The following is a 57,671-nucleotide window of genomic DNA, read 5'->3' as shown; positions in this document are numbered from 1 at the left end:
CGAGCGGGGGTGGTCCGCGAAGCGCCAGCATCGCCACTGCGGCCCGCCGGTCCTTCCCGCGCGAGCGGGGGTGGTCCGTTGGTCGGGCGGCCCATCGGCCAGACGTCAGGGTCCTTCCCGCGCGAGCGGGGGTGGTCCGGAGTTCAGGGAGGAGCCCTGGCACGGGAGGGCGTCCTTCCCGCGCGAGCGGGGGTGGTCCGTACGCATCGGTCACGGTCACTGTCGCCGGGATGTCCTTCCCACGCGAGCGGGGGTGGTCCGCCGGAAGACGTCGACCTCGCCACCCGCCTGCAGTTCTTCCCGCGCAGGCGGGGGTGGTCCGCTGATCAGGTACGACAGGCCGTTGATGCCGGCGTTCTTCCCGCGCGAGCGGGGGTGGTCCGCACGCGCCCTGGACGAGGGTCATGGCGACCAGGTTCTTCCCGCGCAGGCGGGGGTGGTCCGACCTTCGGCCCCGTGCACGGAGTCCTCATCCAGTCCTTCCCGCGCGAGCGGGGGTGGTCCGTCGACGGTCAGCCTGCCCAACGCGTCGGAGAGGTCCTTCCCGCGCGAGCGGGGGTGGTCCGCACGTCGTGCGGTGGAACACCAAGACCGGCGAGTCCTTCCTGCGCGCGCGGGGGTGGTCCGGTCGTCATCGGTGGTCTGAATAGCGGTAACGCGTCCTTCCCACGCGAGGGGGGTGGTCCGTTCGTGAAGGCGAGGCAAAGCTAGGTAGTCAGGGTCCTTCCCGCGCAGGCGGGGATGTCCGCCCATCTCGGGTCCTCTCGGGGCCAACTGGCTGTCCTTCCCGCGTAGGCTGGGGTGGTCCGATGCGCCAGCCCAGGCCGAGCAGTCCGGCCAGGTCCTTCCCGCGCGAGCGGGGGTGGTCCGGGTCTGGAGCACGTCCTTGGCGAGGCCCGCAAGTCCTTCCCGCGCGAGCAGAGATGGTCCGGAGTGGCTGCAGGAGGACGGCGTACCGGAGGTGTCCTTCCCGCGCAGGCGGGGGTGGTCCGGTAGGTGACTGGTTCATCCTGCTGCTGTACGTGTCCTTCCCGCGCGAGCGGGGGTGGTCCGCCGAGTGGTCCGACCCGCGCAGCTTCTGCGTCGCGAACTACCGCGAGTGGCTGCGCGTCGGCACCGCAGGCGGCTGGTACGAGCAGACGTACCGCATCGGCTGGCAGACCTTCGACCGGCGCCGCATCCTTGCCGACCTCCACCTGCTCCGCGGGAAAGACCTCGCCTGCACCTGCCCCCTCCCCGAGCCCGGACAGCCCGACCTCTGCCACGCCGCGGTGCTCCTCGACCTCGCCAACGCCCCCACCCGCTGACCCCCTCCACACCGAACGGGCACACCACATGACCAAGCTGGACCAGATCCTCGACGGCATGGAAGCGCTGGGCGCCAACGTCGACCAGGCCCGGCGCGAACTCGGAACCCTCCGGGCCGTCCACGACCGGGCCGTCAAACAGCTCGGCCTCGACTACGGGCCCGGCGACCGCGTCACCATCACCAGCGACGAGCCCTCCGAGAAGCGCCGCACACACGGCTGGGCCCCATTCAAGGACGACCTGCTCCCCGGGCGCACCGGCACCGCCGGAGAGATCAGGTACGACGCCAACGACGACACGTGGTGCGTCCTCGTCCACATGGACGGCCCGGACGCTGACTTCTACATGAGCACCGACTGGATGGCCAAGGCCCCCGACCCGGCAGCCCTCATCCCGTGCTGCAGCACGCCGAACTGCCTCCACCTCGCCTACTGACCCCGCACACGCCACGGCCCCGCCCCACCCCCTCGGGACGGGGCCGACGACGCCTGTCCTCTTCCGCACGTGGCCCCTGACGGAGCCTTAACGCAGATCTTCCTCAACTCTTGTGTGACCCACGCCACACGGGGGGAGATCAAGGGCACACGAACGATCACAGGGGGAGACATGGCGACGCAGCAGACGCAGCAGACGCAGCAAGAAGAGAACGACGTAGAGGTCATAGCCCTGCTCATGAAGGAGTACGAGGTGCTCCGGGCCGAGATCGCTCAGCGCGTCCTGTCGAGGATGCAGATTCTCGGCTTCGCGGGAGTGGCCGCCGCTCTCATCGCGGGGCTGGGGGAGATCTCCTGGAGCAAGCCGGCGGTGTACATCGCCGTCCTCGCGTTCTTCCTGGGCCTGGTCTGGCTCCGGGACTGCAACCAGGGCATACAGCGCATTGGCAGGCATCTGCGCGACGTCGAGGCGGAGGTGAACCGCCGGGCCATCCGTGCCTACGGCAGCAGCGCGCTGTCATGGGAAACGAATCGGAACACAGAACGGCAGCGCGAGCGGCCGGTCTGGCGCTTCGTCGGCCGCCTGGGCGGCTGGACCAGCCGCCACTGACCGGCACCCCCAGGGACCCGGACAGCAAACGGCCCCGCCCCACGCCCACCAGGGCGCAGGACGGGGCCACCTGCCCTACTGCTCCGAACCACCGACCGACGCCGCCGTTCCACGCACCGCCAGGTGCACCCCCGGCCCCCAGAGCGCCATCTACTTCGGAAGACACACATCACACAACGGATTGCCCCCCGGCCCATAGCGACAGCACGGTTCGAAGCAGCGCCTACAGCTGCCGTTCACGATCCTCAGGGGTGTGGGAGTGGCCATGGGGCGCACCCTAACCCCGCCCACCGACAACGCCCCGAGCACCGTTTCCCGGCGGAGCCGCGAACGTCCACCAGTCACAGGACTGCAGCAGACGTCTCGATCCAGCAATACCAGTGAGCCCGCGTCCCTAACTCACAGCGCATGGAGGCCGAAGTTGCCGCAGCGCTCATTGGAACCCCGGCGGTACTCGTCACCGCACTCACGGGATGGCTTGCCGGACGGGCACAGGGCCGTAGCACGTACCGGGGGGCGGTGGACGCCGTGCGACGCGAGGCGCAGCGCCAGGCGTACGCCGAGCTGTACCGAACAGCACGCGACTTCATCGATCTCTACGGAGTTGATGTCATCGCAAGGCTCCAGTCTCCTCCAGGCGACGAAGCGCGCGCCCACGAGATGCACGCCGCACAGGACGCCCTGTTGCACGCGGCGGACATGGTCGTTCTGGAGGGCCCCGAGCAGTTTGGCGGCCGTCGCTGAGAGTCTGCGCCTCTCCGCGACTCGTCTCGGAGGAACACGCGATCTCAGTGGCAGACGGAGGGTGCTGATCAACATAGAGACGGTGGAAGGTTCAACCGAGATCGCTGAGATAATGGCCGCCTTCAAAGGCGCTATGCGCGGCCTGCTGCAAGAAGCCCGGCGGTACCTCAACGGGGGCCCCGCTCGAGTCCTTCCCGCGCGAGCGGGGGTGGTCCGGTGCTCCAGCAGCAGCGGATCACAGACGAAGCGTCCTTCGCGCGCGAGCGGGGGTGGTCCGTTGGAGGCGCGCCCACCGGACCACTGGGAATCGTCCTTCCCGCGCGAGCGGGGGTGATCCGCCGACGGCAAAACCGCCACGGCTCGGGCGCAGGTCCTTCCCGCGCGAGCGGGGGTGGTCCGAACGCCCGCCAGGACCAGGGCAGCGCGAAGCCATTCTTCCCGCGCAAGCGGGGGCGGTACATCCGATGCCGCCTCGCGGAAGGTGAGGGACTCGTCCTTCCCGCGCAGGCGGGGTGGTCCGGCCTCCCTGGCACCGGCCGCACGGACCGCCACGTTCTTCCCGTGCAGGAGGGGGTGGTCCGGCGATGTCGGGTGCGTCCAGCCGCGAGTTGGAGTTCTTCCCGCGCAGGCGGGGATGGTCCGCGCGCGGGCGCGCCGCACGGCGGGTTGGTCTGGTTCTTCCGGCGCGAGCGGGGGTGGTCCGGACGTCCCGCCCACCGACTGGCCAGGGCCTGGGTCCTTCCCGCGCGAACGGGGGTGGTCCGGACGCTGCTCAGCTGGACTACGACCAGGCCCTATCCTTCCCGCGCAGGCGGGGGTGGTCCGACCATTGGCCTCGGCCCGGACGGATCGTTCGGCCTGACGGTGCCCCTTCCCGCCGACGAGGACGATGAGGACGTCGCGGCCAGTTCGTACACCCGGGGCGGCCTGATCCATCGCGGCGCGGCCAGGACCGGTGACGACGTGCCCGTGCTCATGGACGACGGGGAGTACCTCGTCGACCCGGGCAGCACCGGTGACGTCGACGTCGGGCACGAGGCCGGCACCTGGCGGACCGCCGGGGGTGTCGGGTGAGCACGCCCACCGACGACACTCACGGGCCCGCCCTCGGGCTGGAGAGACTGCGCGATGAACTCGGCGAGGGCCTCGCCCACATCGAGTGCGCCCTCCAGATCCTCGTGCTGCGCTCCGAGCCGTCGGAGAGGACGACGGCCGCGCACGCGACGAAGCTGGAGCTCCACGACACCCGCCTCGACGTGCTGGAGGCCGGCCAGAAGGCGGCCGAGGACCACGGCGCGCGGCTGACCGCCGTGAAGAAGCGGATGTGGACCATCGGCGGCGGGATCGCCGTCGTCGCGGTCGCCGTGGAACTCGGGGTCAATTTCCTGCACTCGAACAGCGGAGAAACGGCCGGGGAGGACACCCTGTGCGGGTGTTCTCCCCGGCCCTCTTATCGTGTCCGATCGGCTGTACAGGTATTGCGTGGGGCCGACCTCACCCGGCCGCGGGCAACGGGCACTCGGGCGTGTCCAGCCAGAACCGGTGCTCCCCGCCCGGAGTGACCGTGAGCCCGAAGCGGTCCAGGCCCGGCGCGCCGGCGCCTTGCCACTGCGTGATGTGCTTCTCGATGTCGTCCCACAGCCGGGCGGGACCGCCCTGCCGGACACGCCACGTGTCGCCTACGCGGTAGAGCAGCGCCCACGCGCCGGCCTCGACGTCCAGGAGGACATCCCCCGCTTCGCCCAGTTGCAGGCGCTGGGCGTTCGGCGCGGCGATCTGCGCGACGAACCGGGTCGTCCAGTCGTCCAGCGCGTTCGCGCCAACCTCCGTCTCGCGGCTGTCCCCGACGCTGGTGTCGGGCAGCATGCCCGGGGCGGGCGGATGGTGGGGCCGGGCCAGCATGAACGAGACCCGGCCGCCGAGGAACGGACCGGACGCGCTGCCGTCGTCGTGCACGGTCAGCCGGACCAGCTCCGAGGAGTGCATCCAGCCGCACAGGGTGGCCAGGACGATGCCGCCGGGTACGGTCTGGTTGATCCACTCGCGGGGGATCCGCAGGACACCGCACGTCGCGATGACGCGGTTGTACGGGGCGCCGTCCTTGTGGCCAGCCAGGCCGTCCGCGGCTACCAGGTTCGGCACGAACCCGACCGCGCCGAGCGCCGCGGCGGCCCGTGCCGACACGTCGGCGTCGACTTCCACCGACGTCACCAGGTCCTCGCCGAGCCGGTGGCAGAGCAGTGCCGTGGAGTACCCGGTACCGGTGCCGATCTCCAGCACCCGCGCGCCGTCCTCGACCTGGAGGTCTTCCAGCATCCGCACGACCAGGCTGGGGAGCGTGCTGGAACTCGTGGGCTCCCGCAGGATCTGCCCGCGGACGTCGGCCGGGACGATCGTCCCCGCGATCTGTGTGATCAGCGACTCGTCGGTGTAGCAGGCCGACAGCCAGTCCGGGTGATCCGGCATGACCGGCGCCCACGCGGTCGGCATCGAGTCTGGGACGTGCCGGAAGAAGCCACCGCGCAGGAACTCGTGCCGGGGTGTGGCCAGCACCGTCTCCCGCCACTGCGGCGAGTGCAGGCGGCCCCGCTCGGCAAGGAGGCCGACCAGGCCTTCGCGCAGCTCGTCATCGTTCATGTCAGTGTCCGTTCCAGGAGATCGGCCATGGCCGCCACCATCGGCAGCCCGGTCTCGGGCTCCAGCCACGCCCACTGGCCGGAGGGGTTGCATTCGAGGAACCACCATGTCCCGTCGCGGCCGACGGCGATGTCGAATGCGCCGAAGACCAGGCCGAACCGGTCGAGGTAGCGGTAAAGCGCCTCGGTGACGCCGGCGGACGGCTGCACCACTGTGTAGGCGAGGCGGCTGTAGTCGGTGCGCCAGTCCAGCAGGTCGGAGTCGATGCGCACGCAGTAGACCTGCCGGCCGATGACGGTCACGCGGACGTCGGCGACCTTGTCGATGCGCTGCTGGAACAGATGGACCGTGCCGGCCACCCGTTCGTCGATGTCCTCGGGCGTGACGTCGTCGACCTTCACCGTGCAGGAGACGCCGTCGACCAGGTAGAGCGGGGTGGACAGCGGCTTGTAGATCGCCGGGCCGTGGCGCTTGACGAAGGCCCGTGCGGCGTCCGGCTCGGACGTGATGAGCGTGGGCGGGATGAGGAATCCGGCGTCGACCGCGGCAGCGAGCCCGGAGGGCTTGAACTCGGCGTCCCCGATGTGGTGCGGGTGGTTGACGTACCGGCAGCCGGGCAGCGAGGCCAGGACCCCACCCAGCCCGTAGCGGGCCTGCATGGTGGCGAACCTGGCGGTCTGCTCGTCGAGGTGCGGGAAGGTGAAGCCGGAGGGCCGCCGGTAGTACAGCGACCGGGCGCGGGACAGGTCCGCGGTACGGGTGGGCGTCGACAGGGTTCCTGTGATGCCCTCGTGGTCGATCGTGGCCGCAACGGACAAGGTGGCGGGGAAGTCCCCGGAGTCGAACCGCACGACCGGGACGCCCCGGCCGTGCAGTTCGTTGACCACCAGGTCCGATGTGGGGTCGTCGACGTTGGTGACGACCAGCACCGGACCGTCATTCACTGGTCGGTGTCGTTGCCCTGGTCGCGATCCCCGGACGTTCCGTCGGGACTGGTGCCGGTCGGCGGGGTGGTGCCCGAACTGGTGCCGTGGCCCGGCATTTCCACGATCCCGCCGTTGGCGTCGGTGTAGCGGGTGGCCTGCGTCGCCGGGTCCAGCGCCGCATGGGCGTAGGCCGGGGCATCACCGGCCGGGTACGGCACCATCCGGCTGACGCCGAACGGCGGAGGGGTGGGCCGGCCGGACGGCAGTGGGGTGCCGGTCGGGAGTCGATCGCCGTGGACGAACATGGTTTTCCTCCAGGGTCGTTGATCGGATTGGTCCGCCGCGCGCGCCGGGTTATGCGGGCAGGCTCACCGGTGCGCGCGGCGGGTGGTGCTCGGCCCGGTCCTTCTTCACTGGCGGGCCATGCCCCCTCTGGAGAGTGGGGGCGTCCTCCCCGGGAGGGGGAGGAGATCAGGGGCGGGCGGTCAGTCGCCCCGTTGTCCCGGGAGGAGCGACGCGGTGTTCGGGGTGTCGCTCATGCCGAGGTGGTCGAGGCCGGCGCGGAGGAACCGGGGGTCGACGAGGCCGAAGGCAAGAGAGGTGGCCCAGAAGGGGCCGGGCGGGAAGAAACGGCGCAGGGAGGGCAGGGCGACCTTGACGGGGTGGGAGACCCACACGCCGCCCGGGTGCAGCCAGTTGCCGGAACCGGTCGGGGGGACCAGCCACAACATGAGGTTGCGGTCTTTGTCGGTGACGACGGCGCCGCATCCGCCGGGCTGATTCCGGCGCATCCACCACAGCAGGTCCTCGCCGGTGCTGCCGTTGCAGGTGACAATCACGTCCCACCATGTGCCGGCGGGCAGTTCGAGGCCTCCGGACTCGGGGAGTGCGGTCAGCATGCGGACGATCTCGTCGAGGCCGGGTGGCGCGGGGAGAGTAATGGCGGTCTCGTGCCGTCGTGCAAGGGTCATCGCTGCCCCTAGGTCGAGTAGCGTTCGGATGCTTGAGCGAGGCCTCTCCGTCGCCGGGGTGGCGTTCGCTGGCGTGCACCCAGGTAACTCCCCCCGCGGCAGGCGTGGATAGGGCGATCAGCGCCCTCACCGGCTGCGCCCCCTAGGGCGATTTGACTTATCCTTTACCTGACGGCGGGATCCGACAGGGCTACCGTGCGTACATGGAACCCACGCGCAACGGGGTGCTCGCAGCGTGGATGGACGAGCACGGATACACCTCCAACTCACTGGCGGCTGCGGTCAATGACGCCATCGAGTCACTGACGGGAAGACGCGGAGGGCTGGACGGATCGTCCGTCCGAGACTGGAAGGCCGGACGGGTCAGATGGCCGAAGGCTGCCACGCGCGCTGCCCTGGAGCAGGTAACAGGGCTATCGGCCACGGCCTTAGGGTTCGCGCAACGGGGCCGGGCACAGGCCCCGGCTCCCCCGCAGGAGGACCCCATGCAACGCCGCCGCTTCACCCTGGGCATCACCGCTGCCGCGCTGTCCGCGGGCCCGGCGCCCACCTCCCACCGCATCGGCATAAGCGATGTCGAACGCCTGCAACGCAGGTTTGCCGACGTCGTCGCCAGCGACCACCGCCACGGCGGACAGCTCGGTATCGAGAAGCAGGCCGCCGCCCTGGCCGACGCCGCCCTGGCCATGCAGGAGGCCGGCGGCGCCACTCAGCGCGTCCGCGGCTACCTGTACGGCTGCGCGGCCGCCTTCCGGTCGTCGGCCATGTGGGCCGCGATCGACGGCCAGCGCTTCGACGCCGCCCAGACGCACATGCGAGAGGCGCAGGCCCTCGCAGAAATGGCGGGCGACCAGGCGCTCAAGTTCCGGATCTGGTCTCACACCGGCACGATGTACCGGCACATGGGGCGGCCGGCGCAGGCCCTCGCGGCGAACGACGTCGCGCGCGGGCTGAGCATCACCCGGCGCGACCCGATGTTCGCGTCCCTCGGCCTGGCCCGCCAGGTCGCCATCTGCGGTGCGACAGGGGACCAGGCGGGCGCACGTCGCGCCTACGACGAGGCCCAGCGCGCCATGGACCGGGCCGACCCGCACGAGTACCGGCCGATGTGGCTCCTCGCGTTCTACGACCAGGCCGAGCTGGATTCCCTCGCCCAGTCCGCGTACATGGCACTGGGCAACTTCGAGCGCGCTGAGTTCCACGCGTTCCGGAGTCTTGCCGGACTGCGTCCGCACATGCGCCGCTCGCGGGCCATCACCACGTCCCGACTGGCCCGAGCCCAGCTGGAGCAGGGCGCCGCAGAGCAGGCGACACGCACCGCCATGTCGGTGTCGACGGACGCCGCCGTCCAGCACCCGCGCGTCGCCCTGATGCTGCGGGAGTTCGGAAACCGGCTCGACACGATCGCCCCGGACACGGACGCTGCCGGCACCTGGAGCGAATACGCCCACACCACCTGGGGACCCGCCGCATGACGAGCGCCCACATCATCACCCTCCGCACCCTCACCGACCTCGCCGACGTGCGGGCCGACCTCGTCGACGTCTACGCCGACGTGCGGGCCGACCTGCTGCACCTGCCGAACTACGCGGTGAGCACGTTCACCGAACGACTCGACCGGCACGGCGCCGCTCCGGGCTTCACCGCGGTCCTGGCGTACACCGAGGACGGGGAGCCCGTCGGGTACGCGTACGCCCACACCGTGGAGCACGGGGACCCGTGGTGGACCCGCGTCACCCCGGCGCCGGCCGACACGTACACCGCGGCGCAGGCCCTGGCCGTGAAGGAGCTGGGCGTGCGGGCGCCGTGGCGGAAGACGGGGACCGCGCGGCGGGCCCACGACGCGCTGCTGGAGGCGCATCTCGACACCGTGTACACGTCGCTGATGGTGAACCCGGCCGCCGGGGACGGGAAGGTGGAGCGGCTGTACGAGTCGTGGGGGTACCGCCGCATCGGCACGTGCCAGCCTTCCCCAGACTCCCCGCCCCTGGCGATGATGGTCCGCCCGACACGAGCCTGACGGCGCCTTGCCGCGCGCCGGACGGCGCCGCCGAAGCGTCAAGGCTGCTGGCGGATCTGGAACGCGCCGGATGGCCCGCCACGTCGCTCGCCCGGCGACTGGGCGTGCATCCCCTGCACGATCGCCGAAATCCGCTGCGCCATCAAGGGCGGCGTCTCAAGAGCTGCGTCCCAAGGGCCACCACCGGGCCGGCTCGCATTTCTCACGCTGTCGGCGTGCCTGTCAAACCGGTGCACGAAGCCTGTCCCTTGGGCGCCTGGGGCCCTGTCGGCTACGCACGGTGAAAGGTCATCGTTGTCGCTCACCCCACCAGGGCAGGATCGGCGGCAAATCGCTCAGCCCTCCGGGCCGTCGGGGGGCGGAAGACTCGCCGTCATCGCCGTCCCAGCGGCGCCCGTACTGATCCGGCACGCTCCCCCATCCCCAGTACGGCAGCGGGCGTTCAGGAACGATGCCGAGCTCCCTGTCCGGGTCGACGCCTTGGGCGCCCACCGTGCACAGGTGGGCCCACTGGTCTCCCATGTCGAAGACATAGGCGAACTGCTCACCGCCCTGCAGCCTGCCGAGCGTCGTGATCCGACCATCGATGGTGCCGTCCGGGGCATCGCCGTCCCACCATTCCAGGCTGACACCCGTTCCGTCGGCCAGCGTGAACAGGTGCAGATGCGACAGGTCCCAACGGGCGAAAGCCTGATCGATCGCCTCCGCGAGCAGGGCGAAGGAGTGCGCCCGTGGTGCGGCAAAAACCCGCCCCGGCCGAGGCCACAGATCCTCACCCTGTCCTGAGATCAGCTCGACCCGGATCGACAACCACGTCCGCGCCATGCCAGCTCCCCTCCCCCAACGTCGCCCCGACGCACGCGAGGCTACAGAACGTGACCCTCACGTGCAGGAGATCGCCTGGCCCGCACCCGGGTGGGTGATCTCCGCCCCGCTCCAAGCACACCGCACTGCCGCCAGGAGCTTCCCGGTGCGTCGCGCACCCGGCAGTCACGTCAGAGCCGTGAGGCGCAAGCCAGTCCTTCAGGACGTCGTGCGCCCGGACCGGATCCGGCCGCCCGGCAGGCCACGGTGGTGCCGGCCCAATCCTTGCCGCGCGAGCGGGGGTAGTCCGACCGTGATGTTGAGCGCGGTGCGCCTCGGTGTTCTTCCCCCGCAGGCGGGTGTGGTCCGCACCACCCGGCCGAACCGTTCGAAGAGGCCCTCCTCTCCGCACCCTGCGGGAACGCCCTGTTACCAGCGCCTCCTCAGTGAACTGGGGCAGCGACCGGCCACACAAACCCGGTCTTGGCACCATTCCCGCAGGTGCAGGCAGCAGTTCACACAGTTCGCCACGGACACAAGGAGCAGGTCAGCCCATCGGCCACACGCCTGTGCACGGACCCTTGTCCTCTCTTCCAGTTGCTCCAGACAGACCGGAGACATTCAGACACTCACCTCTGACAGACTGGCCTGATGAACCAGCGACACCTGAGTCAAGGAATTGCAAAGCGACTCCAAACCCGCAGGTGACAAAGAGTTCTTCCCGCGCAGGCGGGGGTGGTCCGCTGACCCTCAGCGCGTTCCCCGACCTCGGTTTGTTCTTCCCGCGCAGGCGGGGGTGGTCCGACGAACGAGCCGCGCCAGATGTGGGAGATCACGTTCTTCCCGCGCAGGCGGGGGTGGTCCGTTCCGCGCGGAAGGTCGCAGAACGTGAAGGAGGTTCTTCCCGCGCAGGCGGGGGTGGTCCGCCGCGCATGCGCCACTTCCCGGCGTTGGGGCCGTTCTTCCCGCGCAGGCGGGGGTGGTCCGTGTGAACTTCGTCGTGTCCACCAGCATCGACCGTTCTTCCCGCGCAGGCGGGGGTGGTCCGGTTGCCGCGCCGAGGAAGGCCCTCAGCGCAGAGTTCTTCCCGCGCAGGCGGGGGTGGTCCGCACGGCGGGCAGGGTCTCAGCATCGAGTACGTGTTCTTCCCGCGCAGGCGGGGGTGGTCCGTACCTGTCGGTGTCGGCCGCGGACACCCTCGGGTTCTTCCCGCGCAGGCGGGGGTGGTCCGCCCTGGTCAGACACGTTGTGGCGCACTTGAAGGTTCTTCCCGCGCAGGCGGGGGTGGTCCGGTTTTTTCGCTGCACAAGCAAGCGACGGACACGTTCTTCCCGCGCAGGCGGGGGTGGTCCGTTCGGCGACTGGATGGCCTCCCGCACCAGCACGTTCTTCCCGCGCAGGCGGGGGTGGTCCGATGACCGTGGCGCCCGGGAAGCCGTCCGTGGGGTTCTTCCCGCGCAGGCGGGGGTGGTCCGCCCTTCTCCCGCAAGGCGACGGCTTGGATCGTGTTCTTCCCGCGCAGGCGGGGGTGGTCCGGCGCCTCCGGGTACACCGCGACGTTCTACTACGTTCTTCCCGCGCAGGCGGGGGTGGTCCGTACAGCCGACCGGCCTCAACGACCAGGTGCCCGTTCTTCCCGCGCAGGCGGGGGTGGTCCGTTCTCCGACGGCTTCAACACCCCAGTCGCCAAGTTCTTCCCGCGCAGGCGGGGGTGGTCCGTCGGAGGCCTCCGTGGCGCTGAAAATGCTGGAGTTCTTCCCGCGCAGGCGGGGGTGGTCCGCCATCGCCATGGACGCGCTCGCTGCCACCCAAGTTCTTCCCGCGCAGGCGGGGGTGGTCCGAGCATGAGTCTGGTAGACGACCTCAGAAGCGTGTTCTTCCCGCGCAGGCGGGGGTGGTCCGCCGCTGCGGGTGGACGCGAGTTTCTGCCGCACGTTCTTCCCGCGCAGGCGGGGGTGGTCCGACCGTGGGACCCCCGGCGGATGACTGGGGGCTGTTCTTCCCGCGCAGGCGGGGGTGGTCCCGGGATTGGGGGCCGGCCAGTCAGTTGGGCAGAGTTCTTCCCGCGCAGGCGGGGGTGGTCCGCAACGTCACCTTCTCGGTCAGGTCGAGATAGGGTTCTTCCCGCGCAGGCGGGGGTGGTCCGGCGGCCAGGTCTACGCCCTGCCGGACGCCCCGGTTCTTCCCGCGCAGGCGGGGGTGGTCCGGCGCGGGCCGGCGACCGGTACCCGGGGGCCCTGTTCTTCCCGCGCAGGCGGGGGTGGTCCGCCGGGCGACCACGTCACGGTCCTGGCCCCGACGTTCTTCCCGCGCAGGCGGGGGTGGTCCGCAGTTCGGCACGCGGATTGGCCTCGCGGTCGAGTTCTTCCCGCGCAGGCGGGGGTGGTCCGTTGTAACGCGCCCCGCCCCCGGCGCCTGTGCGGTTCTTCCCGCGCAGGCGGGGGTGGTCCGCGCTGGCCCTTGCGGTTCGAGCCGAACGGCTGGTTCTTCCCGCGCAGGCGGGGGTGGTCCGACGCCAGCCCAACTCAGGGCGGAAGCCGAATCGTTCTTCCCGCGCAGGCGGGGGTGGTCCGTTCGCGCAGACCGTCCGCCTGGCGGCCGAGGCGTTCTTCCCGCGCAGGCGGGGGTGGTCCGGCCGCCGACTCCACCCGCCCGTTCGCCTGGTAGTTCTTCCCGCGCAGGCGGGGGTGGTCCGTCCACCGCGTCCCGCCCGCTCCTGTTCGACGCGTTCTTCCCGCGCAGGCGGGGGTGGTCCGGCGCTGAGGTGATCAGCGGGTGCACGAGTGTCGTTCTTCCCGCGCAGGCGGGGGTGGTCCACCGCCGCAACTTGCAACTTCGCAGGTCAGGGGGTTCTTCCCGCGCAGGCGGGGGTGGTCCGTGACATGAACGGACTGCAGAGGGTCGCGGTACGTTCTTCCCGCGCAGGCGGGGGTGGTCCGCCGCCCGCCGCATGGTCCTGGTCGGTCTCGGCGTTCTTCCCGCGCAGGCGGGGGTGGTCCGTCCCGCTACACGGGGAGGATGTAGTGCCCGGCGTTCTTCCCGCGCAGGCGGGGGTGGTCCGTGGTACAGCATCAACAACCTCGTCGGTGGCGAGTTCTTCCCGCGCAGGCGGGGGTGGTCCGGCCGTGTCCGGGTTCACCGGGCGCAGCGTGGAGTTCTTCCCGCGCAGGCGGGGGTGGTCCGCTGATCCCCGAGGCGGTGGCGATCTCCCGATAGTTCTTCCCGCGCAGGCGGGGGTGGTCCGGACGGCGGCAAGGAGCCGCAGACCCCGGACGAGTTCTTCCCGCGCAGGCGGGGGTGGTCCGCCAGCGGGGTGACCGTCGGCAACGCGGACGACGTTCTTCCCGCGCAGGCGGGGGTGGTCCGTCCTCTACGACGACCGCACCGAACGCTGGACCGTTCTTCCCGCGCAGGCGGGGGTGGTCCGGCCGACGAGCCGGAGCAGCCGGCCGCGACCGTGTTCTTCCCGCGCAGGCGGGGGTGGTCCGCTCGACCGCGAGATCCTCACCGGCAACGGCACGTTCTTCCCGCGCAGGCGGGGGTGGTCCGCGGGCCCCCTTCGGCACGTAGAACGCCGAGGAGTTCTTCCCGCGCAGGCGGGGGTGGTCCGTGAGAAGGGCCCGGCTGAGTCTTAGTCAGCCGGTTCTTCCCGCGCAGGCGGGGGTGGTCCGGTCGACCACGCCGCCTTGTATCTGCCTGACGTGTTCTTCCCGCGCAGGCGGGGGTGGTCCGTCCCGGTCGTTCGTCCTGGTGTGGGTGGAGGAGTTCTTCCCGCGCAGGCGGGGGTGGTCCGGTGATCGATGCCGACGGCGACACCCGGCTGAGGTTCTTCCCGCGCAGGCGGGGGTGGTCCGATGGTTTCCTGCGCGTACTCGATCCGCGGGTTGTTCTTCCCGCGCAGGCGGGGGTGGTCCGCCGCGGAAGGCCCCGGCCGGGAGCGCATCGGCGTTCTTCCCGCGCAGGCGGGGGTGGTCCGTCGGCGAACTTCTGGCGACACCGTTCGATGCGGTTCTGCCCGCGCAGGCGGGGGTGGTCCGGTCCTTGGCAGTGGGGCGCAGTGCCACGGGGCGTTCTTCCCGCGCAGGCGGGGGTGGTCCGCCGAGCAGGACGCGGCCCGGCTGATCGTCGACGTTCTTCCCGCGCAGGCGGGGGTGGTCCGCAGGGGACGGTCTGATATGCCGCGCGGCCCGGGTTCTTCCCGCGCAGGCGGGGGTGGTCCGCCACCGCATCCAAGAGCCCACGGCTGGGCCGGGTTCTTCCCGCGCAGGCGGGGGTGGTCCGATGGCGATCACGGCCGAACGCCGAGCCGAGATGTTCTTCCCGCGCAGGCGGGGGTGGTCCGACCGACACGGCTGCGACGAACGGCACTGGCGTGTTCTTCCCGCGCAGGCGGGGGGTCCTTCCCGCGCAGGCGGGGGTGGTCCGTTTTCGGCGTACGGGTACGCTGACCCATAAGCGTCCTTCCCGCGCAGGCGGGGGTGGTCCGCGTCAACTGGATGGTGGTGGGACTCCCGTAATGTCCTTCCCGCGCAGGCGGGGGTGGTCCGACCTTGGCGGGCTTCTTCCAGCGCAGCGGCTGGTCCTTCCCGCGCAGGCGGGGGTGGTCCGGGTCGGCGGATCGTTTTCGCGGATGAGCTGTAGTCCTTCCCGCGCAGGCGGGGGTGGTCCGGCACTTCCGCGGTACCACTGGTTGTACATCCGGTCCTTCCCGCGCAGGCGGGGGTGGTCCGACCTTGATGCAGACCGGGTCGAGGGCGTCGTGGTCCTTCCCGCGCAGGCGGGGGTGGTCCGGGCATCGAGCGCGGCGAGGATGACGGGCTGGAGTCCTTCCCGCGCAGGCGGGGGTGGTCCGAAGCTCGACCAGTTCTGCGACGAGATCCAGTTGTCCTTCCCGCGCAGGCGGAGGTGGTCCGAAGCAGGAGGCGGTCAACAGGTCGCTGGACGCGTCTTCTCCGCGCAGGCGGAGGTGGTCCGAATGCCGTCCACGAGGTTTTACGTCCCGCAAGTTCTCTCCGCGCAGGCGGAGGTGGTCCGCGCACCGGACACGGCTCCACCGCGAGCGCGTCGAGCTCTTGGAACGGTTGCACGTTGCACCCACGCCTCGCTGACGAAGATCAGGTCGTCCGGGTGGTTTTTCTGCCACTGCGGTAACACTGCTCGGTCTGGGCGTTGGCGTGGTCGTCCTGGTCGTGGCACGCGGTACGACGAGCGGTGGAGACGGAGGATCTGGTCCTGCCCGCGGACCGGCGGCGCATCAAGATGTGACACGGCCGCTGCGGTGCCGGTGCCATGTGGCGGCCGCCGTCTGCATGGTGGCCGTCCACGCGTCCGGGGCGTCGCCGGCGATCTCGTCCCACATCCGGTTCTGAGCTCGGGCGAAGGCGTCGAGGCTGGGGCTCGGGGCGTCGGCGAGTGCGGTGCGCTCGGCGGCCAGGTGCTCGGCCTGCTCGGGTGTGTGGCCGGAGGCGATGAGCCAGATCACCCACAGCGCTGGATCGATCCAGGCTGCTCCGTGTGCGGCCCATGCCCAGTCGACGAGCCGCGCGCGGCCGTCAGCGATGAGGCCGTTGTGGGGGTTTCAGTCGGTGTGGAGGAGCTGGGCTCCGGCGAAAAGATCGGCGTCGGCCGGGTCGTCGACGTAGGACCGCATGCGGCCCAGCATGGTCTTCAGCGGTAGGTCGGGCGTCGGCAGGCCGGCGAGGGTCTGCATCGCCTCGGCGACGAGGTCCAGGTGCGGGGAGCCCGGCGTGTAGCTGGCGTAGGGGCCGTCGATCTCCTCGAAGCACAGCAGGTCCCACCCTCCGTTCAGCACGTGCCACAGCATCGCGGGGGCCAACGGCCGCACGTACGGGTTGATGGCGGCCTCGCGTTCTTGTGTCCACACCCGGGGATGATCGGTCCGCATGTCATTGACGAACACGATGTCGCCGGCGTCGTTGTAGATGCGCGCGGCGATCTCGCTGTTCAGTCCGGTGGAGACCGTCACGGACGTGTTCGAAGACCCTCCGGTCGGCGATCCGGCGGGGGTGACAGCCCAGCGGATGGTCCGCGACGAACTCTCCCCGGACGGGCACTTCTGTTGAGATCTCTTAGCCGTGGCGGCTCGCCAGCGTAATGACGAGCCGCCAAAAAAGGGATGCTACTTGCCCACCTCGGCACTCCATTCAACCACTGATACGCCTGGAATCTCGAGCGCTCCAATTAGCCGCTCTCCAGCCTCCGCAGAGAAAAGTCCTCTGCTCACACTGAGGAGAAATCCGGAAGTACGCGAATATAGAGCCTCTCGCTGCAGGGCGAACTTGTCCCCGCCAGGCAAAGAGAACGCGAAGCACAACCATTCGGCCAGATCGTCCACCGCGACGTCGGGGCGGCCCCAACGGCGATACAACGCTATGAGATCAACTTGCACCAGCGCCAGGTAGCGAATGTCCTTTGACACTAGCTGCTCTTCTGGGATTCTCTGGAGACCTGTAAAATCGAGCCCCATTGGGACAACCTACCTCGTTTCCGTTAATATGATCGGAATTCCCGCCATATCCTGGCCATCAGGAGATACGAGCTCTCTGATTCCGGCCATCGGGGTGACGTTATCGGCCCGACGAGAGGGCATCCCAAGGCGGCGCGGGCGCCGTCAAGAGCCTTAGACAGCTCGTCGTCGTTGAGGACAGTCAGATCCTAGGGAAGCTCAAACTCTGCGGCCATGGGACGGATCTCCAGTGATCGATTGGAGACCCGGCCCACAACCAGCAGTCGTCTAGTGCGGCATCTTAGCCCGCTGCCGTATCCGGCGCGCCAAGCAGCTTAAGAGTTGAGGTACTCCGGAAGTTACTCCGAGCGCGATTTGCAGGCTTACGAGCAGGAAGTTCACCCCGACGAGCCGAAGTCAGTAGCGTCCGAGGAGCAGGTCGATCCCGACGCCCACGACCACGTACAGCAAGCTCAACATCCCTACCAACTCGAAGCCGACCTGAGCCTCTGCCTCCGTGACCTGCAGATCTGCCTAGCAACCTGGACCGACGCCCGCCCCACCTGCTACCGCGATATATCCACCCAATATCAATCTGACCAAGCACTACGAGTGGGGCATCTCATCTCATGCTCTTAACGACGATTCAACCGAAGCACTTCCGCATCGGTGCACTCCAACTCTCTCACGCCTTCTGGATCGAAATCACATCGGGCCGGGCGCCGAGGCCCAGTACACGCAAATCGATCCGCGCCCCGCCCCAGCACCTTGTTGATAATCAGCTCTCCGCATCATGCTCTCGCTGCCGAGCAATCGAGGACGGGCTAGCCGATAGGCGGAGCTCGCCGTCCGGCATGAAATCCAACGTCACGGCTTCGAGAACGGTACCGACAGGGGGGAATTCCTCCGGCGTTAGGTGCCCAACGCCGTCTTTGAGCATCACGAAATCAATGAACGCCGGAGCGCTGGATTTCGGATCGATGATCGCAACCTCAACGCCGAAGCGGCCTCGGTGACCAGTGACAACACAGCGCACGATCTGAAATCGCCGAAACCCACCCTGCCGCCACAACTGATCTTCATTCTCCATAGCTTTGCCTCTCACCCGAAGAACTGCTCGTTAAGTTTCCAGGGCGTCCATGTTGTCTGACTGTGATCTATGTAGGAGTTGAATAGATCAAAATCCTCTTCATCGATAAGCCATTGAAGGCCGCCGTCATTGTCATGGAAGCGACGATAGCTACTGGGATGAAAGTCGTTCAGGAATCCCGGCTTCATCGTGAAGGTATGATATCCATCCTCATAAACGCCTTGACCTGCATACTTACGAACCACGGATTCCGAATCGCCAAGATAGGCAATATTTTCCCCCTTCGACTGCACCGAGTGATTTGCGGCATTAAGCCCACGAGCCTCCGAGGCGCGATTCCCCTTCTGAGGAGCTCGAAACAGTCTAACAGCCTCTTCCCCAGATTCCCTGCCAAGGAGTTTTTCACCAACTTTTTCCCCGAGCTTAACTCCCTTTCCTGCGATCGGAAGTGCCATCGCGGCGGCCAAGGCACATTGAGTCTCTTCCATACTCTGGGAGCAGTGAAGAAGGCCTATCGCACCCGTCGGGTCAAAGGTCTCGATGGTTCCTTGAGCGGCTAGTTGGCCGGGTGTGAGCGTTCCTGAGCAGTTGGTGCCGGCGGAAACCGCTCCACAGCCATTCCCTATGTTCGCTGATGGGTCGACGTTGGCTGCCCAAGCATCCAATATGGCTTTGTCGGCGCTGGGGTCGCCGGTACCCAATCCATCTCCGCCGCCCGGGAGGCCGGCAATGAGGTTCTTCCCGCGCAGGCGGGGGTGGTCCGGCGATCGGGTCGACGACCTCGATGAACCCGCCGTTCTTCCCGCGCAGGCGGGGGTGGTCCGCACCCACCCATAGATCTGAGGAGCAGCGTCTCGTTCTTCCCGCGCAGGCGGGGGTGGTCCGCGGCACGGCTTCACCGCCGTCGCCTGACCACCGTTCTTCCCGCGCAGGCGGGGGTGGTCCGTCGTTCGGCGATTCCGCGTACGACGACTGAGCGTTCTTCCCGCGCAGGCGGGGGTGGTCCGCACCTTCGTCTGGGCAACGGCGGCCTCGCCATTCCTCCCCTACGTGAGCGCGTTGGCTGGCATGGTTTCGGATGTGGCTGGTGTGGCCTCGTCTCGGGGGCGGAAGGCAACCAGGGTGAGGCCATCAAAGTCAACGGGGGTGCGGCGGCGTTCACCGGCGGTGTGGAGGGTGAAGCCCTGTTCGTTGGCTTCAGGGTGGATGAGTACGGCGGCGCCGGGTCCGATGGATGCGGTGATGACGCTCCAGAGCTCGTCGCGGACGCGGGCGGAAAGGGTGCCGACGTAGAGGCCGGGTACGGGTTCGATCATCCAGCGGGTGAGTGCGCCGCGGACGTGGTCGGGTACGGCGGTGGTGGCAAGCACGGTCATCGTCGGCATCGGCGTCCTGCCCTGCCTGCGCCTGCGGTCACGTCGGCTGCGGCCTTGTGGTCATGGCTCATCGGGTTCCTCGGTTCCGTAGTTGACGCCCGCCGGTACGGAGCCAGTTACAGGGTCCCACAGGTCGACCATGTCGACGGCGTGGCCGTCGGCGGCGGGCCCGTTTTCGTCGGGGGCGAGGAGGACCTGGACGTCGGCAACGATGCGAGGCAGGAGTTTGTACAGGCGTAGTTGTGTGCGGAAGCTGCGGCGTGCGGCGGCTTCGGGGTCTAGGGAGTCGTGGAGGGAGAAGGCCAGGGGGACGGTGATGTCGGCTTTGTAGAGGTCGGCGATGTCGTAGACGAAGGCGAGTTGGGTGCCTTGGTGGACGAATCCGAGGGCGGGTGAGCAGCCGAGTGCGGTGAGGGCGGCGTGGACGATGCCGTACAGGCAGGTGCTGGCTGAGGACAGGGCGAGGTTGACGGGGTCTTGGGTTTCCCAGGAGTCGGGGTCATAGGCGCGGCGGAAGCGGCCGATGCGGTGTTGTTGGGCGAGGAGTTTGTACAGCGCTTTCATGCGCTGGCCTTCCATGCCGCGGAGTTGTTCCAGGGTGGTGGCTGTGGGGACGTCGGTGTTGAAGCGGGCGTGGTACATGCGGCGGGCGACGGCGAGTCGGCGTTGTGGGTCGCTCCAGTGGTGGACCTGGTGTTCGAGCCAGCGGGTGGTGAGGGAGGCGGGGACGGTGCTGGAGTAGCAGCGAACGCCGCCGGAGCCGGTGCAGATGACGGTGGTTCCGTGGCGGGCGAGGGTGGTGAGTGCGGGCTGGGTGATGGAGGTTCCGGGGCCGAGCAGGACGCAGCTGAGGGAGGCGGTGGGCAGGTAGACGCGGGTGATGTCGCCTTCGTCGCTGGCGGTTTCGGCGCAGACGCCGGTGTCGTCCTGGACGATGCGGACGATGTCGGCGTAGAGGAAGGACAGGGAGTCGCCGACGCGGGGCAGCATGGCCAGGGTGGGTGATGCGACGCGTCGCCGGGCGGAGGAGGGGGTGTGGGCAGGGCGGGTGGCGGCCATGGTCGGCGTCAGGCTCCGGGACCCGCGGGGGCGAGGCTGAGGAGGCCGCAGCCGTAGGACTTGCTGCGTCCGATGCCGTTCAGGAGTGCGGTGCGCAGTGCTTCTGGGTCGGTGACGAGGGCGGTGCCTTCGAAAACGGTGATGGCGCGGTCGATGCGCCGGTCGGTGAAGGTCTTTGTGTCGGCCTTGCTGGTGGGGGCGGGTGGGGTGGGCGCGGAGATGGTGGGGCTGGTGGCGTCCTGTTTGGGGGTGTGCCAGGTGGTGGCGGGGTCGGTGGAGCGGGTGAGCAGGGTGCGGGGGGTGAGGCCGGCGGTCGTGGCTCGTTCGGTCCACCACTGGTCGGCTTCGGGTCCGTGCAGGGGGATGACCTGTTTCCAGTGTCCGGCGGTGCTGTTGGGGCCGCAGCGGCGCACGGCGTTGGCGGCGATGCGGTAGCGGACGAGGAGCCCGGGGCGGAGTGCGGCGAGGACCGTGTTCATGGGGCGGATGTCGGCGTGGGCGTAGTCGGCGGGGAGGCGGTCGGTGGACGAGGACAGGCGGGTCTGGACGAGGACGGTGGGCCTGCCGACGCCGTCGGTCTCGAGGCGGAAGAGGAGGCCTGCTTGGGAGCGGGGGGCGTCGCCGAGGCCGTCGGGGACGAGTTTCATGAGGGTTCGGTGCAGGTCGGTGATGTTGCGCAGGTCGCGTTGGACGGCGCGGCTGCGGGGGTTGAGCCGCAGTCGGGTCAGCCAGGCTTCCGCGGGTGCGGTGTCGGTGTGGGGTGATGCTTCGGTGTCGGTGGCGGTCACGGGGTGGCTCCTTGCGGGTTGAGGTAGGTGGCGATGGCGTCGAGGTAGGCGGTGCCGTAGCCGGCGCACAGGTCCACGGGCAGGGGCCGGGTGGTGGTGTGGGCGGGGCGTGATCGGTGGACGCGGTCGCGGGCGGTGAGGCGCACTGGTTCGTCGTTGAGTGTGGTCACCGTGACGGGGGCTGAGAGTCCTGCGTTCTGCCCGGAGGCGGACTGCCTGACGGTGGGGTGCTCTTCGGGGAAGGGCTGGTCGCTGACGAAGCGGACGTCGACGGTGCCGGTGGGTGGCGGAGTGTGCGGGGGGCGCCGGGCCAGCGGGATGCGGGCGAGTTCGGCGGCCGGGTCGTCGAGGTCGGTGCGGAGCAGCAGCAGGGCGCCCGGTGGGCAGGAGCGGCGGCCGAGGTGGGGTGGCCAATGCGGTGTGGCGACGGCGACGGCGCACCGGCGGGCGAGGTCGGTGTCGGGGAAGGCGGCTGCGACCGTGAAGGCGGCGTCGGTGAGGTAGTGGCGGGCGGAGACGATGGTTGCTGTGTCCGCGCCACGGCGGGCGCCTTTGGCGGTGGGGACGGTCAGGTGCTGGGGGTAGCCGCCGCCGACGGTGTGGAAGTCGCCCATGACGGTGCCGGGGCGGTCGACGCGGATGGTGAAGCGGATGGTTGTCAAGCGGGCGAACAGCGTCTCGTGGTCGGGTTCGTCGGCGACTGCGTGGGCTCGGGGGATGCCGAGGGCTGAGGCGAGCAGGCCGATGAGTCCGGAGCGGGTGGGGTGGGCGGCAGTGTCGCGATGGGTGAAGGCGCTGTGTTCGCCCCAGGATTGGAGGGGTGCCGCGAGGTGGAGGACGAAGCCCGTCATGCGGTGGGTGCCTTGGTCGCGGTGGGGTATGCGGCGTCGATGGCGCCGGCGATGAGTGCGGGGTAGGAGCCGGCTGCTGTGCCGAGGCCGGGCAGGGGCTTGTCGTCGAGGCCGGCGTGGGCGGCGTAGGGGAGGTCGGTGGTGCCCAGCAGCCGGTTGATGCGGGTGGCGTAGTCGCTGAGGGCCTGCCGGGAGGGCAGGGCCCAGCCGTGTTCGCGGGCGCGTACGGGTTCTTCGAATGCGGCGGCCAGGGACAGCGGCCGGTCCGGCCGGACTGCGATGTAGACGAGGTCGGGGTGGGTGTGGGGCGCGGTGGAGGTTTTTTTCGCGCCGGGCATGGTGCCCAGGAATGCGGTGGCGAAGGCGGTGGCGAGGTCGCGCAGGGTGTCGACGTCCCGGGGGTTCGGTCCGGTGGCTGCAGTCGGCTGCGTGTCGGGATCGTCGGGGGTGTCGTTGAGGGCGGCGATATTCGTGGCCAGGTCGCGCAGGTCGAGGGTGGCGTAGCGGTAGAAGACGCCGCTGCTGAACTCGCCGGTGTTCATGTGGGCGCTTCCGGCGTCTTCGGCCCACTGGTTGACGTCGTCGACGGCGGTGAAGAAGTCCGCCTGTACGGAGGTGGCGTGGGTGGTGAAGGCGTGGGCGACCTGGACCGCGCCGTCGACGCCTGCCCCGGGGATCTCGGCGAGCATCCGGCCGAACAGGGCGATGGAGCCGTTGCGGGATCGGAGGACTGCGTGGACGTCGTCCTTGGGCAGGAGCGGCTTGGTTGCGGCAGCCTTGCCGAGCGCCTTGGTCAGTGCCTCCCGGTGGTTCTCGGCGATGTCCGCGAGAGCGGGCGCCGCGCTGTCGGGGAGGAACAGTAGGGAAGCGGTGGTGCGGTCGCCCTTCTCCAGGGCGAGCTTGGTCTCTGCCGATCGGATGACTTGGGCTCCGGCGAGTGCGGCCAGGTCCTCGGGCCAGCCCCGTTCGATCAGCTCGCGGCGGACCTGCTGGGGCAGGCGCCGGGTGCGCAGTGCCTTCTCGCCGATGGCCTCTTCCACGGCCAGGCGTACCGGGCGCTTCCATGCCTGGCTGGAGACCCGGGTGCGGGTGGTGCCCCCGAAGGTCAGTGACTTGGGTGAGCCAAGGTCGTCGCGGTTGACGTTGTTGTAGGGCAAGGTCTGGACGACGTGCAGGTCCAGGAAGCGGGGGGCCGGGGTGGCGGCGGGTGTAGTGGTCATCGTGGAGGTCCTTCGGGTGGGTGGGAGTGACTCGGGGCGGTGGCGGGCACCACGGTGAGGTGGTCGGGCGGGCGTGTCGGGCCGGCGGTAGCGGGGTGCTATGTGGCGGGGGTCGTGGGCTGTTGCTCGGCTGCTGCCTCCTGGCGGCGCAGTGACCGGTAGAACGCCTGCAGCCAGCGGGTGGAGACCGCGTCGCGTCGGTATCGCCAGGCGGTGAGGTCTCGCAGCAGGCAGGCGTAGTCCGGGGTGATGCCGGACGATCCGAGCCAGCGGAACACCCCGGGAAGCATCCGGTGGACACCGTCCAGGTCCTGGCGCACGAGCAGGTGCAGCCGGGACTCCGCGGCGCCTGATTTGAGTTCGTCCGGGCTGCGACGGCCGACCGCTAGCGCGAAACTCTCGCCGAGGCTGGTGCCGTGCGGGTGGAATCGTGTGCCGGTCTCCGGGTCGGGGACCTCCGGTTCGGCGCCGTCGTTGTTCTCCGGGGCGGGGGCGGGAGTGCCGGTACCGGCGGTGTCTTCGTCCGTGCGAGGTGCCGGTACGACGGGGGCCTCGGCCAGGCGCTGGGCCCTGGGGCGGGCGGCGATGAGTGCCGCGACCGCGTAGTAGGCGCGCTCGGTGTCCGCGTATCCCTGGCTTTCCGTGTTCTCGCGGATCAGCCCGGGCCGCAGGAGGGCCGCGTGCATCCGGGCCGGGACCTCGGTGACCGGCTTGCCCAGGCCGGATCGCAGCGCGGACTGCACCCCCGGCGATACCCGGCACAGTTCGCGTACCCGTTCGGCGAACTCGTCGTATCTCGCCAGGTCGTTGTCCCGTGGCGGGATCGCCTCGGGGGCGGGGGCTGCGGTGGTCGCCGTCGTCGGGGAACTCGTGTGTGTATTGGTGTGCCTGTCGGTGTGTTCGTGGGTGGGTGCATTCATCGGTTCGCCGTCGCTTCGTGGTCGGGATGGGACTGCCCGGACCGGGCCCGGTGCCGTTCTCACCGCGGGCCGTCGTTTCCGGCGTCCGGCGGATGGGGCGTCGTGCTTGGCCAGTGGACGTTGGCTCAGTGGAGCGGGCGTGTGTCGGGGATCAGGGACGGGCGGGAGTCCGCAGCAGGCTACGGACGAGCCCGCGTGCCTCTTCGCGGGCCTTGGCCCCGCGCGGGGTCGCCGCGATCCCGGCTGTCACCGCGTCGTACTCGCGCAGCGCGATCCGCCCGAACGCCTGCGGGCTGCCTTCGAAGTCCCGTGCGTGGAAGGACCGCCAGAACTCCTGCTCGGCAGCCGGCCAGTACGAGGCCAGCGCGAACGCCGGCCAGGGCCCGCCGCGTTTGCGCCGGTCCTTGGCAGTGCCGCCGGGCCGGTCGTTCTCGAACGGGAGGGTGTAGGCGCGCCATGCCATTTGCAGCGCGTACTCCAGTCGGCTCGCCGCCTTCTCTGCCGCATCGCGGCCTTCTCGCAAGCCGATCTTCAGTGCCTTGTCCGCGTCGTCGTCGGACTGCTTGAGCAGCGCGAACAGCGGAGGGGTGGAGCCGGTGACGTAGGTGCGGTCGCGGGTCTGCCCGTCCTGGTCGAAGCCGAGACACTGCACCCGCAGTGCGTCCTCGACCTGCGGCGGCAGTTCACTGTTCAGGTCGCTGAGCGCATCGGGCCGATGTCCGGAGTCCTCGCGGGTCTCGGTGATGAGCGCGTCCAGGTCCCGCCACAGCCCGCGGTCCGCGTCGGCCTCCCGCGGACGCTTGGCGAGATCCTTGCCCTCGTCCCACACCAGGTAGGGGTCCTCGTGAGCAGGACGGTTGACCCGCAGCGCCCAGGTGATGTGGGCGTCCACCACGCTGCGGCCGTCCGGACTGGGGGTGAGGAGGACCGCGTGCCGGTACTGCTCGGTCAGGGCCGACAGCGGCCCTGCGGGCGCCGCGGGTGAGTCCAGCGGATCGGGCAGTTCGTCGCGCTCCCACGGGCAGCCGTCCGCCTCGGCACCCCGGTCCCTGGACCACCGGTTCGGGTACGGCAGGCCCAGCAGCAGCGTCTCGAACAGCGAACGCCCGATGGGGTGGTAGGAGACCACTTTCCGTAGCGGGCCGGCGTAGGCGTTCCCGAACCGCTGACCCGCGACGGTCCGCGGCGTGCACTGGCCTGCCGGCCCGTAGTACAGCTGCGCCAGCAGGTGCAGCACCGCATCGGCCGGGGCCAGTGGCACCTGCTCACCGTCGGTGAAGTGCCCGAAAAAGACCTGGTTGTTGCCTGCCGGGCGGGCCATGACGAGCTTGTTGACGCCCGAGCTGGTCGGGCATTCCTTGGCCAGACGCGGGTCCTGCATCCAGGGCCGCCCGGCGTGATCGAAGAGGCGGAACCGGTCGGCGTAGCGGTCGAAGTACTCCTTCACCGCGTCCGGGTCGAACCCTTCACCTGTGTCGAGGAGTTCGTACCGCCGGTCGGCCCACTCCCCCACGTTGTCCGCCTCGTGCAGGCCGGTCATCCGCGCAGCAAGGGCGTACAGCACTCGCATCAGCCCGGACGCGGCCGGCGGCAGCGCCACGGCCAGACCGCTGAAACGGTGAGCCTGCAGGAACAGCGTCAGGAGGCCAACCGTCCGCGAGCCGGCCGGGTCGTCGGCGGTGGGCAGCATCGAGACGGGAACCCACGGCTCCACGAGAAGATCGCACGGGTCGAGCGGTTGAATCTGCGCAGGGGAAGCATCAGTAGACACCAACAGGTCACTCCGTTTGTCACGTCGTGCGGCCCCGTGCGCCCATGAGGCTGCCGCATACTGGGAAAAGCTCCGCGGAAGCGGAGGTGGACCGAGCCTGGTTGGAGAGCCGGTCAGCTGATCAGGATCTCCCCACGCGAGTGGGGCGCCACGGATCCCCCCGACTGGATTTCGGGGGGATCCGTAGCGGATGGCCACCGATGCGACGTTAGCCCCATCTCCAACCCGGAAGAGGCAATTCCAGCAATCTGCACTGAAGAGCCTCGTAGGCGAGCCTTCACCTGCTAAACGGCCGCACTCTCAAGGGGTTCAGCTGGGCCTCTCGGCCACGATCCCCAGTTCGTGGTGGAGCGTCAGCCGGCGCTTCCCGAGGACGGGGCCGACCGGCCCCTGGGGGCCGGTGGTGTGGGGCAGCAGGACGACACCGGCCAGTCGGGGCTCGTCCTGCCATCCGGCCGGTGGTTCATTGGCAGCGGTGTAGGCGCGGTGCCACTCACCATGTGCCAACGGCACCATGTACCCGAGAAGTTCGCGGACCAGGGCCCTGGAAAAGCGCCCGCCCGGAATGTCGCCGTGCTCCGGCAGCGGCACAGTGTGTTGTTCGTCCAGCCAGCGTCGGCGGCCGGTGTCCTCGAACACGGGCAGGGTCAGGACGGTATCTGCCCCAAGCCTGGTGGCGATGAGGTCCTCATCTGCGTCGCTGCTGGTGAGTGCTTCCAGCGAGTGGACATCGTCCGGTTTCGGGATGGTCACCAGCTTCGCCAGCGCCGTACGGGCCATGGTGTCCGTCAGCCGGTCGATGTCGTCCTTCAGCAGGAGTTCCGGGGTCTTCGACGCGAACTCCTCCTGGTACACGCCGTCGACCAGTTCCTGAACGTCCCCTGGCACGTCCACGGGCTTCCCCCCGCGCTTCTCCAGACCTTCGAGGGTGCGGCGCAGCAAGGAGGTCGCGTAGACGTCGCCCCAGGACTGCGGGACAGCGAGCTCGCCCTTGGTGTCGACCGGGACGAGCACGGCCAGCCGGGGGCCCTGGCTCCACGACGGCCGGTACGCGCTGGTGCTCGCATGGCGCCAGACCCGTCCGGCGCGTTGCAGCAGCAGGGCCATGGGGGCGAGGTCGGAGACGATCAGGTCGAAGTCCAGGTCCAGGGACTGCTCGATCACCTGGGTGGCGACCAGGATTGTGCCACGCGGGGGCAGGGGTCGCCGTACCCCCTGCTTGCCGACCCGTCCGAACCATCCTTCGGCCTCGGCGGTGATCTGATTCCTGCGCCGGCCCGGGAACCGCGCGTGCAGCAGCCGCAGCCGGGGGCCCTGCTGCTGGGCAGCCTCTGCCCCGTTTCCCGTTGCCTCCGGGCCGTCGTCGCAGGGCATCCGGTCGTCCCAACCCCGGTAGTCCGATCCGTACTGCCGGCGGAAGTGATCACGCAGGGCATTGAACGTCTTTTGGGCCTCCCCGACCGTCGTGCAGATCACGGCCGCACAGCCGCCCGACTCCGCGACCGGGGTCAGTTCCCGGATCAGTGCCGCCAGCCGGCCGTCCGCGGGAGCGGGGTCGTAGGTGTGGGTCACCGGCAGCAGGTCAACGGTGAGGCTTGAGGGCCGGTTGGTGCCGATCGGTCCGCTCGGCAGCGTGACGGTGGCCGTCGCACCGTCCGCGTACAGCCAGCCCGGATACGACGGCACAGGCAGCTCGTACGAACCCGGCTTCTGCCCGGCGCCGGTCAGATACGCCTCCACCATCCCGGTCGCGGTCTGCCCGGTCAGCGTCGCCGACAGCAGCACCACCGGGACCCGCATCGCTCCAAGCCACACCAGCAGCCGCAGCAGCAGCGCGTGGGTGAACGCGTCGTAGGCGTGCGCCTCATCGATCACCACAGTCTTGCCCGCCAGACCCAGCTGCCGCAGCGCGTTGAACCGCATCGGAAGAACGGCCATGAGCGCCTGATCAACCGTGCCGACGGACAGCGGTGCCAGCATCCCCCGGCCGTGGGTGCGCAGCCACCGGCCCGCCGACACCGACGCTCTGCCCTGGTCCATCTTATGGTCATCGGTCAGGGTCCGCGGCTCCGGTTCCCCGTCCGGCGTGTACTGGTCGTTCAGGTCGGCCGACCCGTGCAGCAGCGTCAACGCCGCATCCCCCACGAGGTTGTCCCGGCCGAACGCGGCCACCCGTCCATACAGTTGATCCGCAGTCGCCCTGGTCGGCAACAAGAACGCCACACCCGGACACCGCGCCCCGCGGCCCATCGCAGCAGCCGCCGCAAGGGCAACCTCCGTCTTCCCCTCACCCGGCGGCGCCGTCACCAGCAACACGCCCGGCCCGCACTCGAAGACCCCGGCCCCCACCAGCTCACCATCGACACTGACCTGCAAGGGATGCGGCCTCCCGATCTCGGGAAAACGCTCCCTGAAACCACGAACCGTGAACTGCGCCCGCCCCAGACCCGCACCCCGGACCAGACCCGGCGCCCCCTTCGCCGCACGAGCAGCATGCGACCGCAACAAATCTAGGTCCCCCAGCCCGCCATCGGCGGCCGCTCCCACCTGCTGCCGGATCACGAAATGGTCCTGACTGGCCAGCCAATCCGCCGTCACCACCAGCCCAGCCACCACAACAGCCGCTGGAACCGACAGCCCCGCATCCGCCGGAACCGCCGCCGGATGCCCCAACACCTCCCGCAGCGCCGCGACGTGCTCCCGCCGCTGCACCTCCCAGCCGCCAGCACCCAACTCCGGCAGCTCCCCGAGCGGATCAAAAAACTCACCTTGTGTCTTCGGTAACGCCGGATACCGGCCGTGGTGCCCGCCCAGCATCTGGGCAACCCGCGTCACCAGCCACCTCGCCGGACCTCGGCGGCCCTTCGGATAGCCCGATTCCAACAGCAACGCCGGCAGGACCCGCGCGCTCGCCAACTGATGCGGCAAAGACGTGACCCCGCTGTCCCCCGCCAGGCGAGCCGCAAACGCCTCGTCGCCCAGCAGCGCCGCAACAGCCGCATGCTTGAGCACGCCTGGTTGAAATTGGAACCGCCGCTGGATCTTCCCCACATCGTGCAGCCCAGCCCAGAACGCCACTAACGACCGCGCATCACCAGGCGTCACACCCAACTCCCCCGCAATGACCGCCCGCTGGGACTCGGCCAGGAACCCGTCCCACAACACGCCGGCCACGACTCCCGTATCCAGCAAATGCCCGATCAACGGATAAGGCTCCTCAAGCCCCTCCTCCTTCCCCCACACCCGAAGATCGACCACTTCTCCCCCTCCAGACCGCCCATCGGCCAGACCCCGGTATTGCACCACCTGCCTCTGACACACTGACCGCGTGAACCAGCCCACCCGGCCAAGGAATCACAAAGCCCCGGAAACCTGCAGGCCAGGAAGTTCTCTCCACGCAGGCGGAGGTGGTCCGGCGGTGCCTCCACTTATGGTTCGCTCCGGAGGCGGCCAGCACATCGGTCCACCCGCGATGGGCCAGCGCACAGGCCGAATCTCTGGCCCAACTACTCCCGGCAGACCCGCGACATTCAGTCACGAACCTCTGACACACTGACCCGATGAACCGGCGCCAACCGAGTCAAGGAATTGCAAAGCTCCTCCAGACCCGCAGGTGACAAAGTCCTTCCCGCGCAGGCGGGGGTGGTCCGGCCAGCTTCCACGCCTCGCCCTGCATCTTGACGTCCTTCCCGCGCAGGCGGGGGTGGTCCGCCCATGACCGAAGCGCAGCTCCGCACGTCGAGGTCCTTCCCGCGCAGGCGGGGGTGGTCCGCCGGACCCCAAGGGCATCAAGATGCCCGCCTTGTCCTTCCCGCGCAGGCGGGGGTGGTCCGAAGCACGGGTTCAACGTCGTCGCCTGACGACTGTCCTTCCCGCGCAGGCGGGGGTGGTCCGTCGTCCAGCCAGTACAGGACGAACACGCCGTCGTCCTTCCCGCGCAGGCGGGGGTGGTCCGACGAACGAGAAGCGGTCGGGGTGGCAGATCACGTCCTTCCCGCGCAGGCGGGGGTGGTCCGGTCATCGGCAGCACCACCAAAAGCGTCCCCAGGTCCTTCCCGCGCTGGCGGGGGTGGTCCGTCGATCCAGATGTTGTGCTGGGACGCGATCAGGTCCTTCCCGCGCAGGCGGGGGTGGTCCGGGCGGACTGGTCCAGATCGTCGCCCTCGCCGAGTCCTTCCCGCGCAGGCGGGGGTGGTCCGGGGGAGGCATCCCCCGCGGCGGACGACCGTGCGTCCTTCCCGCGCAGGCGGGGGTGGTCCGGCCGCCCGCATCATCACCAAGGCCCTGGAGTGGTCCTTCCCGCGCAGGCGGGGGTGGTCCTTAGTTACGTCAGAGTGGGGTTGGTCCCCCGCCGTCCTTCCCTCGCAGGCGGGGGTGGTCCGCTGGCAGTCGTGGTGTGGGAGCGCCCCCGCCGGTCCTTCCCGCGCAGGCGGGGGTGGTCCGGTGCACCTGCTGCCCGTGCATGTCGCGGCCGCGTCCTTCCCGCGCAGGCGGGGGTGGTCCCCAGCCATGCCGGCCATGTACGCCGCCCAGAACGTCCTTCCCGCGCAGGCGGGGGTGGTCCGGCGCTCATCCAGACCGAGGCCCGAACGATCGTGTCCTTCCCGCGCAGGCGGGGGTGGTCCGCCGCCCGACGAGCCGGCGCCGCCTGAGCCCGAAGTCCTTCCCGCGCAGGCGGGGGTGGTCCGATTGACGCCCTGGCGTGGGCCTCCATGCTGTGGTCCTTCCCGCGCAGGCGGGGGTGGTCCGCCGGCGTTGGAGTCCTCCCCGGGGTGCCCGAAGTCCTTCCCGCGCAGGCGGGGGTGGTCCGCCGGACGCGAGTTCGGCGCGGGAGGTGAGGGCGTCCTTCCCGCGCAGGCGGGGGTGGTCCGGAGTTCATGACCGGGAAGGCCTTGGACGAGCGGTCCTTCCCGCGCAGGCGGGGGTGGTCCGGACCATCCGCTCTTCATGGCTGGAATCGGTACGTCCTTCCCGCGCAGGCGGGGGTGGTCCGCCGCGGTTGTCTTCGGCCGGTCGGCTCGGAAAGTCCTTCCCGCGCAGGCGGGGGTGGTCCTTCCCGGGGGGTTTCCTGGGATCCGGCCATCGGGTCCTTCCCGCGCAGGCGGGGGTGGTCCGCAGCGCGCCAAGGACGCCGAGGACCGAGCGAAGTCCTTCCCGCGCAGGCGGGGGTGGTCCGGCTGTCGGCGTACATGCCGGGCACCATGGGGTGTCCTTCCCGCGCGAGCGGGGGTGGTCCGGACGGCCAGAACAGGCCGCTCTGGGTGCCGGTGTCCTTCCCGCGCGAGCGGGGGTGGTCCGATCCTGGGCGATGAGGTCGGGGTCGACGTGGTGTCCTTCCCGCGCGAGCGGGGGTGGTCCGTTCGTGATGGCGGGGCAAAGCTGGTAGTCAGGGTCCTTCCCGCGCAGGCGGGGATGGTCCGCCCATCTCGGGTTGTCGGCGTCGGTTGGACCGTGACCCTTTCTCGTCGGTTGAGTTCTGACCCCTCGCGTCTTCTGTTGATCTTGTTAGTCGTTGCTGGTCGGTGTGCGGCCGAGGTCGCCGCGGCCTCGCATGCGGTAGGACTCGCCTTTGAGGGAGTGGACCTCGGCGTGGTGGACAAGCCGGTTGAAGTTTCCCCGTGATCTCGGACACTCGTTGCTTACGCTGCAAGGGTGTGTTCTTGCTCGTGTCGCTGTCGGATCTCCAACGGGGTGAGGTACCCCCAGGCCGGATGCTTCCGTAGTCGTCTGCGGTTGTAGAAGGTCTCGATGAAGGCGAAGATCTCCGACCGAGCGGTGGCCCGGTCGGGCCAACGACGGGTGCCGATCTCCTCTTTGAGCAGTGCGAAAAAGATGTCGGCGGCGGCATTGTCGTAGCACGAGCCGGTGCGGCCCATGCTTTGCCGCAGTCCCAACCGGCCAATTTCACGTCGGAGTTCGTCAGAGGTGTACTCCGATCCGCGATCGGAATGCGCGATGCATCCGGCCTGGAGCCGGCCGCGTCCCGCGGCTGTCGTCAGCGCGTCGACGACCAGGGAGGCGCGGTGGTGGTCGGCCATCGAGTAGCCGACGATCTCGCGGGTGGCCAGGTCCAGCCAGGTCGCCGGATACAGCCAGCCCTCGTCGGTGGGGATGTAGGTGATGTCACCGACCAGTTTCCGGCCCGGGGCGTCGGCCGAGAAGTCGCGGCCGATCAGGTCCGCGGCGGGCACCGCCTTCTTCGCCGGGCGGGTCAGCGACCGGCGCTTGCGCCGGGTGACCCCGACGATGTCGCGCTCACGCATGATCCGCTCCACTCGCTTGCGGTTGACCTGCCGGTCCAGCCTGCGCAACTCGGCATGGATGCGGGGCACCCCGTAGGTGCACCGGGAGGCGATGTGCAACACGGTGATCTCGTGGGCCAGGGCGTCGTCGGCGGCCCGGCGGCCGGCGCGGGCCTACGCGCCGGCCAACCAGGCGTAGAAGGAGGACCGGGCCACTTTCAGCAGCCGGCACAACAGAGCAACGTTGTGGGTGGTCTTCTCCGCCTCGATGAACGCGTACACCTCGCTCATCGATCGCTCTCCTTCGCGAAGAAGACCGCCGCTTTTCGCAGCACCTCGATCGTCTCGGCCTGCTCACGGTTCTGCCGTCGCAGCCGACACAGCTCTTCCCGCTCCGCGCTCGTCAGCGCTCCCGGCGCCCCTTGCCCGCGGTCGATCGTGTCCTGCTTGACCCAGTTCCGCAGTCCCTCGGCGCTGACCCCGATCTCTCGGGCGACCTCGGTGACGGTCTTCCCGGAGGACCGGACCAGCGCGACCGCGTCGCGCTTGAACTCCTCCGAATACCGCCTGCTGCGGCTGCTCTTACTTCCCACCTGGCCACTACTTCCTCTGGAACCTCACGTCCCAGTCTCCAGGTGTCCAACATCAAGGGGAAGCTTCACTGGCCAGGGTCCACCGCTGGTCCGGCCACCCATGCGCAAGCGGACCGCGCTCCAACTCCCGCTCCAGCCTCTCCATCTGGGCAGGCCCAGCTTGGGACGACCCGGCGCTCCATTCGACAGCACTCCTGCCTGACCCCGCTCGCACCAAGACTTACACCAGCGCTCGACCGACCGCAGCGACACCCGTAACGCAGCGACGATGTTCTTGTCCGTCTCCCGCGCTCGAAGCGTTCCACGGCCTGAAGCCGGATCCGCTCCCGCGCGGCCCTCCCGGCGTCGCTCAGCCCGCCGCCCTGTGCGTATCTCACCCCGCCGCAACTACCGGACCAGACACTCAACTGTCAGGCAGGTGCCCCGACATCACCCAATCAAGTTCAGTAGCTCGCACTGCATCCTGACAACTGCCTCGAGAAACGATCACCATGCAAACGGGAACAATCTTCACGGCTCCGCCTCCCAACGAGACGCCGTAGACCTCCTCGTCAACGCCCTCCACGACCCCACCCAGCCCGTCGTCCGGCCCAACAACGGTGACGAACCACTACTTCGTGCAGCACCCGTCCGCTGGCGTTTGCCGTCCCCTACTTCCGTCAGACACCCCAGAGGCCCCGCCGAAGCACATTCCGGCGAGGCCTCTGGGGTAGTGAAGGCGATTCCACAGGCCGTTTCGAGGAAAGAATTCCCTAAGACCCCGATAATGTTTACCATTACTCGTAAGTCACGGCGGCCCTAAATATTGCTGCGATTATTGCCCAGTTCGGCGAATCGGGAACTGGCTCTCCGATGACATTCTTAAAGAACCCGTCCATCGCCTTTGTCCAGCGGGCGGAAGCATCTACGAAATCCACAGTCGAAGGATTCTCCAATGCAATGCGCCCGTCGCCGATGGCCTTTGCTAGATCCTGCAGGTATGCGGCAAGATCATCCTTCGATTTGATCTCGTTCAGCTGTGCATCAGGCCAGTTCATGGGGCCCACTCCATTGGTTCGAAGTGATTGATCACAATCGACCTCCCTTCGTTGTTCGTCGTGAACTTCCAGGATTCGGCTGCAACTTCCTCAGGGGTAGCCATCCTGAAGGGCATCTGAATCCCAGCCTTTTGGAAGGCTACCAGACGCCGATTGTCAAGCGTATGGAGGTTGCCGTTCTTGTACTGGAGGCGCACAATCGGCAAATCCTCCGGCTTTACGTAGCCCGAACGCAATCCGGCCGCAGTTTGCTCGATAGTCTCGCCACTACTGAAGCGCGGACTAACCGTATCCTGCGAGAATCTCACCAGCTTAGGATCGATTGTTCCATTTCCACCCCTAAGCGAACCCGGCTTGTGGCCAATTATCGCTGCAGCCAGGCCGACATTTTCCCAGGTGTCGCTATTAACGTCGATGCCCTGGCTTGCTATGAACTGATCGTATTGAACTCCATAGGATTCGCATCCAGGGACACCGGCACCCCCATCCTCAAAGCAGTCCCAATCCCACACCCAGCGAACCAGGTCCAATGTGTAGGGAACAGTGCTCACCAGGCTGTAAAAGCTCTCATCGACGACGTCGACGACGGAATCGATCAAGCCGCCACCGCCGGTGTTTCCGCTGCTGTCAGTGGCGACGGTCCCACCACCCGGAGTGCCGTTGGGATTGACGTTGCCGCCGTTGTGGGGGCCGCCGGTGCTGGGGCCGTGGGGCTGGCCGTCGGCGCTGCAGAAGGGGGGGCAGTGGTTGGCGTTCGCGTCGGGGTCTGGGGGCAGGCAGGCTCCGGCGCTGGCCCCGCATCCGTAGTCGAGGCCAGTGGGGTCGGAGAAAGTGGCGGGGCTGTTGTTGGCGTATGTGTAGCCGTTAAGGGATTGAGCGGCGCCTGTGTTGAGGATGGGGTCGACGCTGATGAAGCGGCCGGTGGTGGGGTCGTATTCGCGGGCGCCGATGTGGGTGAGGCCTGTGGTGGTGTCGGCGGGGGCGCCGAGGAAGGCCTTGTCGTCGGGCCAGGTGGGTTTGGTGCCGCGGGGGGCGCCGAAGGGGTTGGTGTAGCGCTTGGTGATGGCGAGGGTGGTGGCGTCGAGCGCGATGCTCGTGGTGCCGTGGTTGTCGCCGGCCAGGAAAGTGAGCGTGTTGGTGCTGCTGGTGACTGTGCGGACGGCGATGGTCTGGCCGGCGGCGGTGTAGTAGCGGTTGCCGGTCAGTGTTTTGGTGGTGCCGGATACCTTGAGGTGGACTTCGGTGGCGCCGAGGTAGAGGACGGTTTCGCCGTCGCCACTGCTGGGGCGGCGGATGAGGAGGGTGCCGTCGGCGTCGTAGAGGTAGCTGGTGCTGGTGGCGGGCTTGGAGCCGGCCGCGGGTTCGCTGCTGGTGGCGAGGGTGCCGTCGGCGTTCCAGGTGAGGGTTTGGGCGGCTTGGGTGCCGGGGCGGGTGGTGGTGTTGCCGGTCTTGTCGTAGCTGTAGCTTCCGGTTGTGGTGGTGCCGACGGTGGTCTTGGCCAGCGCGTGGGGCTGGCCGTTGGGTGTGCCGTAGGAGTAGTTGGTGGTGGTGTTTGCGCTGGTGGTGTGGACGGTGCTGGTGTCGCGGAGGCCGCTGTCCTTGTAGGTGTAGCTGTTCCAGTAGGGGGCGGCGCCGCCGAGGTTGGTTGTGGTGCGGCCACTGGTTGCGCAGTTGGCGGTGGTGGGAGTCCAGGCTTCGGTCAGGCGGCGGTAGCCGTCGTAGGTGAAGCACTGGTAGTCGGATTTGCCGGTGCCGCCGAGGGTTGTGGCGTCGAAGATGGAGGTGACGTTGCCGGCATCGTCCTGGGTGTACTGGAGGTCCTGGTCCGTGTAGCCGTGGATGTCGTCGGTGACCACGCTGTGGAGCAGGCGGCGAGTGCCCGGCTCGTAGAGGTTGTTGAGGTAGGCCCACTTGCCGGCGGTCGTGCTGGTCCCCAAGGCGAGCCGGGCCAGGTCGCCTTGGGGCGAATACCGGGTGTCTTGCAGGTAGCCGGTGGTGCCCTTGAGGGTGAGTTGCTGGCCGATGGCGTTGTACGTGTAGCTCAGGCCTTCGCTGGCCAGGCCGGCGACCGCGGGTTCGCGGTGCTGGCTGAGGGTCCCGTCCAGCTTGTAGGTGTTGGTGAAGGCCAGCGTGGCGGGCACGCCGGCTGTCACCAGGGGGTCGTCAGTGGGAAGGCTCACCTGGTTGCCGGTGACGTGGTACATGGCGTCGTAGGCGGTGATCTTCTGGGTGTACGCCTTGCCGGTCAGACCGCCGATGTACCGGGTGGAGCTGTCGAGTTGGCCCTTGGCGAGGCTGTCGTAGTTCCAGGCCGCGGCAAGGTGCGCGTCGTCCTGGGTTCCGTTCCACTGCTTGGTCTTGCGGCCGACCTTGTCGTACTCGTACAGCAGGGTGCGGCTTTCGGCGTCCTTGGTGGAGATGACCTGGTCGAGCTCGTTGTACTCGGTGTGGGTGGTGAGCTTGTCCGGGTCGACGGCGTCTTTCTGTCGGCCGAACAGGTCGTAGGTGTAGGTCCAGGTGGAGTCGGGGCCGGTGATGCTCTTTTGCTGGCCGGCGGGGGTGTAGGTGAAGTCTGTGGTGGTGTAGTGCGCGCCGGCGGGGGTGGGGGCGTCGTACTCGCGGCTTTGGGTTGTTTGGCCGAGGGCGTTGGTGACGGTGGCGGTGGCTTGCCCGCCGCTGGGGACGGTGGGGTTTGCCTGTCCGCTGGTGGGGGCGGTGGTGGTCACGGTGTCACCGGTGTAGGTGCTGGTGGTGGTCCAGCGGACGGTGCTGCCGGTCTTGGTGACGACCTTGGTCGGGCGGGATGCGGCGTCGTAGGTGGTCTCGGTCGAGATCGGTGCCTGGCCGCTGTCGACCTCGACCATCGTGCCGGAGGGCGCGGAGGTGTCGTCGTAGATGTCGGACTCTGTCGTCACCGCCAGGCCGCGGGCGTCGTACAGGGTCTGTGCGACGAGTCGGCCGCCGATCGGGGTCGGGGTCTGTACTTGGCGGGGGCGGAGTGTCGCGTCGTAGAACTCGTAGGTGGTGTTGTAGCCGGTCGCGTCGCCCTTGAGGCTGGCTGTCGACACCCACGACGGCTTTGAGGAGGAGACGTTGTAGGCGTAGAGGTAGTTGGCGGGCTTGTTGCCTGGGCGGGAGCTGTTGGGGAGCCAGGTCGCGGTGACGCGGCCGAGGCTGTCGTAGGTGGATTCGGTGAGCTTGGTGTTGGGGTCGGTGACCGTCAGCGGGGATCCCCACGCCGGGTCCAGCGTGGTGGCGGTGGCGTAGGTGTTGGCGTCGGCGACCGTTATGGAGGTCAGCGGGCCGACGGCCACCGGGGAGTAGTTGGTACTGGTGGTTGTGAGGTCGTTGGTGTCTTTGACGATCTGGGGGCGGCCGAGGTCGTCGTAGCTGATGGTCGACGTCTTCTGCCAGGTCGGGCTGTCGGTGCTGGTGTAGCCCTTGGCCCGGCCGGTCCACTGGGGCTCGCCCTGGGTGGGCGTCTGGTCCGGTGACCAGGTGGTGGTTGAGTCATAGGTGGTGGCGGTGTCGGAGATGATGTCGCCGGCGGTGCTGGAGTCGCTTGGCAGGTTCAGGTCGGCGTCGACGACGCCGCAGTCGCGACCCACGACGCGGGTGCGGGAGACCAGGGAGGTGAGGCCGGCGTCGTCGTTGCGCGCGTACCAGGTGCGGGTGCATTTTTCGTCACCGGTGCGGGCGTCGTCTCCTTCGTCCTCGACGGTGACGGGCATGCCGTAGTCGTCGAAGGTGGTGATGGTGCTGCGGATCCGGTTGTAGGGGGTGACGCCGCTGGAGATGCGGGTGCGGGCGTGGCTGGCGCTGGTCCGCACGTAGTACGCCTCGGTGTCGGCGTAGGACTTGTGCTGGGTGGCGGTGCGCTTGGACCAGGGGTCGTTGATGGTGCCGGAGAGTTCGTCGGTGCCGTTGTAGGTGACGGATTCGCGGAGGAATCCCGCGTACTGGTCGGTGTCGGTGATCTCGGCGGCTGTGATGCCGGGGACCGTGACGGATTTGTTCTTGTCGGGGTCGGGTGTCTTTCCGTCAGGGCCGAGGGTGCGGTCGCCGTTCATGCCGCGCAGGTAGACGGAGACCGTTTTGGACTGGGTGTCGGCGGGGTCACCGGTGAGGTGTGTGACCTTCTGGTAGCCGCGCCAGATCGACCAGGTGCGTTCCTTCTCGGGCGTCATGGGGTCGTCGTTGTAGTGCCACGCGCCGCCGCCGGAGTAGGTGTAGGTGTTGGTGACCGGTTCGGAGCCGCCGGTGGGGTCGGTGGTGGTGACGGCCGAGACGGGGTACTTCTGGAACCAGTCCAGTTGGGGGTTGGGGCCGCCGTTGGGTGACCAGTACACCGGGTAGCAGCGCCGGGTGTTGGCGTCGAGGGCCGGCTTGGACTGCCCGGCGAGGCAGTCGGGTTCCATGTAGCTGACCGTCGTGTACGCGCCGGTCTCGGAGGTGATGGTGTGCACGCGGGGCTTGGTCAGCGGCAGGATGTCGTCGGTGGCGCCATCGACCCGGTTGGCCAGCCAGCTGTGGGTGAACGTGACCGGGTCCAGTGAGACGGCTGTTCCGTGCTCGCCGGTGTGCTGGATCTGGTCCAGCCACAGGCTCTGGTCACTGCTGTCGCCGATGTCCCCGGGGTCGAGGTAGAGCTGCTTCAGGGCCCAGGTGTCCACCGGCGTGAAGTCGTCGGGGGTGAGCGTGGTGTCCCAGAAGTAGGTGGTGATGCCGGTCAGGCGCTTGCGCGTGAAGAAGCTCGGGCCCAGGTTTCCGGTGCAGTCGTCGGTGTCCTTGCAGATGGTGTCGAAGGGCACGTCCGGCCAGTTGTTGCGGTGGGCATCGTCGAGGCTGTCGCATCCGGTGCCGGAGGCGAGGCAGCGTTCGGCGACGTCGAAGACGACTTTGTCCGATGCCGTGGGGGAGCCGGAGAACAGCGTGCCGGCGCGCTGGCCGTAGTGGATCTCTTTCAGGTAGCCGCCGCGTGTGTAGGCGGTGGAGGTGTCGCCGTTCTTGAGGTAGTAGTTCGTCTCCGCGGCGTACCAGTAGGTCATGGCGTTGTCGTGGGTGTCCACGACGTAGTCCAGGTTCCAGCGCCAGGCCTGCTTCTTGCTCCGGCCTGAGAAGGTGCTGCCGCTGGAATAGCCTGGTTCGTCGGAGTCGTCGCCGAAGACCGGCACGGTCCATACCGAGTTGGTGTTGTCGCCGTCGCCTGCTCCGGGGAGCTTGTTCTTGCCGAAGACGTACTTGGTGCCGTTGCCGGTGGTGATCGTCCAGTATTCGCCGTCGTCGTCGCTGTTGTCGGCACCGGTGGAATGGGTGACCTGGGAGGCGTCGTCGTTCTTGAGTCGCCACTCGCCGGTGGTGTCGTCCTTGACGAGTTCGGTGGCCTGGCCGTTCAGGACCAGGGAGGCGTTGTCGTACTTCCAGCACAGGTCGTACTTGCCGTCCTGGCCGTCGTCGTCGCAGGTTCCGTACTTGCGCTCGATGTAGGACGAGGTGATGTCGAAGCCCTCGCCGATCCATGAGCTCTGGTTGTTGGTGTTGCCGGTGCGGCCGTCGATGCTTCCGGAGTCGTAGGAGAGCGACAGGTCCGGGGCCGGGCCGGCCGCGGCCGGCGGCATTCGCAGCGGGTAGGACCACGTGAACGAGCCGGAGCTTCCTCCGGCGTTCCAGGTGGAGGAGGCTGCCAGGGGGGTGGCCTTGTAGTCGCCGGCGCCGCTCTTGCCTGTCGCGGCGAGTGCCAGAACCATGGTCCGGCCGGCGGACGCGGCGAAGGACAGGTCGGCCTGGACTTGTTGTTCTTGGCGCCTGTTGGTCGACGGCAGCGGCGTCAGGGTTCGGCAGGCTTGCTTGTCCGGGGTGGTGAGTGCACAGGCCGGAAGCTGAGCGAGTTGCAGGCGACCTGCCCAGTCGCCGCCGTAGGCGGATGCGAACGCCGAGTACCGCACGCCCAGGCGGGCGCGACCGCCCGCGGCGGGGGCGGTCGCTGTGAAGATCACTCCCTTCAGGCCGATCGAGCGGGCAGCCTGCTGATCGAGGACCTTCACGGTCACGGATTCCGCGCGGGAGGCTGCTCTCCCCTCGGCGTGTGTCGTGACCGGGGAGAGGGTAACGGGGAGAGAGCCTGGGGACGCGGAGGTGGTGCCGCTGCTCGCGTTCAATCGAACGGTGCCAACTGTGGGCCATGACACCGAGCGGGACTGGTCGTGACGTGCCCGACGGGTATCGGCCTCGACGGCTTTACGCCCGCTCGCCATCGCGGCCGCAGCCTTGGTATTCACCTTGGCTGCGAATGGTGACACCTTGTCCACGTGCGGTGCCTGGAGCGGCAGCGGGCCCAGAGGGTCGGCTTCCGCCGCGAACGCGGCCGGTGCAAGCAGCCCGGTTAGCAGGGCAAAGCCCACCGCGCCAGCCAGCCACATCCGAGCGCCGGTGATGCGTCGCTTCACGAGCGTTCTCCGTCGATCCAGTCTCATTCGTCCATCCCCACCGATTCATCGACCTCGCGTAGGCCGTGCATGTCCGTCCCACCCCTAATCGCTGCGAGGTGGCTGTGCCTGAGAGTGATCACCGCTAACGGTCGGCCGGGTGGGCGGCGTGCAAGGCCGCCCACCCGGCGTGACTCAACTGGGCTGGTTTTCGTACGGAGCGATAATCTTCGTCATGACCTGGTCGTAGTCCATAGCCCCGACGAACACCCTGATCTCCTCCAAGGCGCCCGGCAGATAGTTGCCGCTGGCGCCGCCCTTACTGCCGGCGCCGGCTGTGATGTCGCCCGAGCCCTGCTGGACGGCGTCGAATCCCGCGTCCGTCCCCAACGGCTGCTCGCTCTCACCGACATACAGATGGGCCACTCCGTATTGCGTGTCGGCCTGGGTCGCATCGACCTCGTTGGCGTCGAAGATCCCGGTGACCTGCACCCAGGTGTCGAGTTCGGCGATGTTCCAGTCCTCGACATGCCCGGACTTCGTCAGCTTCCCCGCCGCGTCGACCGCAGCGCGGCCGAAGCACCAGTACACGCCATCCGCTCGTTTCTCCGCCCACAGCGCCCACGACGACTCGCCCGCAGTACCGGCAGCACGCTGCGCGGCGACGATCGCGGTGTAGCCCGTGGGCTTGCTCGCCCACTGAACGCTGTTCAGCTGCGCCCGGGCAGTGACGGTGAACGAGCCCGTCTCGTCGAGGACCGGTCCGGCCGCCTGCGCGTAGCCGGAGGTTCCGTTCAACGTGAGTTCATTGTTGTCGGTGTCGATGACCGCGCCTGTCGAGGCCAGCGCCAGAGCCGGCCAGGGGTAGGGACTCGACTCCTTCACCGTCGAACCGCTGGAGGTGGTGGCGTCCCAGGCGGCCACCATCTCGGTCTGCGGGACGCCGTTTTCCCTGACTGCGGCCTCTTCACGGATCTCGTTTTCGGTCAGCGCCCGCTGCCAGACGGCCGACTCGTCGATGCGGCCCCGGAAGAACGTGCTTCCGACACCTTCGGTGACCGTGCGTCCCCATTGCAGGCCGCCGCTCGCCGTCCAGGGCTGATAGGTCGACGACAGTCCCTTCAGGTTGACCGGCTGGCCCTGGGGGCGCCCGTTGACGAACAGCTGGATGGTGTCGTTGGACGGGTCGGTGTCCGGAATGCCGTCATCGCCCTCGGTCTTGAACACGGCCGCCAGGTGTGTCCACACATTCAGCGGCGGGTTCTGCGTCTCGGCGATCGACCGGAGGAAGACCGGATCGGTCTTGTCCTGGTCCGTGCGGTTGAAGACCCAGGCCTTGTAGGACGCGGAGTAGTACAGAGCGAACGCATAGGTATGGGTGCCCGGCTCCGCCAGCACAACCCGGTTGGTCGAGGCATCCGTGAGATACACCCACGTCGAAATGGTGAACGAGTCACCGGTGTTCACCGCGGCCGCGTCAGTGGTGGCGTATCCCTGCTGATGAGCGGGATCGGTGCTGTCCATCCACAGGGATTGATCCGCATCCCCGCGCCGCGCCAGCGAGGAAAAGCCAGTGCCGGCGGTGTACATCGTCGCGTCGTGCCGCACAGTGCCGTCGACTGCGGAGTCCTTTGCGGTCTTCTCCGTTGAGCCGGCCGGATAGTCATCGAAGTGCCAACGTCCGACCGCGCCTGCCGCCGGCGCCACCTTGAACATGAACTCCGACGGCGCGCCCCACCTCTGGCGGACATCCTTGGCTTCGACCGACAGCACCTCGGTGCCCGCCAGCACGGGCGGCACGGACACGCCGAGGGCGTTATGGTTCGCATCCGCAGTCACCTCTTGCTTGTCCGCGGCCGTTGTGGTCAGCAGTCGGTAGCGGTAGCCGGTGATGTCCTGGTCCGCCGTATTCGGCAGGAAGTCGAACTTTCCCGCTACCCCGGGGCCGCCGGCACCCTGGCACAGGTTCGCCGTGCACTGGGTGTACGGCCCCTTGGCAACGATCCTCGGAGGATTTGGAGCCGTGACGTCAACCTTGAAATAGCACCACGACGAGTACGACGAGAACTGGTCCACCGCCTTACCACTGAAGGTCGTATGTGACTGGGTGCGCGCCCTGTACCGGTACAGCGTGTTGTCTGCTCTGTCGGTCGTCCGCATCGACTGCAGAATTCCGTCGTCCACCCACCCAGAAGAGGGCCGGTAGCCACTCCACGAACTCGCCCACGTGTTGTCCGCCTGGCGTTCCACCACGAACTCGGCCTGCAGATTCCCCTTGTCCTCACCGGAGGCGGGCTGCACCTTCGTCTGCACCCGCGCCTGCACCAGCGGGTCGGTCCGCGTGACCATCAGCGGATCCGCCGCAGACGTCCTGCAGTAGGCGGTGGTCCCGTCCCCCGGAATCAGGCCCACATCGGTCGGCGTGCCCGGCTGGGCAATGTAGGTGACGGACAATTCCCCGTTGTCGTCGAACCGCTTCCACGCCGAGGGATCCTCCTCGTCCTTCGCGCGGAGCATCAGCGTCAGACGGGAGATCTTGCCGTCGGCAAGAGACCTCACCGTGGACGCCAAATTCTCGTCGGGCTCATCCGGATTGTCGTTGAACTCGATCTTCGCATCGGGCTGGGACGGCGAGCACAGATCACCCCGGCCGGCGGACACATTCCGGTCCCCCATCAGATCCAACGGGGCCGGCCCAGGCCACTTGGTTCCCTCGGAGATGTTGTTCGTACGCTCGAGATCCACCCAGTGCGGATTGCAGTCGAACGACCACTTCTCAGTGACCCGGAATGTCGCATCCAGCACGTACTTGCCGGACAACCGTGCCGGCGAGAACTCGTAGTACATGCGGTTGGTGTAGTTGGAGCCGCAGTAGTACGGACCCACCGCGCTGCAGTTGCCGACTCCGTAGTCGCCGTTGAACTGCCAGAATGTGTCGCCGTCGGAAGAGAGCACCGTACGCTCCGAGGCGCCCAACCCGACGGCGGGGTCGATACGCACCGGGTACACCGTCGCCTCACCACGGAGCAATCCCAGATCTGGCCGGACACTCACCGCACCATCCGTCAACTGCACCGGCAGGACCGCGGTCGTATCACCGTCGCCAGGCTGCGTCTCCAGCCCATCATCGGTTTGCCCGTCGTCGGCCGACAGCAACTGCCTCTGCCCGACCAAGCTTTCCGTTCTGCCCGACGAAGACGCGGTCGGATCCGAGCCGGCGGAATCCCACATCACCGCCGCGGCCCCCTTGAACACCGCGTTGCCATCGTCGTCGACCGCCCGGACCCCGCCGCCCGCTCCAGGCGCCAACTCCAGGCCGCTTCCCTGGGCCTGCAACTGGATGTGCTCAAGGTCGGGGTTCGCCGCCGCCTGCGCGGACTTCACGACCAAGACCTCGCGGTAACCCTCTACCGTCGCCGTCATCTGCAGATCGACGCCCGGGAGAACCTCCGGGTAGGTAGCGGTGGCACCGCTGAGGACCGGCTGAGGCAGCACGCCCGGCCACCCCAGGGAAAGTGACTTGCCGCCCTCAGCAATGCGGAGCATCCCCTCCCCTGCACCGCCCCCGGAGAACGAGACGTCCACCACGGCAGCCTTCGGCGCGATGCGCCCATCCGCTCGCCGCTCCAGCGTCGCATCAGGATCCAGCCACGTACCGTCCGCGGCCTTCACCCGCTGCGGCACCGTCGCCTGCTCCAACGTGAAGGTACCGTCAGGGTTGGCGAACGTCTGCGCATACTCATCGCGCAGACCGATCACCTCGACCCGCTCCCCGGTCTCCGCGGCAGTCGCAGATGTCGAAGACTCGTCTTGCACCGTCGTCGGCTTCGCCGCGGCCGGAGCCGCATACGCAACAGCGGTCGGAAGCAACCCGGTCAGGAGCACAGCCGACGTCGCCAGCCCGATCACTGGCACGAGACGGCGTGCTCGCGCCCTGTCCCCCATATGCGCACCAAGGCGCAACAAGCCCCGCCCCACAACCCCACCCCACAGTCACATGATCTACACAGCAAGGTGATCCAACCTCAACCCCTCCGTAATTGATCAGTCACAGGATGACCAGATGCGGCATGTCCTGTACCGGACAACACCGTGAATGTGAGCCAACCGCGCGGTGAAGGCCAGGCGGATCTCGACTGCAACTGGCCAGCGACATAGGTTGCTGAACGCCTGCTGGTAGCGTCGGTCAACTCTCCGACGGGGCGTACCAGCCACCCGACGCATCCAGGTTGCCCTGGGGCAGTCGGCGCTGCTTCGCGGCGCGCAGCGTGACTCAGTGCCCTCGCGGGCCGGGCTGGAGGGGGTGACGATGAGGTCGGCCGGTGCGGGTGCCGGTAGCTGATGACCTGGGCGACGCCGCCACCCGCCGTCTCGAGGGCGTTGCGCGGGAGATAATCCCGGTACGCGCGCATGAGTACCCATGCCAACATATGCCTAATACCTATTCTGCACTTTGCGCCGCGGCCCCTCCGACCCCGCCATCGCGAGATGCGCTCGCCATCACAGAAGGGGGTCAGCGAGGGCCCGACCCACATGGTGGAGACAGGCTGACTGAAGTGGGAGCAACATCCGGAACAATCACCGCCGTCAGCCGCACCGCCGACGCGGCGATAGGTCTGGCGAGGCGCTGCGGCCACGGACGGATCCCGTTCCGCGCAAGGCGGTGTGCCCCTGCAGGACCAGAGGGACGTAATGCCGCCGGATGAATTTCACTGAGCGGAATCGAATGTGGCGGGAAGTGAAATCTCACCGCCCCCCATACACGGGCAAAACAGATTAGTTCAGTCAACGCCCGCTGGGTTGCTGTGGGAATTCGGTGAGTTGCCGCCGTAGGGTCGCCGTGAATTGCACCGCGACACTCCGCTCGTTTTGCTGGGGTGGTGGCGGGCGACGCGTCAGCCGATGTTGGGGGAGGCACTTCTGTGTCCAGGACCATGCACCACCGCAGTCACGTCAGCAAGACCCGCGCCGGCATCGCACTGACCGCGGCGGCCGCCGCGGCGGTGCTGACCGTGTCGGCCTGCAGCCACGGCAACGAAGCAGTGGCTGAGAGGCCGGTGCCGTCTGCGACGTCAACGGCGGCTGCGCCCACGTCCCCAGCAGCAACGCCGGACACGACAGCCGACGCGAAGGCCTCCGTCGTGGCCGCGTTCCGCGGTCTGACCCAAGCACGGACGGCCGGGCTGGCGAAGGCCACGTTCACCGGGACGGACATCGAGCGGTACGCGTCCGGGCAGGTGCTGGCCAACGCGAAGCAGACACTGCTGATCAACCGGGCCAACAACATCGTCACCAAGGGCAAGCCGGCGTTCACGGTCACCGCCACGTCGGTAGACCTCGGGGCAAGCCCGCACCGGGCGACCCTGACGGTGTGCTGGGACGACACCGACTGGACGCCAGTGAACAAGGCGTCCGGCAAGAGCGTCGCGGTCCCCGGCCAGAACGAGCAGTACCCAGTGACGTCGAAGCTCCGCACAATCGGGACCCGTTGGGTCCTCACCGACAGCACCGCGCACCGGGACGAGAAGTGCTGAGGCGGCTGCTGGCCGTGGCCGCGGCCACAGGCGGACTCGTGCTGACGGCGGTGTCCCCGGCAGCGGCCGACGGCAAGGTGGTCTGCCCGCCCGACGGGGGCGGGGACTGCCAGGTCGTGGTGACCGTGCCCGGGCAGCCGGGCGGTGGCCACCCCGGCGGCGACGGCACGAAGCCTGGGGCGCGGGAGTGCGTGGACACGCTGCAGAACGTGAAGGTGCCCTGCTACCTGCCGGATCTGGGGTGGTGGAGCCCGAACTGCTACTACAAGGCCATGGTCCCGCAGCCGCCGGCCGGTGACCCCGCGTGGGAGGGTCACAAGCCCGGTGACGGTGCGGTGTATGACGCGTACTGCCCGGATGAGGGCCGGCCGGTGCAGTGGCGGGCGACGCCGCCGCCGGGAGCGGGCGGCGGCGTGGATCCGGCGGAGCTTGCCGCCGAGGCCGTCAAGCGCCTCCCGATCGACGGCCCCGACATCGGAGTGGCCCCCAGCCCTGGCACCACGGGCGTGGTGGGCATGCCGGTCTGGCTGTGGAACCGGACCTCGCCGCGCACGTGGGGGCCGGCGCTCGCGTCGGCCAGCGCGGGCGGGGTGACCGTGGTCGCTACCGCGAATGTGTGGAAGATCCAGTGGGACATGGGCGACGGCCACACCGTCACCTGCGGCGCCGGCACCCCCTACAAGGCGTCGTACGGGGCGAAGGAGTCCCCCACCTGCGGCTACCGCTACACCACGACCTCAGCCGGTGGCGAGGGCGAGGTGTTCTGGGTGACCGCGACAGCCACGTGGGACGTGCACTGGGCCGGCGGCGGACAGCGAGGCGACCTCAGCACCACCCGTTCTTCCCAGGTCCAGCTGCGTATCGGCGAAGTCCAGGTTCTCGGCCAGTGACCGCTGGCCTCCCCGCACCGCAGGAGGCACCCCTCGTGAGTCCCACCACTGCTCCTCCGCCCGCCGCATCGCCCGGCCCGTCGGGGCCGGTCACGGCGCCGCGGATGATCCGCCAGCGGCACCGCCGCCCCGGGCTGATCGCGCTTTCGATCGCGCTGATCGCGGCCGGTGGCCTGGCCGGCGCGGTGCTCTACTCCAGCTCCGGCCACCGCACGGCGGTCGTCGTCGTCGCACGAGACCTGCCGGTGGGGACGCGCATCACAAGTCAGGACCTGACCACGGCCTCGCTGGCGCTGGACCCCGCGGTGAAGTCGGTGAACGCCTCCCACGCCGGCGACCTGGTCGGCAAACGTGCGGCAACCGACCTGAAGGCCGGATCACTGCTTGCGCCGTCTCAGGTCACCGACCAGTCCCTCGTCAGCCCCGGAGAGCAACTCGTGGGCGTGAGCGTGAACCCGTCCCAGCTCCCGGCGACGCCGCTGGTGCCCGGGGAGAAGGTGCTGATCGTGTCCACCCCGGACCCGGACTCCGCGGCGGCGGCCCGGCCTGGCAACGGCGGCACCACTGGTGGCACGACGGGAAGCGGGATGGAGCCGGTGACGCTGCCGGCGAAGGTCGTGGCGGTCGGACGGCCGGCCGCCGCGACCGGTGCGGTGGTGGTAGACGTCGCCGTCCCCGCCGCGGACGGCCCCGATCTGGCCGCGCAGGTCGCCACCGGCAACGTTGCTGTGGTCGTCGCGGCCGAGGACGGATCCTGATGACCGTCATCGCGCTGGCAGGAGGCCTCGGCGCACCGGGTGTCACCACGACGGCGATGGCGCTGCTGCTGACGTGGCCGCTGGAAGCGGGGCATCGGGTGGTGTTGGCTGAGTGCGACCCGGATGGTGGCGCGATCCTGCCTGGCGCCCTGCAAGGGACCTTGGGTGGCAGCCACAGCTTGCGCAATTTGGCGTTGGCGGCGCGGCAGGGGCAGCTCGCGGAGGCGTTCTGGCGGCAGCTGGTCGACGTCACCGACGCCCGCACCCGCGACCGCCTGGTCCTGCCGGGCCTGTACGACCCGGCGCACGCGCCCTCGATGAGCCCGGTGTGGAAGCCCCTGTCGGCGATGTTCGCCGAAATTGAAGCTCACGCCCACGACGTGCTGGTCGACCTTGGCCGGCGCGGGGCGTTCGGCCCCTCGCAGGTCCTCGCGCAGCGCGCTGACCTGGTGCTGTTGGTCGCGCAGAACACTTTGCGGGGGCTGCAAAATACCGAAGTCCGGCTCGCCGCTCTGCGGGAGCAGCTCGGCACCACCACGGAAATCGGGCTGCTGCTGGTCGACGCCGGGCCGTTCCCGGCCGCGGACGTCCAACGCCAATTGGGCGCTGAGGTCGTGGCGGTTCTGCCGTGGCGGCCGCGGGAGTCCGCGGTGCTGTCCGACGGCGCCGACCAGCCGCGGAAGTTCGAGCTGTCCGAGCTCATGCGCTCCGCCCGGTCGGCGACCACGCGCATCCGGCAGCTGGTTGCCACCCGCCGAGCCCGCCTCGCAGTCCCGGCCCTGGCGCCGGGTTCCCTCGAGGAAAGAAGGAGCGGTGAGGTGACCGGTGCGCGCTGAGCCTCTGCACACCCAGCCGGTCCCGGCCCGGCCGTCTCCCGGACAGGGACGGCCGCTGCGGGCGGCCCCGAGCACTCCGGCGCCGGTCGGTGACCCGATCGTGCCGCAGGCCTTCGTCGACTATGCCGCGGTGCGGCTGATCAAGAAGGAGGTCGGTGACCGCCTCGGTGAACTCCTTCGTGCCCGGCCGGGGATGAGTGCGGCCGCGCAGGAGCAGCAGGGCCGGGCGCTGATCAATGAGCAGGTCGCGATCTGGTCGGACGCCGAAGCCATCCGCCGCGGCCAGGCCACCAGCCCGGTCGAGGACGCGGCGATAGCGCAGGCGGTGTTCGATCTTCAGTTTCGCGCCGGCCGGCTCCAGCAGCACCTGGACAACCCGGCGGTGGAGAACGTCTTCATCAACGGCTACCGCAACGTGGTGCTGGACTTCACCGACGGCCGCCGCGCCCGGGTCGCTCCGGTCGCGGACTCTGACGACGAGCTCCGCGAGCTGTTGCGCGACCTTGCACGCCGCACCACAGGTCAGGCGGAGCGAAGCCTGTCAACAGCCGACCCGTTCCTTGCGCTGCGGCTCGCCGACGGGTCGCGGCTGCAGGCGGTCACCGACGTCACGCCCGGCATCTATGTGACGATCCGCCGGCACTCCATGCGCCACGCCGACCTGGCGGATCTGGTCGCCAAGGGAGTGCTCGACACCACGTTGCAGGCGTTCCTGTCGGCGTGCGTGCGGGCGGAGAAGAACGTCATGGTCGTAGGCGGTCAGGCCGCCGGGAAGACCACCCTGCTGCGGGCCCTGCTGAAAGAGATCGATCCGGCCGAGCGGTTCGCGACGCTGGAGACCGAGTACGAGCTGTTCGCGCACGAGAACGGCTATCACCAGCAGGTCGTGCCGATGGAGGCCCGGGAGTCCAACGGCGAACGCGTCGACGGGCACGGCGCCGGCGAGATCACCCTGATGGACCTGATGTACCGGGCGCTGCGGATGTCTCTGGCTCGGATCGTGGTCGGTGAGGTCCGTGGCCCGGAGATCGTGGCGATGCTGCAGGCCATGACGAACGGGCAGGGCGGCAACCTCTCCACGCTGCACGCGATCCACCCGTCGGTGGTGTTCGACCGGATCGCCGAGCTGTACCTGCTGGCGCAGGCCAACATGAGCGAGCAGCTCGCTTATCGGCAGGCCGCGAACGGTCTGGACTTCATTGTGTTCGTGGCGTCCATTGATGAGACCCGCATCGGTGGGCACCGGCACCGGTTCGTCTCCCACGTGCTGGAAGTCACCGGAATCGGTGAGGGCGGCCGCCCCGACACGAACCTCGTGTTCGGACCGCGCCCGGAGTGGGACGAACCCAGGGCGATGCCGCTGATGCACCCCCGCTGCATCCCCGACCTACGGCGGGCCGGCTTCGACCCCGACCTCCTCAACACCCCGCACGGCACCTGGCCTGCGCCGCTGCCGCTGCTCATCCGGGAGGCCTCGTGAACGGCACAGGACTGCTGCCGTGGGTCGTCACCGGCGCCGCCTTGGTCGCCGGGCTGGTCGGCATCGTCATCGGCGTAACCGGCACGGACACCCCGAAGCGACCCTCGCTGATGGCACGGCTCCACGTACTGCGCTCCGGCGGCACAGGACCCAGGACCCGGCTCGCTGCCGGTGCCGTCGCGGGCGCCGTGGTGTGGGCGGTCACGGGCGTGTTCGTCACCGGAGTGCTGGTACTGCTGGCGTTTCCGGGGGTGCCGTGGCTGCTGTCCCCCACCAAGGGCGCAGCCCAGCGCATCGCCCGGCTGGAAGCACTCGGGGACTGGACGCAGCGCCTGTCGAACGTGCTGCGCCTCGGCCGCGGCCTGGACGAAGCCCTCGCGCTGTCCCGCAAGAGCGTGCCGGAACCGATCGCGGGCGAGGTCGCCGACCTGGTCGACCGCCTCACCGTCGGATGGCGGCCGGTCGCCGCGCTGCGGACGTTCGGTGACGCGCTGGACGACGTGACCGCGGACAAGGTCGTCGCCGCACTCATCTTGTCCGCCGCCGATCGCGGCCCCGGCCTGGCGCAGGCGCTGGACGACCTGGCGGCGTCGGTGCACGAGGAAGTCGGCAAGCGGCGGCAGATCGAGGCGGACCGGGCCAAGCCCCGCACCACCGTGCGGTGGATGACCCTGATCACGCTCGGCGTCGTCGCCTTCGGATTCCTCATCCCCGGCTACACCGCCCCCTACAGCACGCTGCTCGGCCAACTGGTCCTGGCGCTACTCGCCGCCGGATTCGTGGCGGTCCTGGTGTGGATGCGGCAGCTCGCCCACCACCACCCGGTGCCGCGGTTCCTCATCGCCGACCCGCGCAGCCGCGTCACCGCCACGCCAGTCATGACGCCTCGGAACGTGTCCGTCTCCGGAGCCACGTCTCGGGTTCAGGCCGCGGCCGGTACCGGGGAGGCGCGGTGATCCCGGTTGGTGCGCTGCTGGCCGGCGCGACGGTCGGCGCCGGAATGGCGCTGCTGGTCAGACAACTCCTGCGACCCGCGCCCGCGTTGAGCCCGGCGCTGCAGCGCCTCAATCACCCCACTCTCCCCGCCCCGGTGCCGGTCAGCCTTGACCGCGATGAGCGGTGGGGAGCATGGCTGGTCGACCACCTCGACACCCTGCCGGGTGTGCGGATCCCCCGGAAGAACCTCGCCCTGGTCGGCACGTCGCCGGGGAAGTTCCTGCTGACCAAGACCGCCCTGGCCGCGGCCGGCTTGCTGGTGCCGCCGCTCGCCGGGATACCCCTGCTACTACTCGGCCTGCCGGTTTACCTGCCGGCCGTGGTCGGCGTGCTGTTCGCCGCGGTGCTCTGGTTCGCCCCGGACCTCGCCCTGCGCGACCAGGCGAAACGGGCGCGGGAGGAGTTCGCGCACGCCATGGCCGCCTACCTGGACCTCGTTGCGCTGCGGCGGGCCGGGAACGTCTCCGCGGAACAGTCGCTGGAGCAGGCGGCGCAGGTCGCCGGCGGCTGGGCGTTCGTACGGATCCAGCAGGCCCTGATGCAGTCGCGGGTGGACAAGGTCCCGCACTGGGAGAGCCTGGCCCGGTTGACCGGCGAGCTGGACCTGCCGGTGCTGGAGGACCTCGCCGCGATCATGCGTCAGTCCACCGACGACGGAGCCGCCGTCTACGCCACGCTGCGGGCCCGGGCCCGGAACCTTCGCACGGAACTGCTCGCGACGCAGGCCACGGAGGCCAACGCCGACAGCGAGAAGATGACCGCCCCCGGCGCTCTGCTCGCCGTGCTGGTCATGCTCCTCATCGCCTTCCCCGCGATCATCCGCATCCTCACGACCTGACGACGAGCCCAAGGAGTTCCCGATGAATCCCCTCATCCGCGCTGCGACCGCTGCTGTCCTGTGGGTGCGCGGCCGTCTCGAAGAAGGCCGTGCCCGTGGCAGCGACCGCGGCGACATCTCCATCACCACCGTCATCATCTGGGTCGCCGCCGTGGGCGGCGCGATCGCCATTGCCGCCACCATCAGCGTCATCGTCACCAAGTACAACGGCCAGCTCACGGGGATCTGAGCCCATGGTCAGAACTGCGCGTACGAGCAGAAGCGCCCTACGCGTCCCGTGCCGACTGACGGCCGGGACGGCGCACGGTGGTGACCGGGGCGATGCATCGATCCAGATGGCGATCGTGTTCCCGTTCGTCATCCTGCTCACCTTGACCGTGGTCCAGGTCGGGATGTGGTTCCACGCCCGCAACGTCGCCCTGGCCGCCGCCCGTGAAGGCGTCACCGCCGGCCGTACCTACCAGGCTGACAGCGGTCAGGGCGCCGCCCGGGCGCGTGAGGTCCTGGGACGGATCGCCGGGGACAGCCTCCACAGTCCGGCGGTCAGCACGGCCGGCAGCAACGCGGAGACGATGCGCATCACAGTCACGGGCACCGCCCCGTCGCTCCTGCCCGGCGTGTCCGGCCTGCACGTGAGCCAGTCCGCCACCGGTGCCCGTGAACGCTGGACAGCACCGTGAGTTCGGCCTCGCCGCCGCGCGAGCGGCCCCGGCTTCGCGGTGATCGGGGAAGCGAGGCGATCCAGGCCGCGATCGTCACCCCGCTGCTGATCGCGTTCGTGTGCCTGGCCATCGCCGCCGGACGCATCGCCATCTCCGGCGGGAAGATCGAAGCGGCCGCCGAGGACGCCGCCCGTGCCGCGTCCATCGAACGCACCGAGTCGGCTGCACGGTCCGCGGCCAGCGGAGCCGCCGCCCGGTCCTTGCAGGATCAGGGCATCCACTGCGCCAGCACCGGCGTCAGCGTCGACGCCTCGGGCCTGGCCGCGCCACTGGGGCAAGCCGGGTACGTCACCGTCACTGTCTCCTGCACCGTCGGCCTGTCCGATCTGCTGCTGCCCGGAGCTCCCGGAGCCAAGACCCTGACCAGCACGTTCACCAGCGTCATTGACGCGCACCGCGCGAGGCAGGACTGATGGACACCACCACGTGCGCCCTAGAGGCGGGACCGGGACGGGGCCACGGTGAGCGCGGCGGGATCGCGGTGTTCCTCGCGGTGTGCACCGTCGCGTTGCTGGCCATCGCAGGACTGGTCCTGGACGGGGGCGGCAAACTGTCCGCGACGGAGCGGGCCGATGCCCTCGCGCTGGAGGCCGCCCGCGCCGGCGGGCAGGCCCTCGACGCCGCCGCCGCGATCACCGGCACGGCGATTCGCGTCGACCCCGTCGCCGCCCGGGCCGCCGCGGCGGCGTATCTGCAACACGCCGGTGTCCACGGCACCGTGACCGTCTCTGACGACGACACACAGCTCACCGTCACGGTCACCTCGACCTACACGACCAGATTCCTGCCCGTGATCGGCATCAACTCCATGGACGTCACCGGTCACGGCACCGCGGCGCTGCTCCACGGCGTCGACCAGCCCGAATAGCCCTATCAGAAGGGCCCACACCTCATGTCGCAGCGATCTGACTCCCCACCATCACCCTGGACTTCGTCCTCCCTGAAGGCCGCCCGCCACCGCGGCACGGTTGCGGCTTTCCTGCGCGCGGCCGCTAGTCTCGCGGTACTGGCCGCGCTGCTGGGCGGGCTGCCCGTCCTGCTGTGGTGGGGCACCGCGATCGTCGCCCCGGCCGGAGTGCAGGTACTCGGCAACCTGCTGTCCACACAGGACTCCGGGCAGGTCTTCCTCCTCGCCCTGGCTGTCGCTGGGTGGGCAGGGTGGGCCGGATTCGCCGCCGCCGTCGCGGTCGAGATTCCCGCCCAGCTCCGCGGCCGCACCGCACCACGGGTGCGGCTGCTCGTCGGACAGCGCACGGCCGCCACGCTGGTCGGCGCCATCCTGGTCGCCCTGCCCACCGGTACCGCGCTGGCCTCCCCCGCCCCTGCCCACGCTGTCACCGTCACGGCGGCCGCCACCGCCCACGCGCCGGCCAGCGCTGGGGCCGAGCCTCACTCCGTGCTGCGAGGTGACGTAAAAGGGAAAGACGGTGCGCGCACGCACGTGGTGCGGGCCGTGCGGCCGGCCGAGAGTTTGTGGTCGATCGCCGAGACCCGGCTCGGTGACGGCAACCGTTGGGAGGAGATCGCACGCCTAAACACCGGAGCGACCATGACCGACGGCACCACCTTCCGTGCCGAGGACCCCATCCGGCCGGGGTGGGTGCTGCTGCTCCCGGACGATGCCGCCACCGACGGTGCGAGGCTGCACGCCTACGGCGGCCGCGGGAGCGCCCTCGAGGAAAGTACGCACCAGGAGTACACGGTGCGGGCCGGCGACAGCCTGTCCCAGATCGCCGAGGACAAGCTCGGCGACGCCGACCGCTACCCGGTCATCTTCCGCCTCAACCAAGGGGAAGCACAGCCGGGCGGCGGTCACTTCACCGACTCCGATCTCATCTTTCCCGGCCAGCACCTCGACCTCCCGGCACCGCGCGGCGTCCAGCACACCGGGACAGGTCCCGCCGCACCGCACGAGGAAACCGCGACACCGCGGACCCCCAGCAACGGCGAACATGGGCACGCTGGACCGGGGCAGCACCCGCCTTCCGCACGACCGTCAGCCTCACAGGGCGGCACCGGACGAGCCGCCCAGGCTCCGGATCCTTCGCCGTCGCTGACCAGATCACCGACGCGGACGCCGTCACCGGCCACGCCCACGGCTCCACGTTCGCTCCCCGCCCACAACCCCAGCGCGCCGCATGCCGCACCATCGCGGGACGATGTGGCTCGCAGCCCGCAGGTCCGCGCACCGCAGGCGGTTCCGGAGGTCGGCAGCTCTTCACGCGACCCGGGCCATGAGTCCCCGCGCAGTGACGTGCCGTCGGCAACCGTCAGTGCGTCCCCACAGCAGTCGTCCCCATCTCCTGCGGCCGCCGTTCCTGTACCGGCCAGGAGCGCGGGGGCGGTGCAGGACAACGGGGGTGAGCGTCAGGTGGTACTCGTCGCGGGGATCGGTGCGCTGCTTGCGGCGTCGCTGGCTGGTGCGTTGGGCGTGCGAAGGATCTTACAGCAGCGTCGGCGGCGGGCGGGCGAGACGATCGCCATCGATGCCGATCCCACCCGCACCGAGCAGGTCCTGCACACCGCTGGTGAGCCGGCCGGCGTCGCTCTGCTGGACACGGTGCTGCGGACTCTGGCCCATCACGCGAGCGAGAGCGGGCGCGATGTGCCGGCGGTGCGCGGGGCACGGCTCACCGCGGGCGGTGCGATTTCCCTGGTCCTGGACGATCCGGAGGCCGAGCCCATCGCTCCCTTCACGGCCGGGGACTCGGGAGGCGTCTGGGTGCTGGACGCGCTCAGCCCGCTGCTGCCCGCCGAGCAGGCCCGCGACGTGCCCGCTCCGTATCCGGGGCTGGTCACCATCGGCGCCGCCGGCAACGGCGACCTGGTCCTGGTCGACCTCTTCCGTACCCGGGGGCTGCTGCTGGACGGGACGCCGGACGATGTGCTGGCCGTGGCCCGGGCGTTGGCGTTGGAGGCGGGCACCAGCGCGTGGAGCGACTACACCGAAGTTCTGACCGTCGGTCTGGGTACCCGGCTGGCCGGGCTGCTGCCTAAGGGACGGCTGCGGGCGATGCCCCACCTGCCCGCCGTCGTGGCCGACCTCGGCGCTCTGCTGGTCGAGGTCCATCAGAACACGGCCGATCAGGCCGTCGAGCCGCTGCCGTGGATCCTGATATGCGCCGCCGACGTCGATCCGGAAGAAGCGTGGCAGCTCGCCGACGCGGTCGCCGCCGCCCGGCATCTCCCCGTCACCGTGGTGCTGCCCGACACGGCCGCGACCCGGCAGGCCTTCCCCGACGCCGACACCCTCCACGCCGGCGAGGACGCCCAGGCATCCCTGGCGCAGCTGACGGCGGACCCGATCGAGGTGCAGCGCCTGACCGACGAGCAGTACCGCGAGTTCGTGCACGCACTCGACGTCGCCGACCAGCCTTCCGACCAAGCCCGCGGCACCTGGCAGCTGGCCGAGGACCATGACCGTGCAGCCACCGCCCCGCGAGCGGCCCCGCACCCCCTGCTGCTCCACCACGGCACGGACGGGGATCTGTCGCAGGCCGACGCGGGCAGTCCGTTCCCGGCTCTGCTCTCCACCGCCGGTCCCGCGATCCGGCTGGTGAGGGATTCGACAGAACCGACGGAGCCCTCAGGACCGACCGATCAAGGCGGCACCGCATCCGAGGTAGCGGTGGAGCCCTCGCCTCCCGAAGAAGCGGACCCCGGCGCGCCGCGGATCAATGTGCTCGGCCCGCTGGAGGTCTCCGGTATCACCGGTGCCGGGCACGGCGCGAAGGTCGCGGCCCTGGCCGCGCTGATCTACCTCAAGCCCGGCCGGAACGCGGACACGCTGTGCACGGCGATGGACCCCGCCTCGCCCTGGTCGACTCGCACCCTGCAATCACGCCTGTCGGACCTGCGGGCCCGCTTCGGCACCAACGCCCAGGGCGAGCCGTACCTGCCGCGGCCCAAGGCCGGCTACGCCTTCCACCCCGCGGTGCGCTCGGACTGGGCCGACTTCCAGCAGGCCGCCACCCGCGCGCTGGCCGCCGGACCCGTCGCCGGACTGGCCGGGCTCGAGGAAGCGCTCGCCATGGTCCGCGGCCGTCCCTTCGACGGCCAAGAGCAGCCGTGGGCCGCCTCGGTGCAGCAGGAGATCCTCTCCCGCATCGTCGACGTCGCGCACACCCTCGCGACCTGGCACACCACCGGTGACACCCCGGACCTGGACGCCGCCCGAGCCGCGGTACTGCGAGGGCTCGACATCGATGAGACCGCCGAAGTCCTCTACCGCGACTGGATGGCAATCGAGCACACCGCCGGCAGCATCTCCGGAGTCCGCAGAGCCATCGCTCAGGTTCAACAGGTCACCAGGGCCTACGACATCTCCATGGACCCGCGCACCGAGTACGCCATCACCGAAGTCCTCGAATCGGAAGACCTCGCGGCCGCCAACCACGGGCTCTGAGACGGGCAACGCGGTTGCCGGACCGCGACGGGGGATGCACGGTCCGGCAACCACTGCCCACCAGACTACGCACAGGAACAGAGGACACCACGTGGCTGCCGCAGTGAGGCTCGACCCAGAAGGTTCATTCGAGGCATTCGACCTGCCCGCGGACTACACGAGACAACGCCTGGTACTGCGGGGCCTGTTGGGTGGCGCCGTCGACGGCGCGGTCTACCACCGCCGCGCCCTCATCCACGTCCACGGAGAAGGCGCCCTCAGCCTGGGCCGGGAGCTCAACGTCGCAGCGTGGGCGCTCGCTGGCATCTGGCGCGGCGCACAGTTGCCGTACGGGCTGTACGGGACCGCGGTGGTGACCGGACCCAACCTGGGCGACGGCAGTTCGGTCGAGCTGGACGACGACCTGGCGGAGCAGGTCCGGGCCGTGTGCGGCGCTGTTTCCGACATGGTGCGCGTTTGGAGGACCCGGCCTCCCGCCTGTGAGGCCACGGCACGCGCCGAGGTCCTGGCTGCTGCACGCGCGGCCGCGGGGGCGGTTCGCGCCGCGGCCTTCTCTAAAGATCACGGGTAACGAGGCGCCCATGATCGACTAGCGTGTCCGGCGTCTACCGAGAGAAGGGGGGAAAGATCATGAGCGACAGCACGTGGGCCGCGGGTGACAGCACCTGGGGCTTCGACCTGGGCTGGTAGTCAGCACAGCAGAAGGGGCTCCTGCCGCCGGTCGACGGTGGCAGGAGCCCCTTCCGCTTGTTCTCACGGAGGCGTCAGCCGACGCGTCCCCGCTGCCGGCAGCGGGCCGCCGCCCCCCCGCCCCGGGGTTGGTATGGGGGGCCCGCCGGCGGGGGGGGGGGGTTTTGGGCGGGTGGTGGGATGGGGTGGGGCTCCGGCCCGGGCAGGCAGCGCGGGGCCAGTTGGTGGTG

General features: G+C 69.2%; 42 protein-coding genes, 2 pseudogenes and 5 CRISPR repeat arrays (1 of these 49 running past the window's edge). Of the genes and pseudogenes, 21 read left to right on the top strand and 23 right to left on the bottom strand.

The features are described from left to right. Positions 1-1,053: direct repeats of the CRISPR family, unit length 26 nt; unit sequence CTTCCCGCGCGAGCGGGGGTGGTCCG; it reaches 316 nt to the left of the window's first position. A 23-nt stretch (positions 1,054-1,076) separates the two neighbouring features. The 6 genes and pseudogenes from ACIP98_RS29030 to ACIP98_RS29005 form a co-directional block, all read left to right on the top strand. Then, positions 1,077-1,307: pseudogene (locus ACIP98_RS29030) on the top strand (DUF4326 domain-containing protein); the annotation flags it as partial. A 28-nt stretch (positions 1,308-1,335) separates the two neighbouring features. Then, entirely contained in the window at positions 1,336-1,743 is a 408-nt protein-coding gene (locus ACIP98_RS29025; protein WP_401978746.1) for a hypothetical protein, read from the top strand. 171 nt (positions 1,744-1,914) lie between these two features. After that, on the top strand, positions 1,915-2,352 hold the full coding sequence (locus tag ACIP98_RS29020; RefSeq protein WP_401978744.1) for a hypothetical protein: 438 nt from the start codon (positions 1,915-1,917) through the stop codon (positions 2,350-2,352). 519 nt (positions 2,353-2,871) lie between these two features. Beyond that, positions 2,872-3,096: a hypothetical protein gene (locus tag ACIP98_RS29015; protein WP_401978742.1), complete on the top strand. Its 225-nt coding sequence runs from the start codon at positions 2,872-2,874 to the stop codon at positions 3,094-3,096. Between the two features lie 187 nt (positions 3,097-3,283). Beyond that, positions 3,284-3,921: a CRISPR direct-repeat array (repeat unit 29 nt; unit sequence GTCCTTCCCGCGCGAGCGGGGGTGGTCCG). Positions 3,922-3,960: 39 nt separating this feature from the next. Then, entirely contained in the window at positions 3,961-4,170 is a 210-nt protein-coding gene (locus tag ACIP98_RS29010; RefSeq protein WP_401978741.1) for a hypothetical protein, read from the top strand. Beyond that, positions 4,167-4,658 (top strand): hypothetical protein, encoded by a 492-nt coding sequence (locus tag ACIP98_RS29005; protein ID WP_401978740.1) that lies wholly within the window; start codon positions 4,167-4,169, stop codon positions 4,656-4,658. The genes ACIP98_RS29010 and ACIP98_RS29005 overlap by 4 nt, the downstream gene beginning before the upstream one ends. Here ACIP98_RS29005 and tgmC read toward each other — a convergent pair. The 4 genes from tgmC to ACIP98_RS28985 all read right to left on the bottom strand — a co-directional run bounded on the left by tgmC (position 4,591) and on the right by ACIP98_RS28985 (position 7,630). After that, positions 4,591-5,733: an ATP-grasp peptide maturase system methyltransferase gene (gene tgmC / locus ACIP98_RS29000; protein ID WP_401978738.1), complete on the bottom strand. Its 1,143-nt coding sequence runs from the start codon at positions 5,731-5,733 to the stop codon at positions 4,591-4,593. The two genes, ACIP98_RS29005 and tgmC, sit on opposite strands and share 68 nt — an antisense overlap. Beyond that, the gene (tgmB, locus tag ACIP98_RS28995) at positions 5,730-6,677 is read right to left on the bottom strand and encodes an ATP-grasp ribosomal peptide maturase (protein ID WP_401978736.1); all 948 of its coding nucleotides are present in this window, start codon (positions 6,675-6,677) and stop codon (positions 5,730-5,732) included. The genes tgmC and tgmB overlap by 4 nt, the downstream gene beginning before the upstream one ends. Beyond that, the gene (gene tgmA / locus ACIP98_RS28990) at positions 6,674-6,964 is read right to left on the bottom strand and encodes a putative ATP-grasp-modified RiPP (RefSeq protein WP_401978734.1); all 291 of its coding nucleotides are present in this window, start codon (positions 6,962-6,964) and stop codon (positions 6,674-6,676) included. The genes tgmB and tgmA overlap by 4 nt, the downstream gene beginning before the upstream one ends. 180 nt (positions 6,965-7,144) lie before the next feature. Continuing rightward, the gene (locus ACIP98_RS28985) at positions 7,145-7,630 is read right to left on the bottom strand and encodes a hypothetical protein (protein ID WP_401978732.1); all 486 of its coding nucleotides are present in this window, start codon (positions 7,628-7,630) and stop codon (positions 7,145-7,147) included. A 485-nt stretch (positions 7,631-8,115) separates the two neighbouring features. Here ACIP98_RS28985 and ACIP98_RS28980 point away from each other — a divergent pair, with 485 nt between their 5' ends. Next, complete coding sequence (locus ACIP98_RS28980; protein ID WP_401978730.1) at positions 8,116-9,105, top strand: hypothetical protein; 990 nt, start codon at positions 8,116-8,118, stop codon at positions 9,103-9,105. Continuing rightward, the gene (locus tag ACIP98_RS28975; protein ID WP_401978729.1) at positions 9,102-9,650 is read left to right on the top strand and encodes a GNAT family N-acetyltransferase; all 549 of its coding nucleotides are present in this window, start codon (positions 9,102-9,104) and stop codon (positions 9,648-9,650) included. Before ACIP98_RS28980 ends, ACIP98_RS28975 begins: the two co-directional genes overlap by 4 nt. A 288-nt stretch (positions 9,651-9,938) precedes the next feature. Here the strand turns inward: ACIP98_RS28975 and ACIP98_RS28970 are convergent, their stop codons facing one another. The 19 genes and pseudogenes from ACIP98_RS28970 to ACIP98_RS28880 form a co-directional block, all read right to left on the bottom strand. Further along, a complete protein-coding gene (locus ACIP98_RS28970) occupies positions 9,939-10,475 on the bottom strand; it encodes a hypothetical protein (protein ID WP_401978727.1) in 537 nt (178 codons plus the stop codon). Positions 10,476-11,168: 693 nt separating this feature from the next. Beyond that, positions 11,169-15,488: a CRISPR direct-repeat array (repeat unit 22 nt; unit sequence CCGCGCAGGCGGGGGTGGTCCG). 220 nt (positions 15,489-15,708) lie between these two features. After that, positions 15,709-15,936, bottom strand: coding sequence for a hypothetical protein (locus ACIP98_RS28965; RefSeq protein ID WP_401978726.1), 228 nt, complete (start codon positions 15,934-15,936; stop codon positions 15,709-15,711). 96 nt (positions 15,937-16,032) lie between these two features. Continuing rightward, on the bottom strand, positions 16,033-16,440 hold the full coding sequence (locus ACIP98_RS28960; RefSeq protein WP_401978725.1) for a hypothetical protein: 408 nt from the start codon (positions 16,438-16,440) through the stop codon (positions 16,033-16,035). Positions 16,441-16,593: 153 nt separating this feature from the next. After that, the gene (locus ACIP98_RS28955; RefSeq protein ID WP_401978724.1) at positions 16,594-16,941 is read right to left on the bottom strand and encodes a hypothetical protein; all 348 of its coding nucleotides are present in this window, start codon (positions 16,939-16,941) and stop codon (positions 16,594-16,596) included. Positions 16,942-17,698: 757 nt separating this feature from the next. Further along, complete coding sequence (locus tag ACIP98_RS28950; RefSeq protein WP_401978722.1) at positions 17,699-18,010, bottom strand: hypothetical protein; 312 nt, start codon at positions 18,008-18,010, stop codon at positions 17,699-17,701. Between the two features lie 11 nt (positions 18,011-18,021). After that, positions 18,022-18,711, bottom strand: coding sequence for a hypothetical protein (locus tag ACIP98_RS28945; RefSeq protein WP_401978721.1), 690 nt, complete (start codon positions 18,709-18,711; stop codon positions 18,022-18,024). Positions 18,712-18,743: 32 nt separating this feature from the next. After that, positions 18,744-19,017: a CRISPR direct-repeat array (repeat unit 30 nt; unit sequence CGTTCTTCCCGCGCAGGCGGGGGTGGTCCG). Positions 19,018-19,056: 39 nt separating this feature from the next. Then, positions 19,057-19,395 carry a type I-E CRISPR-associated endoribonuclease Cas2e gene (gene cas2e / locus ACIP98_RS28940; RefSeq protein WP_401978719.1) on the bottom strand — a complete coding sequence of 113 codons (339 nt, stop codon included), beginning with the start codon at positions 19,393-19,395 and terminating at the stop codon, positions 19,057-19,059. Positions 19,396-19,446: 51 nt separating this feature from the next. Continuing rightward, positions 19,447-20,445: a type I-E CRISPR-associated endonuclease Cas1e gene (gene cas1e / locus ACIP98_RS28935; protein ID WP_401978718.1), complete on the bottom strand. Its 999-nt coding sequence runs from the start codon at positions 20,443-20,445 to the stop codon at positions 19,447-19,449. Positions 20,446-20,453: 8 nt separating this feature from the next. Next, positions 20,454-21,233: a type I-E CRISPR-associated protein Cas6/Cse3/CasE gene (locus ACIP98_RS28930; RefSeq protein WP_401978716.1), complete on the bottom strand. Its 780-nt coding sequence runs from the start codon at positions 21,231-21,233 to the stop codon at positions 20,454-20,456. Next, positions 21,230-22,084, bottom strand: a complete 855-nt coding sequence (cas5e, locus tag ACIP98_RS28925) for a type I-E CRISPR-associated protein Cas5/CasD (protein ID WP_401978715.1) — start codon at positions 22,082-22,084, stop codon at positions 21,230-21,232. The genes ACIP98_RS28930 and cas5e overlap by 4 nt, the downstream gene beginning before the upstream one ends. Further along, a complete protein-coding gene (gene cas7e / locus ACIP98_RS28920) occupies positions 22,081-23,304 on the bottom strand; it encodes a type I-E CRISPR-associated protein Cas7/Cse4/CasC (protein WP_401978714.1) in 1,224 nt (407 codons plus the stop codon). Before cas7e ends, cas5e begins: the two co-directional genes overlap by 4 nt. A 98-nt stretch (positions 23,305-23,402) precedes the next feature. Beyond that, entirely contained in the window at positions 23,403-24,224 is an 822-nt protein-coding gene (casB, locus tag ACIP98_RS28915) for a type I-E CRISPR-associated protein Cse2/CasB (RefSeq protein ID WP_401978712.1), read from the bottom strand. Between the two features lie 151 nt (positions 24,225-24,375). Next, positions 24,376-25,938, bottom strand: a complete 1,563-nt coding sequence (gene casA, locus ACIP98_RS28910; protein ID WP_401978711.1) for a type I-E CRISPR-associated protein Cse1/CasA — start codon at positions 25,936-25,938, stop codon at positions 24,376-24,378. Positions 25,939-26,304: 366 nt separating this feature from the next. After that, positions 26,305-29,253, bottom strand: a complete 2,949-nt coding sequence (locus tag ACIP98_RS28905) for a CRISPR-associated endonuclease Cas3'' (RefSeq protein ID WP_401978710.1) — start codon at positions 29,251-29,253, stop codon at positions 26,305-26,307. 363 nt (positions 29,254-29,616) lie between these two features. Then, positions 29,617-31,415: direct repeats of the CRISPR family, unit length 29 nt; unit sequence GTCCTTCCCGCGCAGGCGGGGGTGGTCCG. 219 nt (positions 31,416-31,634) lie between these two features. After that, positions 31,635-32,387: pseudogene (locus ACIP98_RS28900) on the bottom strand (IS3 family transposase); the annotation flags it as partial. Between the two features lie 137 nt (positions 32,388-32,524). Further along, the gene (locus ACIP98_RS28895; RefSeq protein WP_401978709.1) at positions 32,525-32,830 is read right to left on the bottom strand and encodes a transposase; all 306 of its coding nucleotides are present in this window, start codon (positions 32,828-32,830) and stop codon (positions 32,525-32,527) included. Between the two features lie 776 nt (positions 32,831-33,606). Beyond that, positions 33,607-33,867 (bottom strand): hypothetical protein, encoded by a 261-nt coding sequence (locus tag ACIP98_RS28890; protein ID WP_401978707.1) that lies wholly within the window; start codon positions 33,865-33,867, stop codon positions 33,607-33,609. Further along, positions 33,864-40,340, bottom strand: a complete 6,477-nt coding sequence (locus ACIP98_RS28885) for an RHS repeat-associated core domain-containing protein (protein ID WP_401978706.1) — start codon at positions 40,338-40,340, stop codon at positions 33,864-33,866. The genes ACIP98_RS28890 and ACIP98_RS28885 overlap by 4 nt, the downstream gene beginning before the upstream one ends. Positions 40,341-40,487: 147 nt before the next feature. Next, positions 40,488-44,237 carry a LamG domain-containing protein gene (locus ACIP98_RS28880; RefSeq protein WP_401978704.1) on the bottom strand — a complete coding sequence of 1,250 codons (3,750 nt, stop codon included), beginning with the start codon at positions 44,235-44,237 and terminating at the stop codon, positions 40,488-40,490. Positions 44,238-45,214: 977 nt separating this feature from the next. Between ACIP98_RS28880 and ACIP98_RS28875 the strand changes: the two genes are divergently transcribed. The 13 genes from ACIP98_RS28875 (at position 45,215) to ACIP98_RS28815 (ending at position 57,322) form a co-directional block, all read left to right on the top strand. Continuing rightward, positions 45,215-45,826 carry a hypothetical protein gene (locus ACIP98_RS28875; RefSeq protein ID WP_401978702.1) on the top strand — a complete coding sequence of 204 codons (612 nt, stop codon included), beginning with the start codon at positions 45,215-45,217 and terminating at the stop codon, positions 45,824-45,826. 14 nt (positions 45,827-45,840) lie between these two features. Next, positions 45,841-46,716 (top strand): ATP/GTP-binding protein, encoded by an 876-nt coding sequence (locus tag ACIP98_RS28870; protein WP_401978700.1) that lies wholly within the window; start codon positions 45,841-45,843, stop codon positions 46,714-46,716. A 35-nt stretch (positions 46,717-46,751) separates the two neighbouring features. After that, positions 46,752-47,474, top strand: a complete 723-nt coding sequence (locus ACIP98_RS28865) for an SAF domain-containing protein (protein WP_401978699.1) — start codon at positions 46,752-46,754, stop codon at positions 47,472-47,474. Then, positions 47,474-48,310 carry a hypothetical protein gene (locus tag ACIP98_RS28860; RefSeq protein ID WP_401978697.1) on the top strand — a complete coding sequence of 279 codons (837 nt, stop codon included), beginning with the start codon at positions 47,474-47,476 and terminating at the stop codon, positions 48,308-48,310. The genes ACIP98_RS28865 and ACIP98_RS28860 overlap by 1 nt, the downstream gene beginning before the upstream one ends. After that, a complete protein-coding gene (locus tag ACIP98_RS28855; protein ID WP_401978696.1) occupies positions 48,300-49,790 on the top strand; it encodes a CpaF family protein in 1,491 nt (496 codons plus the stop codon). The genes ACIP98_RS28860 and ACIP98_RS28855 overlap by 11 nt, the downstream gene beginning before the upstream one ends. Then, the gene (locus ACIP98_RS28850; protein ID WP_401978694.1) at positions 49,787-50,746 is read left to right on the top strand and encodes a type II secretion system F family protein; all 960 of its coding nucleotides are present in this window, start codon (positions 49,787-49,789) and stop codon (positions 50,744-50,746) included. The genes ACIP98_RS28855 and ACIP98_RS28850 overlap by 4 nt, the downstream gene beginning before the upstream one ends. After that, a complete protein-coding gene (locus ACIP98_RS28845) occupies positions 50,743-51,624 on the top strand; it encodes a hypothetical protein (protein WP_401978693.1) in 882 nt (293 codons plus the stop codon). The genes ACIP98_RS28850 and ACIP98_RS28845 overlap by 4 nt, the downstream gene beginning before the upstream one ends. A gap of 22 nt (positions 51,625-51,646) precedes the next feature. Then, on the top strand, positions 51,647-51,853 hold the full coding sequence (locus ACIP98_RS28840; protein WP_401978692.1) for a hypothetical protein: 207 nt from the start codon (positions 51,647-51,649) through the stop codon (positions 51,851-51,853). Between the two features lie 4 nt (positions 51,854-51,857). Next, on the top strand, positions 51,858-52,304 hold the full coding sequence (locus tag ACIP98_RS28835; RefSeq protein ID WP_401978691.1) for a TadE family protein: 447 nt from the start codon (positions 51,858-51,860) through the stop codon (positions 52,302-52,304). Continuing rightward, positions 52,301-52,759: a TadE/TadG family type IV pilus assembly protein gene (locus tag ACIP98_RS28830; protein ID WP_401978690.1), complete on the top strand. Its 459-nt coding sequence runs from the start codon at positions 52,301-52,303 to the stop codon at positions 52,757-52,759. Before ACIP98_RS28835 ends, ACIP98_RS28830 begins: the two co-directional genes overlap by 4 nt. Continuing rightward, positions 52,759-53,214: a hypothetical protein gene (locus ACIP98_RS28825; RefSeq protein ID WP_401978688.1), complete on the top strand. Its 456-nt coding sequence runs from the start codon at positions 52,759-52,761 to the stop codon at positions 53,212-53,214. Before ACIP98_RS28830 ends, ACIP98_RS28825 begins: the two co-directional genes overlap by 1 nt. 24 nt (positions 53,215-53,238) lie before the next feature. Next, positions 53,239-56,751 (top strand): hypothetical protein, encoded by a 3,513-nt coding sequence (locus tag ACIP98_RS28820; protein ID WP_401978687.1) that lies wholly within the window; start codon positions 53,239-53,241, stop codon positions 56,749-56,751. A 91-nt stretch (positions 56,752-56,842) separates the two neighbouring features. Then, positions 56,843-57,322, top strand: a complete 480-nt coding sequence (locus ACIP98_RS28815) for a hypothetical protein (protein ID WP_401978686.1) — start codon at positions 56,843-56,845, stop codon at positions 57,320-57,322. Positions 57,323-57,671: the final 349 nt, after the last annotated feature.

The sequence above is a fragment of the Streptomyces sp. NPDC088354 genome, assembly GCF_044753585.1.
In the GTDB taxonomy this organism is placed as follows: domain Bacteria; phylum Actinomycetota; class Actinomycetes; order Streptomycetales; family Streptomycetaceae; genus Actinacidiphila.
This window is presented reverse-complemented; position numbering and strand designations above follow the sequence as displayed.

What these genes read in the sequence shown, in the direction of transcription:
- ACIP98_RS29025 (WP_401978746.1), top strand. Translation starts at nt 1,336, where the DNA reads ATGACCAAGCTGGACCAGATCCTCGACGGCATGGAAGCGCTGGGCGCC.
- ACIP98_RS29020 (WP_401978744.1), top strand. Translation starts at nt 1,915, where the DNA reads ATGGCGACGCAGCAGACGCAGCAGACGCAGCAAGAAGAGAACGACGTA.
- tgmC (WP_401978738.1), bottom strand. Translation starts at nt 5,733, where the DNA reads ATGAACGATGACGAGCTGCGCGAAGGCCTGGTCGGCCTCCTTGCCGAG.
- tgmA (WP_401978734.1), bottom strand. Translation starts at nt 6,964, where the DNA reads ATGTTCGTCCACGGCGATCGACTCCCGACCGGCACCCCACTGCCGTCC.
- ACIP98_RS28985 (WP_401978732.1), bottom strand. Translation starts at nt 7,630, where the DNA reads ATGACCCTTGCACGACGGCACGAGACCGCCATTACTCTCCCCGCGCCA.
- ACIP98_RS28980 (WP_401978730.1), top strand. Translation starts at nt 8,116, where the DNA reads ATGCAACGCCGCCGCTTCACCCTGGGCATCACCGCTGCCGCGCTGTCC.
- ACIP98_RS28975 (WP_401978729.1), top strand. Translation starts at nt 9,102, where the DNA reads ATGACGAGCGCCCACATCATCACCCTCCGCACCCTCACCGACCTCGCC.
- ACIP98_RS28970 (WP_401978727.1), bottom strand. Translation starts at nt 10,475, where the DNA reads ATGGCGCGGACGTGGTTGTCGATCCGGGTCGAGCTGATCTCAGGACAG.
- ACIP98_RS28955 (WP_401978724.1), bottom strand. Translation starts at nt 16,941, where the DNA reads ATGGGGCTCGATTTTACAGGTCTCCAGAGAATCCCAGAAGAGCAGCTA.
- ACIP98_RS28950 (WP_401978722.1), bottom strand. Translation starts at nt 18,010, where the DNA reads ATGGAGAATGAAGATCAGTTGTGGCGGCAGGGTGGGTTTCGGCGATTT.
- cas2e (WP_401978719.1), bottom strand. Translation starts at nt 19,395, where the DNA reads ATGCCGACGATGACCGTGCTTGCCACCACCGCCGTACCCGACCACGTC.
- cas1e (WP_401978718.1), bottom strand. Translation starts at nt 20,445, where the DNA reads ATGGCCGCCACCCGCCCTGCCCACACCCCCTCCTCCGCCCGGCGACGC.
- cas5e (WP_401978715.1), bottom strand. Translation starts at nt 22,084, where the DNA reads ATGACGGGCTTCGTCCTCCACCTCGCGGCACCCCTCCAATCCTGGGGC.
- cas7e (WP_401978714.1), bottom strand. Translation starts at nt 23,304, where the DNA reads ATGACCACTACACCCGCCGCCACCCCGGCCCCCCGCTTCCTGGACCTG.
- casB (WP_401978712.1), bottom strand. Translation starts at nt 24,224, where the DNA reads ATGAATGCACCCACCCACGAACACACCGACAGGCACACCAATACACAC.
- ACIP98_RS28890 (WP_401978707.1), bottom strand. Translation starts at nt 33,867, where the DNA reads ATGAACTGGCCTGATGCACAGCTGAACGAGATCAAATCGAAGGATGAT.
- ACIP98_RS28885 (WP_401978706.1), bottom strand. Translation starts at nt 40,340, where the DNA reads ATGAGACTGGATCGACGGAGAACGCTCGTGAAGCGACGCATCACCGGC.
- ACIP98_RS28880 (WP_401978704.1), bottom strand. Translation starts at nt 44,237, where the DNA reads ATGGGGGACAGGGCGCGAGCACGCCGTCTCGTGCCAGTGATCGGGCTG.
- ACIP98_RS28860 (WP_401978697.1), top strand. Translation starts at nt 47,474, where the DNA reads ATGACCGTCATCGCGCTGGCAGGAGGCCTCGGCGCACCGGGTGTCACC.
- ACIP98_RS28840 (WP_401978692.1), top strand. Translation starts at nt 51,647, where the DNA reads ATGAATCCCCTCATCCGCGCTGCGACCGCTGCTGTCCTGTGGGTGCGC.
- ACIP98_RS28835 (WP_401978691.1), top strand. Translation starts at nt 51,858, where the DNA reads ATGGTCAGAACTGCGCGTACGAGCAGAAGCGCCCTACGCGTCCCGTGC.
- ACIP98_RS28825 (WP_401978688.1), top strand. Translation starts at nt 52,759, where the DNA reads ATGGACACCACCACGTGCGCCCTAGAGGCGGGACCGGGACGGGGCCAC.
- ACIP98_RS28820 (WP_401978687.1), top strand. Translation starts at nt 53,239, where the DNA reads ATGTCGCAGCGATCTGACTCCCCACCATCACCCTGGACTTCGTCCTCC.